The sequence below is a fragment of the Pseudomonas fragi genome (genome assembly GCF_002269505.1).
In the GTDB taxonomy this organism is placed as follows: Bacteria; Pseudomonadota; Gammaproteobacteria; order Pseudomonadales; family Pseudomonadaceae; genus Aquipseudomonas; species Aquipseudomonas fragi_D.
Genome location: NZ_NQKQ01000027.1, coordinates 1 through 57,516 on the forward strand (window position 1 = coordinate 1; position 57,516 = coordinate 57,516).

At 58.0% G+C, this 57,516-nt stretch carries 50 protein-coding genes (1 of these 50 only partly in view); 32 read left to right on the plus strand and 18 right to left on the minus strand.

Features of this window, described 5'->3' with window-relative positions:
* The first annotated feature begins 245 nt into the window (after positions 1-245).
* The 4 genes from CJU81_RS19460 (at position 246) to CJU81_RS19475 (ending at position 5,405) form a co-directional block, all read left to right on the plus strand.
* Positions 246-875 (plus strand): heme acquisition protein HasA, encoded by a 630-nt coding sequence (locus CJU81_RS19460; RefSeq protein WP_095037898.1) that lies wholly within the window; start codon positions 246-248, stop codon positions 873-875.
* Between the two features lie 149 nt (positions 876-1,024).
* Positions 1,025-2,770 (plus strand): type I secretion system permease/ATPase, encoded by a 1,746-nt coding sequence (locus CJU81_RS19465; protein WP_095037899.1) that lies wholly within the window; start codon positions 1,025-1,027, stop codon positions 2,768-2,770.
* Positions 2,767-4,095 (plus strand): HlyD family type I secretion periplasmic adaptor subunit, encoded by a 1,329-nt coding sequence (locus CJU81_RS19470; RefSeq protein WP_095037900.1) that lies wholly within the window; start codon positions 2,767-2,769, stop codon positions 4,093-4,095. Before CJU81_RS19465 ends, CJU81_RS19470 begins: the two co-directional genes overlap by 4 nt.
* Before the next feature lie 29 nt (positions 4,096-4,124).
* A complete protein-coding gene (locus tag CJU81_RS19475) occupies positions 4,125-5,405 on the plus strand; it encodes a TolC family outer membrane protein (protein WP_095037938.1) in 1,281 nt (426 codons plus the stop codon).
* Between the two features lie 143 nt (positions 5,406-5,548).
* On the opposite strand, the gene trmA is transcribed toward CJU81_RS19475, so the two are convergent.
* A complete protein-coding gene (gene trmA, locus CJU81_RS19480) occupies positions 5,549-6,637 on the minus strand; it encodes a tRNA (uridine(54)-C5)-methyltransferase TrmA (protein ID WP_095030619.1) in 1,089 nt (362 codons plus the stop codon).
* The gene (locus CJU81_RS19485) at positions 6,634-7,929 is read right to left on the minus strand and encodes an NCS2 family permease (protein ID WP_095037901.1); all 1,296 of its coding nucleotides are present in this window, start codon (positions 7,927-7,929) and stop codon (positions 6,634-6,636) included. Before CJU81_RS19485 ends, trmA begins: the two co-directional genes overlap by 4 nt.
* A 210-nt stretch (positions 7,930-8,139) precedes the next feature.
* Between CJU81_RS19485 and CJU81_RS19490 the strand changes: the two genes are divergently transcribed.
* On the plus strand, positions 8,140-8,577 hold the full coding sequence (locus CJU81_RS19490) for a DUF4879 domain-containing protein (RefSeq protein WP_095037902.1): 438 nt from the start codon (positions 8,140-8,142) through the stop codon (positions 8,575-8,577).
* 21 nt (positions 8,578-8,598) lie between these two features.
* Here CJU81_RS19490 and CJU81_RS19495 read toward each other — a convergent pair whose 3' ends face one another.
* Positions 8,599-9,822: an MFS transporter gene (locus tag CJU81_RS19495; RefSeq protein ID WP_095037903.1), complete on the minus strand. Its 1,224-nt coding sequence runs from the start codon at positions 9,820-9,822 to the stop codon at positions 8,599-8,601.
* Between the two features lie 403 nt (positions 9,823-10,225).
* Between CJU81_RS19495 and CJU81_RS19500 the strand changes: the two genes are divergently transcribed.
* Genes CJU81_RS19500 through CJU81_RS19510 form a run of 3 tightly spaced genes read left to right on the plus strand, consistent with a single transcriptional unit; the run spans position 10,226 to position 12,902 of the window.
* Complete coding sequence (locus CJU81_RS19500) at positions 10,226-11,665, plus strand: cytochrome ubiquinol oxidase subunit I (protein ID WP_095030615.1); 1,440 nt, start codon at positions 10,226-10,228, stop codon at positions 11,663-11,665.
* 3 nt (positions 11,666-11,668) lie between these two features.
* On the plus strand, positions 11,669-12,676 hold the full coding sequence (cydB, locus tag CJU81_RS19505; RefSeq protein WP_095037904.1) for a cytochrome d ubiquinol oxidase subunit II: 1,008 nt from the start codon (positions 11,669-11,671) through the stop codon (positions 12,674-12,676).
* Positions 12,677-12,734: 58 nt separating this feature from the next.
* Positions 12,735-12,902: a DUF2474 domain-containing protein gene (locus CJU81_RS19510; protein ID WP_016779358.1), complete on the plus strand. Its 168-nt coding sequence runs from the start codon at positions 12,735-12,737 to the stop codon at positions 12,900-12,902.
* Positions 12,903-13,039: 137 nt separating this feature from the next.
* On the opposite strand, the gene CJU81_RS19515 is transcribed toward CJU81_RS19510, so the two are convergent.
* Positions 13,040-14,164, minus strand: a complete 1,125-nt coding sequence (locus tag CJU81_RS19515) for a methyltransferase (protein ID WP_095037905.1) — start codon at positions 14,162-14,164, stop codon at positions 13,040-13,042.
* Between the two features lie 153 nt (positions 14,165-14,317).
* Entirely contained in the window at positions 14,318-15,031 is a 714-nt protein-coding gene (locus CJU81_RS19520) for a LuxR family transcriptional regulator (protein WP_095037906.1), read from the minus strand.
* 368 nt (positions 15,032-15,399) lie between these two features.
* Here CJU81_RS19520 and CJU81_RS19525 point away from each other — a divergent pair, with 368 nt between their 5' ends.
* Positions 15,400-16,176 carry a ferredoxin--NADP reductase gene (locus tag CJU81_RS19525; protein ID WP_095037907.1) on the plus strand — a complete coding sequence of 259 codons (777 nt, stop codon included), beginning with the start codon at positions 15,400-15,402 and terminating at the stop codon, positions 16,174-16,176.
* Between the two features lie 70 nt (positions 16,177-16,246).
* Here the strand turns inward: CJU81_RS19525 and mscL are convergent, their stop codons facing one another.
* Positions 16,247-16,660, minus strand: a complete 414-nt coding sequence (gene mscL, locus CJU81_RS19530) for a large-conductance mechanosensitive channel protein MscL (protein ID WP_048359302.1) — start codon at positions 16,658-16,660, stop codon at positions 16,247-16,249.
* 266 nt (positions 16,661-16,926) lie between these two features.
* On the opposite strand from mscL, the gene katB reads away from it, so the two are divergent.
* The 6 genes from katB to yjiA all read left to right on the plus strand — a co-directional run bounded on the left by katB (position 16,927) and on the right by yjiA (position 24,014).
* Positions 16,927-18,468 carry a catalase KatB gene (gene katB / locus CJU81_RS19535; protein ID WP_095037908.1) on the plus strand — a complete coding sequence of 514 codons (1,542 nt, stop codon included), beginning with the start codon at positions 16,927-16,929 and terminating at the stop codon, positions 18,466-18,468.
* Between the two features lie 74 nt (positions 18,469-18,542).
* Positions 18,543-19,073: an ankyrin repeat domain-containing protein gene (locus CJU81_RS19540; RefSeq protein ID WP_095037909.1), complete on the plus strand. Its 531-nt coding sequence runs from the start codon at positions 18,543-18,545 to the stop codon at positions 19,071-19,073.
* A gap of 45 nt (positions 19,074-19,118) precedes the next feature.
* On the plus strand, positions 19,119-20,486 hold the full coding sequence (gene radA, locus CJU81_RS19545) for a DNA repair protein RadA (RefSeq protein ID WP_095037910.1): 1,368 nt from the start codon (positions 19,119-19,121) through the stop codon (positions 20,484-20,486).
* Between the two features lie 136 nt (positions 20,487-20,622).
* On the plus strand, positions 20,623-22,689 hold the full coding sequence (locus CJU81_RS19550; RefSeq protein WP_095037911.1) for a carbon starvation CstA family protein: 2,067 nt from the start codon (positions 20,623-20,625) through the stop codon (positions 22,687-22,689).
* 15 nt (positions 22,690-22,704) lie between these two features.
* Positions 22,705-22,902 carry a YbdD/YjiX family protein gene (locus CJU81_RS19555; protein ID WP_007937254.1) on the plus strand — a complete coding sequence of 66 codons (198 nt, stop codon included), beginning with the start codon at positions 22,705-22,707 and terminating at the stop codon, positions 22,900-22,902.
* A gap of 143 nt (positions 22,903-23,045) precedes the next feature.
* Positions 23,046-24,014, plus strand: a complete 969-nt coding sequence (gene yjiA / locus CJU81_RS19560; protein WP_095037912.1) for a GTPase — start codon at positions 23,046-23,048, stop codon at positions 24,012-24,014.
* Between the two features lie 100 nt (positions 24,015-24,114).
* On the opposite strand, the gene CJU81_RS19565 is transcribed toward yjiA, so the two are convergent.
* The 3 genes from CJU81_RS19565 to CJU81_RS19575 form a co-directional block, all read right to left on the minus strand.
* The gene (locus tag CJU81_RS19565) at positions 24,115-24,669 is read right to left on the minus strand and encodes a hypothetical protein (RefSeq protein WP_095037913.1); all 555 of its coding nucleotides are present in this window, start codon (positions 24,667-24,669) and stop codon (positions 24,115-24,117) included.
* A gap of 144 nt (positions 24,670-24,813) precedes the next feature.
* Complete coding sequence (gene glyA / locus CJU81_RS19570) at positions 24,814-26,067, minus strand: serine hydroxymethyltransferase (protein WP_095023422.1); 1,254 nt, start codon at positions 26,065-26,067, stop codon at positions 24,814-24,816.
* 98 nt (positions 26,068-26,165) lie between these two features.
* Positions 26,166-30,029, minus strand: coding sequence for a sensor domain-containing protein (locus tag CJU81_RS19575; RefSeq protein WP_095037939.1), 3,864 nt, complete (start codon positions 30,027-30,029; stop codon positions 26,166-26,168).
* A 256-nt stretch (positions 30,030-30,285) separates the two neighbouring features.
* Between CJU81_RS19575 and ettA the strand changes: the two genes are divergently transcribed.
* Positions 30,286-31,953 carry an energy-dependent translational throttle protein EttA gene (gene ettA / locus CJU81_RS19580; protein WP_095037914.1) on the plus strand — a complete coding sequence of 556 codons (1,668 nt, stop codon included), beginning with the start codon at positions 30,286-30,288 and terminating at the stop codon, positions 31,951-31,953.
* Between the two features lie 349 nt (positions 31,954-32,302).
* Positions 32,303-33,640 carry an NADP-specific glutamate dehydrogenase gene (gdhA, locus tag CJU81_RS19585; RefSeq protein WP_095037915.1) on the plus strand — a complete coding sequence of 446 codons (1,338 nt, stop codon included), beginning with the start codon at positions 32,303-32,305 and terminating at the stop codon, positions 33,638-33,640.
* A gap of 107 nt (positions 33,641-33,747) precedes the next feature.
* Here the strand turns inward: gdhA and CJU81_RS19590 are convergent, their stop codons facing one another.
* The 3 genes from CJU81_RS19590 to CJU81_RS19600 all read right to left on the minus strand — a co-directional run bounded on the left by CJU81_RS19590 (position 33,748) and on the right by CJU81_RS19600 (position 36,477).
* The gene (locus CJU81_RS19590; protein ID WP_095037916.1) at positions 33,748-34,041 is read right to left on the minus strand and encodes a chorismate mutase; all 294 of its coding nucleotides are present in this window, start codon (positions 34,039-34,041) and stop codon (positions 33,748-33,750) included.
* A gap of 14 nt (positions 34,042-34,055) precedes the next feature.
* Complete coding sequence (locus CJU81_RS19595) at positions 34,056-35,909, minus strand: Lnb N-terminal periplasmic domain-containing protein (protein ID WP_095037917.1); 1,854 nt, start codon at positions 35,907-35,909, stop codon at positions 34,056-34,058.
* Positions 35,910-35,988: 79 nt separating this feature from the next.
* Positions 35,989-36,477: a DUF3015 domain-containing protein gene (locus CJU81_RS19600; RefSeq protein WP_095030604.1), complete on the minus strand. Its 489-nt coding sequence runs from the start codon at positions 36,475-36,477 to the stop codon at positions 35,989-35,991.
* Between the two features lie 273 nt (positions 36,478-36,750).
* On the opposite strand from CJU81_RS19600, the gene CJU81_RS19605 reads away from it, so the two are divergent.
* On the plus strand, positions 36,751-39,189 hold the full coding sequence (locus CJU81_RS19605) for a Lon protease family protein (protein ID WP_095037918.1): 2,439 nt from the start codon (positions 36,751-36,753) through the stop codon (positions 39,187-39,189).
* Between the two features lie 258 nt (positions 39,190-39,447).
* Positions 39,448-39,759, plus strand: coding sequence for a PA4575 family protein (locus CJU81_RS19610; protein ID WP_095037919.1), 312 nt, complete (start codon positions 39,448-39,450; stop codon positions 39,757-39,759).
* 7 nt (positions 39,760-39,766) lie between these two features.
* Here CJU81_RS19610 and CJU81_RS19615 read toward each other — a convergent pair whose 3' ends face one another.
* Complete coding sequence (locus CJU81_RS19615) at positions 39,767-41,599, minus strand: hypothetical protein (RefSeq protein ID WP_095037920.1); 1,833 nt, start codon at positions 41,597-41,599, stop codon at positions 39,767-39,769.
* Between the two features lie 142 nt (positions 41,600-41,741).
* On the opposite strand from CJU81_RS19615, the gene CJU81_RS19620 reads away from it, so the two are divergent.
* Both CJU81_RS19620 and CJU81_RS19625 read left to right on the plus strand, forming a co-directional pair.
* Positions 41,742-42,230: a TIGR00645 family protein gene (locus CJU81_RS19620; RefSeq protein ID WP_095030600.1), complete on the plus strand. Its 489-nt coding sequence runs from the start codon at positions 41,742-41,744 to the stop codon at positions 42,228-42,230.
* Between the two features lie 124 nt (positions 42,231-42,354).
* Positions 42,355-42,972 carry an FKBP-type peptidyl-prolyl cis-trans isomerase gene (locus CJU81_RS19625; protein ID WP_016779413.1) on the plus strand — a complete coding sequence of 206 codons (618 nt, stop codon included), beginning with the start codon at positions 42,355-42,357 and terminating at the stop codon, positions 42,970-42,972.
* Between the two features lie 62 nt (positions 42,973-43,034).
* On the opposite strand, the gene CJU81_RS19630 is transcribed toward CJU81_RS19625, so the two are convergent.
* From CJU81_RS19630 to CJU81_RS19640, 3 genes are all read right to left on the minus strand, one after another.
* Positions 43,035-43,307, minus strand: a complete 273-nt coding sequence (locus CJU81_RS19630) for a PA4570 family protein (RefSeq protein ID WP_095030599.1) — start codon at positions 43,305-43,307, stop codon at positions 43,035-43,037.
* A gap of 189 nt (positions 43,308-43,496) precedes the next feature.
* Positions 43,497-43,838 (minus strand): zinc ribbon domain-containing protein YjdM, encoded by a 342-nt coding sequence (locus tag CJU81_RS19635; protein ID WP_016779415.1) that lies wholly within the window; start codon positions 43,836-43,838, stop codon positions 43,497-43,499.
* Positions 43,839-43,960: 122 nt separating this feature from the next.
* Positions 43,961-44,929, minus strand: a complete 969-nt coding sequence (locus CJU81_RS19640) for a polyprenyl synthetase family protein (RefSeq protein ID WP_095030598.1) — start codon at positions 44,927-44,929, stop codon at positions 43,961-43,963.
* Between the two features lie 240 nt (positions 44,930-45,169).
* Here CJU81_RS19640 and rplU point away from each other — a divergent pair, with 240 nt between their 5' ends.
* The 5 genes from rplU to CJU81_RS19665 all read left to right on the plus strand — a co-directional run bounded on the left by rplU (position 45,170) and on the right by CJU81_RS19665 (position 48,934).
* Complete coding sequence (rplU, locus tag CJU81_RS19645; protein WP_007901869.1) at positions 45,170-45,484, plus strand: 50S ribosomal protein L21; 315 nt, start codon at positions 45,170-45,172, stop codon at positions 45,482-45,484.
* A gap of 34 nt (positions 45,485-45,518) precedes the next feature.
* Entirely contained in the window at positions 45,519-45,794 is a 276-nt protein-coding gene (rpmA, locus tag CJU81_RS19650; RefSeq protein WP_003443913.1) for a 50S ribosomal protein L27, read from the plus strand.
* Positions 45,795-45,991: 197 nt separating this feature from the next.
* Positions 45,992-47,218 carry an Obg family GTPase CgtA gene (gene cgtA, locus CJU81_RS19655; protein WP_095037921.1) on the plus strand — a complete coding sequence of 409 codons (1,227 nt, stop codon included), beginning with the start codon at positions 45,992-45,994 and terminating at the stop codon, positions 47,216-47,218.
* Between the two features lie 122 nt (positions 47,219-47,340).
* Positions 47,341-48,459: a glutamate 5-kinase gene (gene proB, locus CJU81_RS19660; RefSeq protein ID WP_095030637.1), complete on the plus strand. Its 1,119-nt coding sequence runs from the start codon at positions 47,341-47,343 to the stop codon at positions 48,457-48,459.
* 13 nt (positions 48,460-48,472) lie between these two features.
* On the plus strand, positions 48,473-48,934 hold the full coding sequence (locus tag CJU81_RS19665) for a CreA family protein (protein ID WP_095037922.1): 462 nt from the start codon (positions 48,473-48,475) through the stop codon (positions 48,932-48,934).
* Between the two features lie 307 nt (positions 48,935-49,241).
* On the opposite strand, the gene rpsT is transcribed toward CJU81_RS19665, so the two are convergent.
* Positions 49,242-49,520, minus strand: coding sequence for a 30S ribosomal protein S20 (gene rpsT, locus CJU81_RS19670; RefSeq protein ID WP_003443902.1), 279 nt, complete (start codon positions 49,518-49,520; stop codon positions 49,242-49,244).
* 250 nt (positions 49,521-49,770) lie between these two features.
* Between rpsT and murJ the strand changes: the two genes are divergently transcribed.
* The 6 genes from murJ (at position 49,771) to ispH (ending at position 57,160) form a co-directional block, all read left to right on the plus strand.
* A complete protein-coding gene (gene murJ / locus CJU81_RS19675) occupies positions 49,771-51,309 on the plus strand; it encodes a murein biosynthesis integral membrane protein MurJ (RefSeq protein ID WP_095037923.1) in 1,539 nt (512 codons plus the stop codon).
* A gap of 118 nt (positions 51,310-51,427) precedes the next feature.
* Positions 51,428-52,378 (plus strand): bifunctional riboflavin kinase/FAD synthetase, encoded by a 951-nt coding sequence (ribF, locus tag CJU81_RS19680; protein WP_095037924.1) that lies wholly within the window; start codon positions 51,428-51,430, stop codon positions 52,376-52,378.
* Positions 52,375-55,206 (plus strand): isoleucine--tRNA ligase, encoded by a 2,832-nt coding sequence (gene ileS / locus CJU81_RS19685; RefSeq protein ID WP_095037925.1) that lies wholly within the window; start codon positions 52,375-52,377, stop codon positions 55,204-55,206. The genes ribF and ileS overlap by 4 nt, the downstream gene beginning before the upstream one ends.
* A complete protein-coding gene (gene lspA / locus CJU81_RS19690; RefSeq protein WP_095037926.1) occupies positions 55,199-55,717 on the plus strand; it encodes a signal peptidase II in 519 nt (172 codons plus the stop codon). The genes ileS and lspA overlap by 8 nt, the downstream gene beginning before the upstream one ends.
* Positions 55,710-56,147 (plus strand): FKBP-type peptidyl-prolyl cis-trans isomerase, encoded by a 438-nt coding sequence (gene fkpB / locus CJU81_RS19695; RefSeq protein WP_095037927.1) that lies wholly within the window; start codon positions 55,710-55,712, stop codon positions 56,145-56,147. The genes lspA and fkpB overlap by 8 nt, the downstream gene beginning before the upstream one ends.
* Before the next feature lie 65 nt (positions 56,148-56,212).
* On the plus strand, positions 56,213-57,160 hold the full coding sequence (gene ispH, locus CJU81_RS19700; protein WP_095037928.1) for a 4-hydroxy-3-methylbut-2-enyl diphosphate reductase: 948 nt from the start codon (positions 56,213-56,215) through the stop codon (positions 57,158-57,160).
* On the opposite strand, the gene CJU81_RS19705 is transcribed toward ispH, so the two are convergent.
* Positions 57,157-57,516, minus strand: partial view of a GspH/FimT family pseudopilin gene (locus CJU81_RS19705; RefSeq protein WP_095037940.1) — the 3' portion only. It continues 147 nt past the right edge of the window; 360 of the gene's 507 nt are visible here — the last part of the coding sequence; its start codon lies beyond the right edge, outside the window; its stop codon occupies positions 57,157-57,159. The two genes, ispH and CJU81_RS19705, sit on opposite strands and share 4 nt — an antisense overlap.

Consider the following 57,516-nt stretch of genomic DNA (forward strand, 5'->3'; position numbering starts at 1 on the left):
TCGGTACTCAAGTGTTTGTATTGGGTAGACATGGCAACACCTTACATCAGGTGTTGCACTTGTTCCTTGAGACCGCCATGCCAATAACTTGAGCCTGGCCCGGGGGCGAACATTGAGCGGCATGCTTGAGTACAAGTTTTAAATAATAGCGAGTTGATCGTTGTTAACAGATTTTGCTCGTGTTGAGCAAAAGCACGCAGACGTGTGCAGGTTGTCACTAAATCTATCAATGGAAGAAAGTAAATATGACTATCTCAGTAACTTACAACTCACTGTACGGCGATATTTCTGTTAAAGAAGTATTGAGTGAGTGGTCGACCGGTTTCCGCACCGCCGATCATGGTGCAGCCCATACCGGCGGTTTCAACACCGGTGGCCGTGCAATGACGGGTGAGCAATATGCAACCCAGGGTGCCAATGGCTCCACTTACGCCTTTGTGGCAGAAAGCGACACGGATAACGGTTTGAATTATGTATTCAACCCTAAGCTGTCTGCGGGCGACAACATGAACCACTATCTGTGGGGCAAGCTGGATAACGTGCAGTTGGGTACCGATCTGGGCGGCGGTCAGGGCAGCGATTTTACTCTCGACAACTACACCGTCTCCTTCAACGGCCTCGACCTGTCTGCCGCCAGCGATGCCGGCCGTGCTGGCAACGCTGTTCAGGACGTGATCTACGGTCTGATGAAAGGCGACGTATCGGGTCTGGAAGGCGTGCTCAACAACCTGCTGAGCGGGTTCGGCCTGAGCACCGATTCGACCTTCGACCAGCTGGCTGCGGCTGGCCTGGCTCACGCCGATGCACCGCTGGCGGCTGATATCAGCCTGATTGGCGTGGTGGATGTGGCTCAGGACTGGGCACTGGCGGCGTAACTCCCGCCCACCTCAGTGAACTCCAATCTTGTGGGAGCCGGGCTTGCCCGCGATTGCATCCGCGTGGTCTGACAGACAAACCGCGACCTATGCATCGCAGGCAAGCCAGCTCCCACAAGGTTTTCGGCCCACTTCCTCGGAATCTTTCCATGACCCGGCCCAAAGCCAACGAGATGCTGGCTGCCTTGACGGCCTACAAACGTGCTTTTTTCAATATTGGCCTGTTCTCGGCCGTGATCAATTTACTGATGCTGGCCCCGGCCCTGTACATGCTGCAGGTGTATGACCGGGTGCTGGCATCGGGCAATCAAATGACCCTGTTGATGCTGACGCTGATGATCCTCGGCCTGTTTGGCCTGATGGGCGCGTTGGAGTGGGTGCGTAGCCAGGTGGTGATCCGCCTTGGCACGCAGATGGACATGCGCTTGAATCAGCGCGTCTACGACGCTGCTTTCGAAGCGCAATTGCGCACCGGCAGCCCGGCAGCAGCGCAGGCGTTGAATGACCTCACCAGCCTGCGCCAGTTCGCGACGGGCAATGCGCTGTTCGCGTTTTTCGATGCGCCGTGGTTTCCGGTGTATCTGTTTGTGATCTTTATGTTCAGCCCCTGGCTGGGGCTGTTGGCCCTGGGCGGCGCGGTGCTGCTGATGATTCTGGCATGGGTCAATCAACACGTTTCCCAAGCGCCGCTCAAGGCCGCCAGCGAGTTGTCGGTGCAGGCCACCCAGCAGGCCAGCGCCCATTTGCGCAATGCCGAGGCCATTGAGGCCATGGGCATGCTCGACACTTTGCGCGGGCGTTGGCTGGCGCAGCACACGGCCTTTTTGGCGCAGCAGAATCTGGCCAGCGAAAAAACCGCCACCGTTAGCGCCTGGTCCAAGGGCGTGCGCCTGGCCCTGCAATCCCTGGTGCTCGGCCTCGGTGCCTTGCTGGCGGTGCAAGGGCAGATCACGGCCGGGATGATGATTGCCGGCTCCATTTTGATGGGCCGTGTATTGAGCCCCATCGATCAGTTGATTGGCGTGTGGAAACAGTGGAGCTCGGCGCGCCTGGCCTATCAGCGGCTCGAAGCCTTGCTGCACAGCTATCCGGCCCGGGCGCAGCGCATGGCATTGCCCGCCCCGCGGGGCGAGCTGGCCGTGGAGCAATTGAGCGCCAGCGCTCCAGGCACCCGTCGCGCCACCTTGGCCAACCTGAGTTTCACCCTGCCGGCCGGTCAGGTGCTGGGGGTGATCGGGCCTTCTGGTTGCGGCAAGTCAACCCTGGCCCGGCTGTTGATAGGCGTGTGGCAGCCGCTGGCAGGCAAGGTGCGGCTGGATGGTGCCGAGCTGTCGCAGTGGGACAAACACCAGCTTGGCCCGCACTTGGGTTATTTGCCCCAGGACATTCAGTTGTTTGCCGGCACCATTGCGCAAAACATCGCACGCTTTGCCGAGGTGGATGCCGACAAGGTGCTGGCCGCCGCGCAACTGGCGGGGGTGCATCAGCTGATTCTGCAATTGCCCGAAGGTTACGAAACGCGCCTGGGCGAGGGTGGCGCAGGGTTATCCGGTGGGCAGAAGCAGCGCATTGGCCTGGCCCGCGCGCTGTACGGTCTACCTGCGGTGATCGTGCTCGACGAACCCAACTCCAATCTTGATGAAGCCGGGGAACAGGCCCTGTTGCAGGCCATTGCCCAGCTCAAACAGCACAAGCGAACCCTGATTTTGATTACCCACAAACCCAATGTGCTGACCCTCACCGACCAACTGTTGATCCTGCGCGAGGGCCAGTTGCAAGCCTTTGGCCCGACGGCCAAGGTGCTAAGCGCACCCGCTGCAGCTAAACCTGCGGCGGCCAAACCGGCGATGAATGTGAGCTACCGGTTGGGTACGGCAGAGGCGAACAAGGCATGACGCAGTTAAATGCCAAGTCCGTTGGCGACAGCAATGTGCTGCAACTGGATGACACACGCTATTCACGCCTGGGCTGGTTATTGATGATCGGCGGTTTTCTCGGGTTTCTCGGCTGGGCCGCATTGGCGCCGCTGGATAAAGGCGTCGCGGTGTCGGGCAAGGTGATGGTTTCCGGGCATCGCAAAGTGGTGCAACACCCCAGCGGCGGGATTGTTGAGCGCATCGACGTGCGCGACGGTGACAAGGTTGCCGCAGGCCAGGTACTGATTCGCTTGAAGGAAACCCCGCTGCTGGGCCAGGCCCAATCCTTGCGCAGTCAGTTTTACGGCTCGCTGGCCAGTGAAGCGCGGCTTAATGCCGAGCGCGACGGTGTGGCCAGTGTGAGTTTTCCCGTTGAGTTGACGGCATTGGCCGCCGAGCCGGAGGTAGCGTCCAACCTGGCATTGCAACGGCAATTGTTCGATAGCCGGCGTCAGGCGTTGCTGCTGGATCAGCAGGGTATCGATGAAAGCATCGCGGGCGCCGAGGCGCAGTTGCGTGGGGTACGTGACTCCCAGGCCAGCAAGGTGCTGCAACGCACGGCCCTGACCGAGCAGTTGCTGGGTTTGCGTGAGCTGGCCCGCGAAGGCTATATCCCGCGCAACCGTCTGCTGGACAGCGAGCGGGTGTACGCCCAGGTGCTGGGTTCCATCAGTGAAGACTACGGCCGTATCGGCCAGTTGCAGCGACAAGTGCTGGAGATGCGTCTGAAAATCCGGCAATTGGCCGAGGAATATCAAAAGGAAGTGCGTACGCAACTGGCCGACACCCGGGTACGAACAGAGGACCTGCGCAATCGGCTGGCATCGGCCGAGTTTGAACTGGCCAACAGCCAGTTGCGTGCGCCGGTGGCCGGGATTGTGGTGGGGCTGGATGTGTTCACCGAAGGCGGGGTGATCAAGCCCGGTCAGGCGCTGATGGAAATCGTGCCCCAGGGCGAGCTCCTGCTGGTCGAGGCCCGGGTGCCGGTCGAGCTGGCCGACAAGGTGCACGCCGGGTTACCGGTGGAGCTGATGTTCTCCGCTTTTAGTCAGAGCACCACGCCGCGGGTGGCGGGGGAGGTGACGCTGGTATCGGCAGATCGCCAGGTCGATGAGCGTACGGACGAGCCGTATTACACGCTGCGTGCCCAGGTCAGCGATGCGGGCATGGCCCAACTGGCCGGGCTGCAGATTCGTCCGGGCATGCCGGTTGAGGCATTTGTGCGCACGGGTGAGCGCTCGATGCTCAATTACCTGTTCAAACCGCTGCTCGACCGCACTCACATGGCATTGGTGGAAGAATGACCGTGCGCCCGTTTTTATATGGATTGCTGATGCTCTGTGCGGGGCCGGTGCAGGCGTTGGGGTTGCTGGAAGCCTACGATCTGGCCGTGCGCAATGACCCGACCTTCCAGGCTGCCATCGAGGAGCGTGCTGCCGGGGAGGAGAACCGCGCCCTGGGCCGCTCCGCGTTGCTGCCGACCTTGTCATGGAACTACAACAACTCGCGCAACGAGTCTGAAGTTACCCAGGCCAGCACCCGGACCGATCGCGATTACCGCAGTTACGCGGCAACCTTGACCTTGCAGCAACCGCTGCTGGACTACGAAGCTTACGCACGATTCCGACAGGGCGCGGCTCAGGCGTTGTTTTCTGATGAGCGTTTTCGCAGCAAAAGCCAGTATCTGGCGGTGCGGGTGCTCAATGCTTACAGTCAGGCGCTCCTGGCGCAGGAACGGATTGAGCTGAGCCGGGCGCAAAAACGTGCTTTTGCCGAACGTTTGCAACTTAACCAGCGGCTCCTTAAAGGGGGTGAAGGGACTCGCACCGATGTACTGGAAACCCAGGCACGGCTGAGCATGGCGGTGGCCGAAGAAATCGAGGCGCAAGACAATCAGGACGCGGCCTTGCGTGAGCTGGAGGCAATGCTTGGCGAACCGTTGCAGATCGGGCAACTGGCCCCGCTGGCGGCGCACTTTGTGATTCAACCGCTGGAACCGCAGCGCTTCGAAAGCTGGCGCGAGCTGGCGCTGGCCAATAACCCGGAGCTGGCGTCGCAGCATCATGCGCTGACCTCGGCCGAGTACGAGGTGGAGCGCAAGCGCGCCGGGCATCTGCCCAAACTCAGCTTGTATGCCAGCAGCCGTCAGACCAGTTCTGACTCCGAGAGTACCTATAACCAGAAGTACGACACCAACAGTGTCGGTATTCAGCTCACCGTGCCGTTGTTCGCGGGGGGATCGGTGTCGGCATCGACCCGCCAGGCCGCGCGGCAATTGTCCCAGGCCCAGTATGAACTGGACGCGCAAACAGCCAGCACGCTGGTGGACCTGCGTAAGCAGTTCAACCTCAATAGCAGTGCAGCGGCCAAGGTGCGGGCCTATGAAATGGCGGTCGAGTCTGCCGGTGCCCTGGTGCAGGCGACGCAGAAAAGCGTAAGCGGTGGTGAGCGGGTCAATCTGGATGTGCTGGATGCCGAGCAGCAACTGTTCAGTGCCAAGCGGGATTTGGCTGAAGCGCGCTATACGTATTTGCTGGCGCGGGTGCAGCTCAAGTACTACGCGGGGTTATTGAATGAAGGGGATTTGCGGCAGGTGGCGGGGTATTTTCGGTGACTCTTGAAGCCCCCTCACCCTAACCCTCTCCCGGAGGGAGAGGGGACTAAAGGCAAAAGCAGTTCTGCGCAACGCCACAAGTCAGCGCCCTCTCCCTCCGGGAGAGGGTTGGGGTGAGGGGCTCTTGGCTTTTGATTTAAGGCCTAGCGACGAACCAGCAACACACCCGATTCCATATGGTGCGTCCACGGGAATTGATCAAATACCGCGCAACGCTCGATACGGTGAGTATCGTGCAGTTGGGCGATGTTCTCGGCCAATGTCAGTGGATTGCACGAGATATACAGAATGTTGTCGAAACGGCGGGTCAGTTCGCAAGTGTCCGGGTCCATGCCCGCGCGCGGCGGGTCGACAAACACACTGCCAAACTCGTAGCTTTTCAGGTCAATGCCCTGCAAGCGACGGAACGGGCGGACTTCATTCAGGGCTTCGGTCAGTTCTTCAGCCGACAGACGCACCAGCGTGACGTTATCCACAGCATTGTCGCGCAGGTTGTTGAGCGCGGCGTACACCGATGTCTTGCTGATTTCAGTCGCCAGCACTTTACGCACGCGGGTGGCCAGCGGCAGGGTGAAGTTACCGTTGCCGCAATACAGCTCCAGCAAATCATCCGAACGCTCGCCCAGTGCGTCGTATGCCCAATTGAGCATCTTCTGGTTGACCGTACCGTTTGGCTGGGTGAACGCGCCTTCAGGTTGTTGATAAGTGAAAGTGCGGCCGGCCACTTCGAGCTTCTCGACCACATGATCGCGGCCAATCACGGCACGTTTACCCTTGGAACGACCGATCACGCTGATATCGAGGTCTTTGGCCAACTGCTCGGCGGCGGTTTGCCAGTGCTCGTCCAGCGGGCGGTGATAGCACAAGGTAACCATCGCATCGCCGGCCAGGGTAGTCTGGAACTCCACCTGGAACAGCTTGTGGCTCAGGGCCGAGCTGGCTTGCCAGGCAGCCTTGAGCTGAGGCATCAATTGGTTGATGCGCAGGCTGGCGATCGGGAACTCTTCGATCAGGATCGGTGTGCGCTTGTCGTCTTGAGCGAACATGGCGTAGTGACGCTCGCCGCCTTCGCGCCACAGGCGGAACTCGGCCCGCAGGCGAAAGTGCTTCAGAGGCGAATCGAACACCTGCGGCTCTGGCGCGTCGAACGGCGCCAGCAGTTCGCGCAGGCGATTGGCCTTGGCCTCAAGCTCAACGGCGTAGGTAGCAGAATCAAACGGCAAAGCACTCATGCGTTAAACCAACCCAGCTTGACCACAAACAGAACCGACAAAATGATCAGCGGTGCATTCAGTTCACGAACGCGGCCCGACAGCAGCTTGATCACGGTCCAGGAAATAAAGCCGAAGGCGATGCCGTTGGCAATGGAGTAGGTGAACGGCATCGCCAGCGCGGTGATCACCACCGGGGCGGCAACGGTCACGTCGTCCCATTCGATTTCGGCCAGGCCGCTCATCATCAGTACGGCCACGAACATCAGCGCAGGCGCGGTGGCGAAGGCCGGAACACTGGCCGCCAGTGGCGAGAAGAACAGCGCCAGCAGGAACATGATGCCGACCACGATGGCGGTCAGACCGGTACGGCCACCGGCGCTCACGCCCGCTGCCGACTCGATGTAGCTGGTGGTGGTCGACGTGCCCAGTAGCGAACCGGCCATGGCCGCGGTACTGTCGGCGATCAGGGCGCGGCCCATTTTCGGCATGTGGCCGTCCTTGCCCATCAGACCGGCGCGCTTGGCAACGCCGATCAGGGTGCCGGAGTTGTCGAACAGGTCAACGAACAGGAAAGCGAAGATCACGCTGATCAGGCCGATATCCAGGGCACCTTTAATGTCCAGTTGCAGGAACGTCGGGGCCAGGGATGGCGGCATCGACATTACCCCACCGAAATCGGTTACGCCCATGGCAATGGAAGCAATGGTCACGGCCAGAATGCCGATCAGCACCGCGCCGCGCACTTTCATCGCCTCAAGGGCCACGATCAGGGCAAAGCCCAGGGAAGCCAGGATCACTTTTGGCTGAGCCAGGTCGCCCATGCCTACCAGGGTGGCCTTGTTGGCAACCACGATACCGGCGTTACCCAGGGCGATCAGCGCCAGGAACAGGCCGATACCGGCGGCAATGGCCGAGCGCAGCGGCAGAGGGATGCTGTTGATGATCCATTCGCGGATGCGGAAGATCGACAACAGGAAGAACAGCACCGCCGAGATAAACACCGCACCCAGCGCTACTTGCCAGGTGTGGCCCATGTGCAGGACCACGGTGTAGGTGAAGAAGGCGTTCAGGCCCATGCCCGGTGCCAGTGCAATCGGGTAGTTGGCGATAATGCCCATGGTCGCCGAGCCGATGGCGGCTGCCAGACAGGTGGCAACAAACACGGCGCCTTTGTCCATGCCCGTTTCGCCGAGGATGCTCGGGTTTACGAACAGGATATAGGCCATCGCCAGGAAGGTGGTGATACCCGCAAGAATCTCGGTACGCACATTGGTGTTGTGTGCTTTGAGTTGAAACAGCCTTTCCAGCATGCCAGTCCCCGTGGCGCCAAATGCGCCGTGATTAAATCGTTTTCAACAGCAAAGCACAGACGCGAACCGCCTGAAGATTTTCTGTCTGTTGGAAAAAGCCGCGCATCATACCAGCAGCTCGTGGATATGGCTGCTTTGGTTACCCTGCGGGGCCATGTTTTATAACCTTGATATGGAAGGCATACTGCGTGCCAGTTTTCGGAGAGACTCATGAAGCACTTCATCAAACATGTATCAGTCTGTTTTGGCCTTCTCCTGAGTGCTGCCGTCAGCGCCGCGCCGGCAATGCCGTTGAGCACTCTCGAAATACTCAAGGTGGCGTCTGTTTCCTGTGCTGTGGAGGATGTGTCCGATGGCCGCGAGCAGACCCGCTGTGACCATAACGGCCCCCATATCAAGGTCTATGTGCTGGAGCGCGGCTACGGCGGCCAGCCGAATGTGACCCTTGACGGCCAGGAAGTGGATGGCGTGCGGGCACCGGTGTGCAATCAGGACGAGGGGCTGGTGGCCTGTAACGGTGCAGGCACCACCGTGGGGCACTTGTACACCATTGATCTGGGTAACAAGGACGGTGGCTGGTTCGAGTTCAGTAACAGTTCGCTGGTACCGCCGCATAACCGGCTGAGTGTGAAGCTATATATAAGGTGAAACCTTCTGTGGGAGCCGTGATCAAGGCTTTTGCTCCACCATCCGGTCCCGATTGGCCAGCCCCGGGAACAGTTTTATCCACAGCCCGGTAACAACCAGCGTGCCGACACCGCCCAGCACGACGGCTGGCACGGTGCCCAGCCAGTGGGCACTGGCCCCGGATTCAAACTCCCCCAGTTGATTGGATGCGCCAATAAACAGGCCATTTACCGCGCTCACCCGACCACGCATCTCATCCGGGGTTTCCAACTGCACGAAGGACGCGCGGATCACCATGCTGATCATGTCCGCCGCGCCCAATACCACCAGCACCGCCAAGGAAAACCAGAACGAAGTCGACAGGCCAAACGCAATGGTTGCAACCCCGAACACGCCCACAGCGGTAAACATGACACGCCCGACCTTGCGCTCTACCGGGAACCTGGCCAGCCACAATGACATCAGCAGGGCGCCAACCGCCGGTGCCGAACGCAACATGCCCAGCCCCCAAGGGCCGGTCAGCAGAATGTCCTTGGCAAATACCGGCAGCAACGCCGTGGCGCCGCCCAGCAGCACGGCAAACAGGTCAAGGGAGATGGCGCCCAGCACGTCCGGGCGGCTGCGGATAAAGCGGATGCCCGCCAGCAGTGAATCCAGCGTGGCCTTGGCTTTATTCAGCGGCAACTGGCGGGCCGGCAGGGTGCTCATCAACACAGCGGCAATCAGGTACAGCGCCACGCTTGGGCCATACACCCAGACACTGCCCAATGCATACAGCAACCCGCCAAACGCGGGGGCGACGATGGTGGCGGATTGCTGCGCCGCCTGAGCCGCAGCCACTGCCCGCGGGAACAGCTCCACCGGCACGATCGAGGGCAGTAGCGCCTGGGTGGCGGGCATTTCGAAGGAGCGGGCAGCACCCAGCAAAAACGCCAGGATGAAAATCATCTCCCGGGTGATGTGGTCGCTTGCGCTGCTGATGGCCAGTGTCAGGGCAATCATTGCCTGTAACGTCTGGCACACGGCAGCCACCCGGCGCCGGTCATAGCGGTCGGCCACATGCCCGGTGTGCAGCATAAACAGCAGGCGCGGGGCGAACTCGATCAGTCCCACCCAACCTAGGTCCATCACATTGCCGGTGAGCTGGTAGAGGTTCCAGCCAATGGCCACGGTCAGCATTTGAAATGCACTGGCAGTGAAGATACGGGCAAACCAGAAGGCCACAAATGGCCGGTGATGGCGTAACAGGAGGGGCTGACTGGTCATTTAAACGGGTCGCGGCCGGGGCAGGGGAGGTCGAGATTATCATTGTTTTGTAACAAATAATGACTCGAAATATCACATTTCCCGAGGTTGAAATGTTTGCCGCAAAACCTTATTCAGGGGATTCCATAAGGTTCTTGCAACGGTCTATATCAAGGGCTGAGGCATCGTGTCACGCGACAACAAACCACATTAGCCGTGTGTCAGGAATGGACTACTCTTTCATCCATGCTTGATCCAGATCAAAACCCTGTGGGTTTTGTCTGAGTGGCCAGTCGGCCAGATCCCTTTTGGTTGTGGTTTAAAAAGCGAGCATCGATTCGCAGCGGCCACGGCTTGCGGGGTAGTTGGATCCGGGCGCGACGCTTGGGTCCTCAACGACCTGATACCTGATAGAGGAAGACTTATGTTCGGTTTGGAGGCTCTCGATCTCGCCCGAATTCAGTTCGCGTTTACCGTGTCGTTCCACATTCTTTTTCCCGCCATTACCATCGGTCTCGCCAGTTATCTGATGGTGCTCGAAGGCATGTGGCTGAAAACCCGTGACGACACCTACCGCGATCTGTACCACTTTTGGTCGAAGATATTCGCCGTCAACTTTGGGATGGGCGTGGTGTCGGGCCTGGTCATGGCCTACCAGTTCGGTACCAACTGGTCGAGGTTCTCGGACTTCGCCGGTGCTGTTACCGGGCCGCTACTGACTTATGAAGTACTCACCGCATTCTTCCTCGAAGCAGGTTTTCTAGGGGTCATGCTGTTTGGCTGGAACCGCGTCGGTCGCGGGATGCACTTCTTCTCGACCGCGATGGTGGCCCTCGGCACGTTGGTTTCGACCTTCTGGATCCTGGCTTCCAACAGCTGGATGCAGACCCCGCAGGGTTTCGAAATCATTGATGGTCGGGTTATTCCGGTGGACTGGCTGGCCGTCATTTTCAACCCGTCGTTCCCCTACCGCCTGGCCCACATGGCCACGGCCGCCTTTGTAGCCACGGCGTTTTTCGTCGGTGCTTCGGCAGCCTGGCACCTGTTGCGCGGTCGCAACACGCCGGCCATTCGTCGCATGTTTTCGATGGCGATGTGGATGGCCCTGGTGGTTGCGCCGGTGCAGGCCTTTATCGGTGATGCCCACGGCCTGAATACCCTTGAGTATCAGCCGGTAAAAATCGCCGCGATCGAAGGTCACTGGGAGAACAAACCGGGTGAGCCGACGCCGCTGATTCTGTTCGGCATTCCCAACATGAAAACCGAGACAACGGACTACAAGATCGAGGTGCCGTACCTGGGCAGCCTGATCCTGACCCATAGCCTGGACAAGCAGATCCCGGCGATGAAGGACTATCCGGCGGCAGACCGTCCTAACTCGACCATCGTGTTCTTTACCTTCCGCATCATGGTTGCGCTGGGCATGCTGATGATCTTTATCGGTCTGTGGAGTGTGTGGCTGCGCAAACGTGGCACGTTGTACGAGAACCGCTGGTTCCTGCGTCTGGTGCTGTGGATGGGCCCTTCAGGCCTGATCGCGATCCTGGCGGGTTGGTTCACCACCGAGATTGGCCGTCAGCCGTGGGTGGTTTACGGGCTGATGCGCACGGCGGATGCCTCGTCCAATCACAGCGTCACGCAAATGAGCATCACGCTGGTCATGTTCGTACTGGTGTATTTCTCGCTGTTCGGCGTGGGTCTGGGCTACATGATGCGTCTGGTACGCAAGGGCCCGATCACTCACGAAGGCGATGACGACACCCACGGTGGCCCAGGCCAGCAACGCACGCCTGCCCGTCCTCTGTCTGCGGCCCATGAGGGTACAGACGAAGGCCACAGCGACAGCCTGACTAAGGGGAATTGAGTCATGGGTATTGATCTGCCACTTATCTGGGCAATCATCATCATCTTCGGGATCATGATGTATGTGGTCATGGACGGTTTCGATCTCGGGATCGGCATCCTCTTCCCCTTTATCAAGGGCGAGAGCGACCGCGATGTGATGATGAACACAGTCGCCCCTGTCTGGGACGGTAACGAAACCTGGCTGGTACTGGGTGGCGCAGCGTTGTTCGGCGCCTTCCCGCTGGCCTACTCGGTGGTGTTGTCGGCGCTGTACCTGCCACTGATCCTGATGCTGATGGGCCTGATCTTCCGCGGCGTGGCCTTTGAGTTCCGCTTCAAGGCACGCCCGGAAAAACGCCATATCTGGGACAAATCCTTTATTGGCGGTTCGCTGGTGGCGACCTTCTTTCAGGGCGTGGCGCTGGGGGCCTTTATTGATGGCCTGCCGGTCGTCAACCGCCAGTACGCCGGTGGTGGAATGGACTGGCTTTCACCGTTCACGGTGTTCTGCGGTGTCGCCCTGATCGTGGCTTATGCCTTGCTGGGTTGCACCTGGCTGATCATGAAAACCGAGGGTGAGCTGCAAGAGCGCATGCACAAGCTGGGTCGCCCGCTGGCGTTGGCCGTGCTGGTACTGATGGGCATCGTCAGCCTGTGGACGCCGCTGGCGCACACCGATATTGCTGCGCGCTGGTTTACCTTGCCGAACTTGTTCTGGTTCCTGCCGGTGCCGATTCTGGTACTGGTGACCATGTACGGTCTGCTCAAGGCAATCGCGCGCAAGGCTCACTACACGCCGTTCCTGCTGACCCTGGTGCTGATCTTCCTGGGCTACAGCGGTCTGGGTATCAGCTTGTGGCCAAATATCATCCCGCCTTCGATCTCGATCTGGGACGCGGCGGCACCGCCACAAAGCCAGGGCTTCATGCTGGTTGGCACCTTGTTTATCATCCCGTTCATCCTGGGTTACACCTTCTGGAGCTACTACGTGTTCCGCGGCAAGGTCACCCACGAAGACGGTTATCACTAGTAGCAAATGCCGCTGTGGCCTGAGGGCCACAGCCTTTTCCCCAAGAGGAGGCCTGAACATGGCTGGCAAGGATTATCTACACGACGTGCAAGAGTGCGAAAAGAAGCCTTTATGGCAACGCATTGGCTGGCTGCTGGTGATCTGGACCGGCAGTGTGGCCACCCTGGCAGTATTTGCATGGCTGATCCGTATGTTTATGACGGCGGCAGGCATGAAAAGCCACTGACTTCCCATCCCGTTGCCTTGCGGCTACGGTTTTATGACCCGCTTCGGCGGGTTTTTTTTCGGCTGGATTTTGTAGGTGTGATGCTATCGCGAGCAAGCCCGCTCCCACGCGGGCACCGCAAAACCTGTAGGTCTGTCTTACTTGCGCGCCTTGAGGATCACAAACTTGGGCGTTGCGGCAACTTGCTCGACGCCACGAAACAGCTTGGCCAGCTTGCTGTGATAGCCCAGATGGCGATTGCCGACTATATACAATGCGCCGCCCACGACCAGCGCTTCACGCGCTTGCTGGAACATGCGCCAGGCGAGAAAGTCCCCTACCACCTGTTGCTGGTGGAACGGCGGGTTGCACAGCACTACATCCAGTGAATCCGGCGCCTGGCTGGCCAGGCCGTCATCAGCCCGCACAGTCACTTCGCGATCACCCAGCGCAGCGTGCCAGTTTTCACGGGCGGACTGCACGGCCATAAATGACTCGTCGACCAGTGTGTAGTGCGCTTGCGGATTGTTCAGCGCGCTGGCGATGGCCAGCACGCCATTGCCGCAGCCCAGATCGGCAACCCGGGCCGAGCCCAGGTTTTTCGGCAGGTGGGGCAGGAATGCCCGGGTGCCGATGTCGAGGTCTTCGCGGCAGAACACGTTGGCGTGGTTGAGCAGCTCGATGGCCGGTTTGTCCAGCCGATAGCGGGTAGGGTAGGGCGAGGTAAATGGCCCCAGCGCCTGGGATGTGGCAATCAGCAGGCGGGCTTTCTTGACCGCCAGCGAGGCTTGCATCGGGCCGATATAACGCTCCAGCAGTTCCCCTGCGGCACGGGGCAGGTGCTTGACCATTGCCCCCGCGATCACCTGGGCCCCAGGTGCCAATTGGCCTTGCAGACGGATCAGTTGCTCTTCAAGCAATGCCAGGGTTTTTGGCACACGTACCAGCACGCAGTCGAATGGCCCGAGCAACGGCTCGCTGGCCGGAATGATCGTGACCGCATCGTAAGCATGGCCATTACGCACCAGGTTCTTCTCCAGCGCCTGTATGGCCAGGAAAGAGTCGCTGCTGCTGGTGACCTGCATAGTGCCCACCAGGCTGATCGCCAGGGCCCCGAAGCTGTCATTGAGCACCAGCACCCGGCTGTTTGCGGGCAGCGCCTGTTCGGCCAGGTGGTTGAGCAAATACTCATCTGCCGCATCAAAGGCCTGTAACGGCTCGTTTTGCTGCTCGGGTTGGCGGATCAGGCGAAGTTCGGCGAAGGGGCTTTCTAGCACGGGCATTTATACAAACTCTGAGGAATCAACTGTTGCATGACCTGCCCCTGAGGGCGTCTGGCAAGAAGAAGAGTCCGTGGGTTTTACAGGTGGCCGTGATTTTACTTTTTTTTGCCGCAGATTGCCTGATGGGTTTATCTGTCGCTGGGCAGGGCGGGTTTATAACAGGCCTGATTTGGCCGCCATGACCACCGCCGAGGTTTTGTTGTTGGCACCCAGTTTTTTCATGGCGCTACTGATATGGAAGTTTACGGTACGGGTGCTCAGGCCCAGAATCATGCCGATGTCGGAGGCGATCTTACCTTCGGCAGTCCACTTCAATACCTCCAGTTCTCGGCTCGACAGGCGGATGATATGAATCTCCAGTCGGTGATGAAGGTGGCAACGTTCAAGCATGGCACTGTGCAGCTGGTTGCAGAGCCACAACACATTGGCAGCCTTGTCTGAGAATTCGTCCTCGGTCACCGGCGTGTTTTTTCTGGCGAGGCTCAACATGCTCACTACGCCGCTGGGGTCATGCACCGATTGTGACCAGCCATAGGTCAGTCCGCAGTTTTGCGTGGCTCGCCACTGGTCAGGGGCTTCACTGAAGACATCAGGACCCCAGATAATGGGCAGGATCGATAACTGGCAGTGGGTCACCAGAGGATTTTTTTGAGAGAGGAGACCTTTTTCATACCTCTCTACATAATCATTTGGATAGTTTGTGATTACCTTGCTATTCGTTGTGATGTTTCCAAGGCGAGGAATCATTCGAAAGAAAAAAAAGTCAAAGCCGTACTCTTCTATTCGTTTGAGTGTGTTTGAGCAAAGTTCGGCCTCGCTTCTGCAAGAAAGGTATTGGTTAGTGCTGATTGAATGATGTGCGGTCATAAGGCGCTCCTGCGGCCCGGCAGAAAATATGCGGTGATATGAGATGCCCTTTAAAGAAGATTTTAGGTGCTGTTTTGAATAATGCTAATTATTTGAAAGTAGGGGTTGATATGTGAAAACTTTGTTGGTTGTAGATGTGGGTGCTCATTTAATAACAGAGTCTAGTTATACGTTTTCGGGTGTAGCTATATAGCAGTTGTATCAGCTCAATGGAGTCGGCTTCCAAAGCTGAATGCATAAACGATCGCCCTAATAGCATTTGGGGGCGTGTTTGCGATGTGACAGGATGCCGCAAAGCCATCACAAACCATCGGTGTTTCTCGGCGCGCCTTTGCGCGACACTAGGGTATTCGCCAATGGAGTGCCCCATGACTGCCAGTGCAGAAAAATTCACCCAGCAGACGATTCTCGACGTCACGCCGCTAACGCCCAGCCTGTTTACTCTGCGTACGACCCGCGACCCGGGCTTTCGCTTTCGCGCCGGGCAGTTCGCCAGGTTAGGGGTGAGCAAGGCCGATGGCAGCACGGTGTGGCGTGCTTATTCAATGGTTTCCTCACCCCATGACGAGTTTCTGGAGTTTTTTTCGATCGTGGTGCCCGGCGGGGAATTTACCGGTGAGCTCAGTCGCCTGGAGGTTGGCGACACCTTGCTGGTGGAGCGTCAGGCCTTCGGCTTTCTGACCCTGGATCGCTTTGTCGACGGCCGTGACTTGTGGTTGCTGGCCACCGGAACGGGTATCGCACCGTTCCTGTCGATCCTGCAGGATTTCGAAGTGTGGGAAAAATTCGAACGCATCGTGCTGGTTTACAGTGCCCGCCATGCCTGCGAACTGGCCTATCAGGAACTGATCGCCGGGTTATGCAGCCGTGAATACCTGGCCGAATATGCGCATAAATTTGTCTATATACCTATCGTTACCCGGGAGCAGCTACCCGGTGCATTGAACGGGCGCATTACTGCGCTGATTGAAAGTGGTGAACTTGAGCAGGCTGCGGGTATTGCGCTGAGCAGTGAATACTCACGGGTGATGTTGTGTGGCAACCCGCAAATGATCGATGACACGCGCAAGTTGCTTAAGGCGCGGGACATGCAGTTGAGTCTGAGTCGCCGGCCAGGACAAGTTGCAGTTGAGAACTATTGGTAGTTGATTTGTATTGTGTTTGACATGAAAAAACAATGGCGCCCCTGAGGGCGCCGTTGTTTATATTGAGCACTTATGGACGGTTATTTTGAACTTTGAGCAAGTCGCGAATTTCGCCCAGTAGTTCCTCTTCTTTAGAGGGCAGTGGCGGTGCGCTCGGAGCGACTGCCTCTTCGCGCTTCAGGCGGTTGATTGCCTTTACCCCCATAAAGATAGCGAACGCGACGATGATAAAGTCGATCACGCTCTGGATGAACTTACCGTAGGCCACAACCACTGCTGGGGCATCGCCAACGGCGGCTTTCAGCGTAATGGCCAGGTCACTGAAGTCCACCCCGCCAATCAACAACCCCAGCGGTGGCATGACCACGTCCCCTACAAAGGACGAAACGATTTTGCCGAATGCCGCGCCGATGATGATACCGACGGCCATGTCGACCACGTTCCCTTTGACCGCGAAGGCCTTGAACTCACTTATCACGCCCATAGGTTATTCCTTGTTACAGATGAGGTTGGTGGGTGCAGTGTAAATCAGCATGGCTGATCTTGCCCGTGCAGCTGTTTACGGGTATGCAATCGACCCGTTTAGTCGTAAGAAGTTTTCTATTGGCGCTCACTACGCGATTGATTGGTGCAATACCAGATCTTTTTCTCAATGGCCGGCTTGAGACCTTTCTATTTAGAATTTGCCCCGCAGCCCTCTAGCCTTTGCTTAGCGCCCAGTTGCGCAACCAATAACCAGAGGACTTCCGCATGACCACCCCCCAAGGTTTCGGCGCGCTTTCACAGCGCCGCCTGCTGTGTGTATTAAGCGCCAGCCTGCTGTCGGTTACGGCCCAGGCCGCCACGCTGACCCGTGACAACGGTGCCGCTGTCGGTGATAACCAGAACTCGCAAACCGCAGGGGCCAATGGCCCGGTGTTGCTGCAAGACGTGCAACTGCTGCAGAAGCTCCAGCGTTTTGATCGCGAGCGCATCCCGGAGCGTGTCGTGCATGCCCGTGGTACCGGCGCTCACGGTACATTTACCGTGACCAATGACCTGAGCGACCTGACCAAGGCCAAGGTGTTTGCCAAGGGCGAAACCACTCCAGTGTTTGTGCGTTTCTCGGCTGTTGTACACAGTGCCCACTCCCCGGAAACCCTGCGTGACCCACGCGGTTTCGCGACCAAGTTCTACACCGCGGACGGCAACTGGGACCTGGTGGGTAACAACTTCCCCACCTTCTTTATCCGTGATGCGATCAAGTTCCCGGACATGGTTCACGCCTTCAAGCCTGACCCGCGTACCAACCTGGATGACGACTCGCGCCGCTTCGACTTCTTCTCTCACGTACCGGAAGCCACACGTACGCTGACCGAGCTGTATTCCAATGCGGGGACCCCGGCCAGCTACCGCGAAATGGACGGTAACGGCGTACATGCCTATAAATTGGTCAACGCCAAGGGTGACGTGCGCTATGTGAAGTTCCACTGGAAGAGCCTGCAGGGGCTGAATAACCTTGATCCGAAACAAGTGACACAGGTTCAGGGCCAGGACTACAGCCACATGACCAACGATCTGGTCACGCATATCAACAAGGGCGACTTCCCCAAGTGGGATCTGTATGTGCAGGTGCTCAAGCCTGAAGACTTGAAGACTTTCGATTTCGACCCGCTGGATGCCACCAAGATCTGGCCGAACGTGGCTGAGCGCAAAGTCGGACAAATGGTCCTGAACCGCAACCCGGCCAATGTGTTCCAGGAAACCGAGCAGGTCGCCATGGCGCCGGCCAACCTGGTACCGGGCATCGAGCCTTCCGAAGACCGCCTGTTGCAGGGTCGGGTGTTCTCCTATGCCGATACTCAGATGTACCGCTTGGGCGCCAATGCCATGCAGTTACCGATCAACGCCCCGCGGGTCGCGGTCAACAACGGTAACCAGGACGGAGCCATGAACCTTGGGCACACCACCTCGGGTGTGAACTATCAGCCAAGCCGCTTGATGCCCCGCGAAGAACCGCAATCTGCGCGATACAGCGAAATGCCACTGTCGGGTACTACACAGCAGGCGAAGATTCAGCATGAGCAGAACTTCAAGCAGGCGGGCGATCTATACCGCTCATTCAGCAAGAAAGAGCGTCAGGACCTGATTGAAAGTTTCGGTGGTTCGCTGGCGACAACCGACGATGAAAGCAAGCACATCATCCTGTCGTTCCTTTACAAGGCTGATCCCGAGTACGGCACTGGTGTCGCCAAAGTGGCCAAAGGCGATCTGAGCCGGGTCAAGGCGCTGGCTGCCAAACTGGCGGATTAACCTCTGACCCTTACCCCAACCCTCTCCCTTTGGGAGAGGGCCAGGGTGAGGGGCTTTTGATTCAGGTGAGCCCCATGCGAACGTTTATTTCCCTGGCCTTGCTGTTGATCAGCAGCTTGAGCCTGGCCGACGGGCCCGACACCCGGGCCCAGCTTCAGGATTACTATTTCGACGCCGCCCGCCGTGGCGATGTGGCAGTAATCGATACCTTTATCGAATCTGGCTACACCCTCGATATTCAAGACAGCAAAGGCTATACCGCGCTGATTCTCGCGGCCTATAACGGCCAGCCCGAGGCGGTGGAGCATTTGCTCAAGGCAGGCGCCAATGCCTGCGTGCAGGACAAGCGCGGTAACACTGCGCTGATGGGCGCTATTTTCAAGGGTGAACTCAAGATCGCTCACCGTCTGATGGCGACTGACTGCAACCCCGATCAGCGCAATGGTGCAGGGCAGACGGCGGCCATGTATGCAGGCCTGTTTCAGCGGGTCGAGTTGCTCAAGGATTTATCCCGCAAAGGGGCTGACCTGAATGCCGAAGATGCATCGGGCAACAGTGCCGCTCGGCTGGCCAATGGCGAAATCCGCATGCCGGTAGCGCGCTGACCAAAGCCCAGTGGGCTATCATCGCGGTTTTTCCGTGGAGTTCAGATGGCCAAGCCCAAGCGCATTTACGGCTGCACCGAGTGCGGCGCAACTTTCCCCAAGTGGGCCGGGCAGTGCGGCGAGTGCGGCGTCTGGAACACCTTGGTGGAAACCATTGTTGAAAGTGGTGCCGCCGCCCCACCTAGCGGCCGTACCGGCTGGACTGGACAACAGGCCCAGATCAAAACCCTGGCCGAAGTCAGCATTGCAGAAATCCCGCGCTTTTCCACGGCTTCCGGTGAGCTGGATCGGGTGCTCGGGGGCGGTCTGGTCGATGGTTCGGTGGTATTGATCGGCGGCGATCCGGGTATCGGCAAGTCCACTATCTTGCTGCAAACCCTGTGTCAGATGGCGACCCGCATGCCGGCGCTGTATGTCACCGGCGAAGAGTCCCAGCAACAAGTGGCCATGCGCGCCCGGCGCCTGGGGCTGCCGCAGGATCAGCTCAAGGTGATGACCGAGACCTGTATCGAAAGCATCATTGCCACCGCCAAGCTCGAAAAACCCAAGGTCATGGTGATCGACTCGATCCAGACGATTTTTACCGAGCAACTACAATCGGCCCCCGGCGGCGTGTCGCAAGTGCGCGAAAGTGCGGCGTTGCTGGTGCGTTATGCCAAGTCCAGCGGCACGGCGATTTTCCTGGTGGGCCATGTGACCAAAGAAGGCGCCCTGGCCGGACCGCGCGTGCTAGAGCATATGGTTGATACCGTGCTGTATTTCGAAGGCGAGTCAGACGGGCGCCTGCGCTTGCTGCGAGCGGTCAAAAACCGCTTTGGCGCCGTTAATGAGCTGGGCGTTTTCGGCATGACCGACAAAGGCCTGAAAGAAGTTTCCAACCCTTCCGCAATTTTCCTCACCCGTGCTCAGGAGGAAGTCCCTGGCAGTGTGGTGATGGCCACCTGGGAAGGTACTCGCCCGATGTTGGTGGAGGTGCAGGCGCTGGTGGACGACAGCCATATGTCCAACCCACGCCGGGTGACCCTGGGCCTGGATCAGAATCGTCTGGCCATGTTATTGGCCGTATTGCATCGCCACGGCGGTATTCCAACCCACGATCAGGATGTTTTCCTGAACGTGGTGGGTGGGGTCAAGGTGCTGGAAACTGCGTCGGACCTGGCACTGATGGCTGCCGTGATGTCCAGTCTGCGAAATCGCCCGTTACCCCATGACCTGCTGGTATTCGGTGAGGTCGGCCTGTCGGGCGAAGTGCGCCCGGTGCCAAGCGGTCAGGAGCGGCTTAAAGAAGCAGCCAAGCATGGTTTCAAGCGCGCCATCGTGCCCAAGGGCAACGCCCCCAAGGAATCACCGCCGGGCCTTAAAGTGATTGGCGTGACCCGTCTGGAACAGGCACTGGATGCGTTGTTCGAGTAGATCTGTGCTCGGGTTGCCTCGTCTTCCGAATAACCGCAAAAGAAGGCTCTAGACCAACGTTGGGGGCTGGTCTTTAGAGCCAGGAGCGCTAAACTCCGGGGGCAGTCTTTCTTGTCCAACTGGCCGGAATTTAAAAATGAATAATAAAAATAGCCTGCTACGCCACATTCCGTGGCTGGTGCTGGCAATTGTAGGAGCCTGCGCCCTTGGCGTAGTTGCATTACGCCGGGGCGAGGCGATCAACGCCTTGTGGATTGTTGTGGCAGCTGTTGCCATTTATCTGGTTGCTTATCGTTATTACAGTCTGTTTATCGCCACCAAGGTGATGCAGCTCGACTCCAGCCGCGCAACGCCTGCGGTGCTCAACAACGACGGTTTGGACTATGTGCCGACCAACAAGCACATTCTCTTTGGTCACCACTTTGCCGCCATCGCGGGTGCGGGCCCTCTGGTCGGGCCGGTATTGGCCGCGCAAATGGGCTACCTGCCAGGCACGCTCTGGCTGATCGCCGGTGTGGTGCTGGCCGGTGCCGTTCAGGACTTTATGGTTCTGTTTATGTCCACCCGCCGCAACGGTCGCTCACTGGGTGACATGGTGCGCGAGGAAATGGGCAAGATCCCGGGCACCATCGCGCTGTTTGGCTGCTTCCTGATCATGATCATCATCCTCGCGGTGCTGGCGCTTATCGTGGTCAAGGCCCTGGCCGAAAGCCCGTGGGGCATGTTCACGGTGATGGCGACCATCCCGATCGCGATGTTCATGGGCATTTACATGCGCTACATCCGCCCGGGCCGCATCGGTGAAATCTCGATCGTCGGTGTGCTGCTGCTACTTGGCTCCATCTGGCTGGGGGGCCAGATTGCGGCGAGTCCAGAGTGGGCGCCGGTGTTCACCTTTACCGGTACGCAAATCACCTGGATGCTCATCGGTTATGGTTTTGTCGCCGCAGTACTGCCCGTATGGCTGGTGCTGGCGCCGCGTGACTATCTGTCTACCTTCCTCAAGATCGGCACTATCGTTGCCTTGGCAATCGGCATTCTGGTCACCATGCCAGAGCTGAAAATGCCTGCACTGACCCAGTTCACCGATGGCACCGGCCCGGTCTGGAAAGGCGGCCTGTTCCCGTTCCTGTTCATCACCATTGCCTGCGGCGCGGTATCGGGTTTCCACGCACTGATTGCTTCGGGTACTACGCCAAAACTGCTGGATAACGAAAGCAACGCTCGTTACATCGGTTACGGCGGCATGTTGATGGAGTCCTTCGTGGCCATTATGGCGATGGTTGCTGCTTCGGTGATCGAGCCGGGTGTGTACTTCGCCATGAACAGCCCGGCAGCCATTGTCGGCGGTGACGTGGTTACCGTTGCGCAAAACATCACGAACTGGGGCTTTGCCATTACCCCGGAGGCGTTGACCGCGCTGGCCAAGGACATCGGTGAAACCACCGTCCTGGCCCGTGCCGGCGGTGCACCGACACTGGCGGTGGGTATCGCGCAGATCCTGCACAACGTGTTGCCGGGTGAAAACACCATGGCGTTCTGGTATCACTTCGCCATTTTGTTTGAAGCCCTGTTTATCCTGACTGCAGTTGACGCCGGTACTCGTGCCGGTCGCTTTATGCTGCAAGACTTGCTGGGCAGCTTTGTACCTGCACTCAAACGTACCGAGTCCTGGGGCGCCAACTTGCTGGCCACCGGCCTGTGTGTGGCGATGTGGGGCTACCTGCTGTATCAGGGCGTGATCGATCCACTGGGCGGCATCAACACCCTGTGGCCGCTGTTCGGTATCTCCAACCAGATGCTGGCGGGTATCGCGCTGATGCTGGCAACCGTTGTGCTGATCAAAATGAAGCGCCAGCGCTACATTTGGGTGACCATGCTGCCAGCCGTCTGGCTGCTGATCTGCACCACCGTGGCAGGCTTTATCAAGCTGTTCGACGCCAACCCGGCAGTGGGCTTCCTGTCCCTGGCCAACAAATACAGCACCGCGCTGGAAGCTGGCCAGGTGATCGCCCCGGCGAAAAACATCGACCAGATGCAACATGTGATCATCAACGCTTACACCAACGCCGGTCTGACCGTGCTGTTCCTGTTCGTGGTGTTCAGCATTCTGTTCTTTGCGATCAAGGTGGGTGTCGCTGCATGGGGCAGCAAAGAACGTACGGATAAAGAGTCACCGTACCAGGCCATGCCAGATGCTTGATGGAGGGTTGCAACCATGTTCAATGACCTGAGTCGCCTCGGTAAATACCTCGGTCAGGCCGCACGCCTGATGGTCGGCATGCCCGACTACGACAACTACGTCGAGCATATGCAAACCAAGCACCCGGACAAGCCGGTAATGAGCTACGAGGCGTTCTTTCGGGAACGCCAGGAAGCGCGTTACGGCGGCAAGGGCGGACCCAAGTGCTGCTGACCCGTTAGGGCCAGTTGTATTCAATTGTGGGAGCGAGCTTGCTCGCGATGAGCGCGCAGCGGTGTTTCAGTTACACCGCGTTGCTTTTATCGCGAGCAGGCTCGCTCCCACATGTTTTTGCGTTACTTTTAAGGAGACTGTGCATGTCCTCTCCCATTCCCGTCACCATTCTCAGCGGCTTTTTGGGGGCCGGCAAAACCACCTTGTTGCGTTATTTGCTCAAGGCCGAGCATGGTCTGAAAATTGCCGTGATCGAAAACGAATTCAGTGATGCCGGGATCGACACCCAGCTGTTGGGGGACGAGCCGGTGCAAGTCATGACCTTGGCCAATGGCTGTGTGTGCTGCACCATCCACACCGACCTGACCAAGGCGCTGTACCTGCTGCTTGAGCGCCTGGACAGTGGCGAAATTGCCTTCGACCGCCTGGTGATCGAGTGCACTGGCCTGGCCGACCCGGCGCCGGTGGCGCAAACTTTCTTTATTGATGAAGAACTGCGCGAACGTTACCTGCTGGACGGCATCATCACTCTGGTGGATGCAGCCCACGCCGATGTGCATTTGAGCCAGACCATTGCTCAGGCGCAGATCGGTTTTGCTGACCGGTTGCTGGTGAGCAAGCGCGATCTGGTGGATGACGCGACCTTTGATGCCTTGAGCGAGCGTTTGACCCGTATCAACCGCCGGGCGCCGATCCGTGTGGTTGAGCACGGCAAGATCGATCTGGCCGAACTGCTGGATGTGCGCGGGTTTAACCTCAACGCAGACTTGGGTGGTGGCCTGAGCTTGCGCCCGGTACAGCCTGCGGCTTCTATCGACCGTATTTCCAGTCTGGTGCTCCGCACCGATAAGCCGCTGGATATCGACAGCCTTAGCGCCTTTATGAATGAGCTGCTGGAAGAGCACGGCAAGCAATTGCTGCGCTACAAAGGCGTGCTGAGCATTGCCGGTGAAGATCGCAGGCTGGTGTTTCAGGGGGTGCTCAAGTTGTATGGCTTTGACTGGGACACCGAGTGGGCGGAAGGTGAAGCCCGTGAAAGCGTGATGGTGTTTATTGCCGATGATTTGCCAGAGGCCAAAATTCGCGAGGGTTTTGCGCGGCTTGGGGTTTGAGTGATAGCTGGCCCTCTCCCGCCGGGAGAGGGTAAGGGGCTTTTGATTTTTTTGTCTCATGGTTATAACGGGTATTTCGCACAATGTTGCGATTGTAAAATCAATGCGGCACATTTCTTTCAATAATACTTAAAAGAAATACCATTTTTCTAAGTTCGGCTGTTTCGCCAAGATAGGAGTGCGGTGATCCCTTGGCTTTTCTTACACCGATATACTTGTTGTGCTGTGTTTTAAGTGTGATCAGTGTGTGCGTTTCGCTTAAGTTGCTCTCTGTAACTATTCTGTTGTTTTGATCGAGTAGTGTGAAGACAAGTGGATGCTTTAGTGTCGGATTTTTCGCATAGAGTATATCCATGTGGTTCTTGGCCAGCCGGTGCCGGTCATACTGGCCAGGGTGTTTGATATGTATTTCATAGCCCTCGACGGTATGCCGGAAGTATAGCTTGAGCGCAGCCTTGACCCCACCTGTGGCGTGGGCTTGAATGCCCATGGCTGCGGAGTCGTCCCGCGATTGCGGTTTGCCGGAGAAGACACCGCCGCTGCCCAGCAAGTCAGTCACTATAACCGGCTGGTTATAAAGAGCTCCTAAAAGATGCAGGTTGTGGTTGGGTACATGCAAGGTGGCGATAAAGGATTGTTGCGAGTCGATAGTCATTGTCTGAACTCTGCTGTTGATGAAAACACATAAGGTTCAGACTAGATTATTATTGTTGATGGGGGGTCCGCTAAGTATTTCAAAATACCAAATGCAATAAAAAGCCCGACTTAAAAGTCGGGCTTTTTATTTAGCTATTTACACTCAGTTGCCGTATACCGGCAGCTTGGCGCAGATGGCTTTGACTTTCTCGCGAACGGCGTCGATAACGGCTTCGTTGTTGATATCAGCCAGAATGTCGCAGATCCAGCCAGCCAGCTCACGGCACTCTTCAACTTTGAAGCCGCGAGTGGTGACAGCTGGAGTACCGAAACGCAGGCCCGAAGTGACGAACGGGGAGCGTGGATCGTTCGGTACGGAGTTTTTGTTTACGGTGATAAAGGCTTTGCCCAGAGCAGCGTCAGCGTCTTTACCGGAGATTTCCTGCTTGATCAGCGACAGCAGGAACAGGTGGTTTTCAGTACCACCCGAGACCACGTCAAAACCGCGCTCGATAAATACCGAAGCCATTGCCTGAGCGTTTTTTACCACTTGTTGCTGGTAAGCCTTGAACTCTGGTTGCAGAGCTTCTTTGAAGCACACGGCCTTGGCCGCGATAACGTGCTCCAGCGGGCCGCCTTGCGAACCCGGGAAAACAGCCGAGTTCAGCTTTTTCTCGATGTCGGCGTTGGCCTTGGCCAGGATCAGGCCACCACGTGGACCGCGCAGGGTCTTGTGGGTAGTGGTGGTCACTACGTCAGCGAATGGAACCGGGTTCGGGTAAACGCCAGCAGCCACCAGACCGGCTACGTGTGCCATGTCCACGAACAGGTAGGCGCCAACCTTGTCCGCGATAGCGCGGAAACGTGGGAAGTCCAGAATCTGCGAGTAGGCAGAGAAACCGGCCACGATCATTTTTGGTTTGTGCTCAACAGCCAGGCGCTCGACTTCGTCGTAGTCGATCAGACCATTGGCGTCGATGCCGTACTGGATGGCGTTGTACAGCTTGCCCGAAGAAGAAACGCTGGCGCCGTGGGTCAGGTGACCGCCGTGTGCCAGGCTCATGCCCAGGATGGTGTCGCCAGCCGACAGCAGGGCCAGGTAAACGGCGCTGTTGGCCTGGGAACCGGCGTGCGGTTGAACGTTGGCGTAATCGGCGCCGAACAGTTCTTTTGCACGGTCGATAGCCAGTTGCTCAACCACGTCTACGTATTCGCAGCCGCCGTAGTAGCGCTTGCCAGGGTAGCCTTCGGCGTATTTGTTGGTCAGAACCGAGCCTTGAGCTTCCATCACCGCTGGGCTGGTGTAGTTTTCCGAAGCGATCAGCTCAATATGTTCTTCCTGGCGCTGAGCTTCTTGCTCCATGGCGGCAAAAAGGTCGGCGTCGAACTTGGCAAGTGTCAAATCACGGCTGAACATGGCGGTCCTCAAGGATCGGGGGCAGAAAAGGAGGGCATTCTAACCCAATGGGTTTTATCTGGCATATGAATGCGATTCACGGTGAGCAACTATGAGCTTCAAGCTTGTAGATCCGAGCTTGCCGCTTGCAGTTGCTCCACCAATTGCCCGGCCGGCATCGGTCGCCCGAACAGATAGCCTTGCACTTCGTCGCAACCGTGTTCACGCAAGAAATCCAGCTGCTCGTGGGTCTCTACGCCTTCGGCGATTACCGCAAGGTTCAGACTGTGGGCCATGGCGATGATGGCCCGGGCGATTTGCGCGTCCTGCTCGCCCGAGGGCAGGCCGTCGACAAAGGTGCGGTCGATTTTCAGTACGTCGATGGGGAATTGCTTGAGGTAGTTGAGCGACGAATAGCCGGTGCCAAAGTCGTCCACGGCAATGCTCAGGCCAAGGTTTTTCAGGCTGGCCAGGATATGTAGCGCCTCACTGACCTCGCGCATGAGGATACTTTCGGTCAGCTCAAGCTCCAGGCAGGCCGGGGACAGGCCGGTTTCCTTGAGGATATTGGCGATGCGCGTGCCCAGTTGGCCATCGGAAAACTGGCGTGCCGAAATATTGACCGAGACTTTGGGCACGCGCACTTTAGCCTGGTGCCATAGCTTGAGCTGGCGACAGGCCTCGGCCAGCACCCAGTCACCCACTTCGACCACCAGACCTAGCTCTTCGAGTACCGGAATAAAGTCGCCGGGCGGAACCAGGCCGCGCCTGGAGTGGTTCCAGCGCAGCAGCGCCTCAACGCCGGTCAGACGTTTGCCGTCGCCGCTGAACTGCGGTTGGTAATACAGGATGAATTCCTGCTGCTCCAGGGCATGGCGCAGGTCGCTTTCCAGTTCAAGGCGCTCAAGGGCGCTGGCGTTCATGTCAGCCTGATAGAACTGGAAGTTGTTTTTGCCGCGCTCCTTGGCGTGGTACATGGCCGTGTCGGCGTTTTTCATCAGCTGGCTGAGTTCATTGCCGTCTTGCGGGCTCAGGGCGATACCAATGCTGGCGGTGACAAAGAACTCGCGGCTTTCAAGAACAAAGGGTTTTACCAGGCTGGCGAGGATCTGTTCGGCCACGTTAATGGCCCGGTTCAAGGCCTTCTGGCGGGTGCTGCGAGGTTGCAGAAGCAGGGTGAACTCGTCACCGCCCATGCGCGCCACGGTATCGTCGTCACCCACGCAGGCGAGCAGGCGGATGGCCATGTCCTTGAGCATACGGTCGCCGGCCGCGTGACCCAGGGAGTCGTTGATCGGCTTGAAGCGGTCGAGGTCCAGGAACATCAGTACCACCCACGACTTGTTGCGCTCGGCCTGTTGCAGCGCAGTGTGCAGACGGTCCTGGAACAGGGTGCGGTTGGGCAGGTGGGTCAGGGCGTCGTAATAGGCCAGACGGTGAATGCGCTGTTCGCTGGCCTTGCGCTCACTGATATCACTGAAGAAGCACACATAGCTGGCCAGATCGCCTTCATCATCGAGCACTGCCGTGATGCCGACCCAGGCCGGGTAGTGTTCGCCGTTCAGGCGCTTGAGCCAGACCTCACCCTCCCATGTACCGTGCAAATGCAGTTGCTTGAGCACATAGGCGAGGTGTGCGCGTTGTTGGTCATCGACAGTGAGCATGCTTGGTAACTGGTCGAGCACTTGTGCGACGGCGTAACCGCTGACCCGGCTGAATGCCTCGTTGGCTTGCACGATATAGCCTGCGGGGTCGGTAATCAGGATGGCCGAGGTGGAGTGTTCAAATACCGTGGCGGCCATACGCAGGTCTTTTTCGGCCCGGCGTTGCTGACTCATGTCACGGCCAACACCCAGAATGCCTTCAAAACTGTCGTTTTCATCCCACACCAGTACCAGACGCAGCTCGATGGGCACCTTGTGCCCGTCGGCGCGCAGGCAGTCGAACAGAAACAGCTGGGTTTGCACCTGGGCACGCAAGGCGGACAGTTGCTGGGGCTTGTGCAGCGCGGCACGGATGCGCTCGATCAGGTTGTAGATGCCCTCCAGCTGTTGCGGGGTGGCAATAATCGACTGCCAGCCATTGTCGAATACCCATTGTGCGTCATAGCCCAGTACGGTCTGTATGGAGGGGCTGAGGTAGTTCATGCGTAACGAGCTGTCAGTGGAGAAAATCACGTCACTGATGCTTTCGGCCAGCATCCGGTAGCGCTGCTCGCTGTCGCGCAATGACTCGCTGGCTTCGATCTGATCGGTGATGTCTTTGGCCACCCCGACAATTCGCGAGACTTGATCTCCGGTATCACGGGCAAAAGCCTGCTCGCGGATGTCAAAGCGCCGCCAGGTGCCCTGTTGATGGCGAAACCGCAGTTGGCATTGCATCAACTGCTTGTAGCCATTTTCCCGCTGTTCTTTGCGCAACTGGTGATAGCGCTCGGCGTCTTCAGGGTGCAACAGTAATTCCCAGAAGTAAGCGCCCATTTCCTGTAGTTCGACAGCACTGTAGCCCAGGGTCTGGCCAAGGTGATGGTTGCTGAAAATGATCCGCTGGCTGATCACATTTTGTACATAAAGATGGTCGGGTACGGTACGTACCACATCGGACCAGAAGCTTTCGCGCTCTTGCAGGGACAGCTCAATCAGCTTGCGGCTGGTGATATCGCTGATGCTCAGAATGACCGCGTGATAATCCACATGGTCCACCGGCAGGCGCAGTACCAGCCATAGATGCTGGTCCCGGCCATTGGCGTCGGTCAGCTTTATTTCCAGTTCAAGTTGCTGTTGCTGATCAAGTACGGCCTCAACGATCTGATAGCCAATGGCCGAACTGCTCAGCGGGCAGCCGTTGATCAGCTTGTGCCAGGCACCCTCTCCTGAGTCGACCTCCAACAGTTGCATGGCTACCTGGTTGACTTCGGTGATGCGCAGTTGCTCGAACAACTGGCGGCGATGTTCCGGGTGATCGCTTAGCCAATGCTTGAGGGCGTCAGTACCCTGGAGTTTTTCGCGTTCAAGAAACCCCGGCAGGCTGGACAGGTCGAGCACGCAGAGCGCGACCCCGGTGCCTTCAAAAATATCGTGGTAACGCCGGCGGCCTTCATGCAACTGGCGCTGGCGGCGGCGCATGTTCAGCAGCGCAACAATGGGCAGCAATGAAAACAGCAAGCCAAGCAGGCATTTGCCGATCAGGCCGGGCAGCAGTTGCTCGATAGCCTGGCGGTCATTGAACAACCCGCGCAGTTGCCAGTCGCTGTGGCTGATAGCCGTGAGCAGTACGGTGTCGTCTTCCTCGTGCTGGCTCAAGGCCGAGGGGGGCGAGATGTTTTTATCCGCGCGGCTGAGCACTTTGCGCGTCTGGCTGTTTTCCACCAGCCATTGCGGCCGATGGCTGCTGTTGGCGTTCTGATGCGTGAAGTTTTGCAGCAGGTCCGGGCTCATGCGCAGAAGCCAGTAACCGTTGATGGCGCCGCTGGGCTGGCGCAGCAACAGGTAGATGATGCTGGCGTCAGCGTTGTTGCTGAAGTAATAGCCGTCAGTGCGGTTGCGCGAAGGGCTGCGTTTGACCCAGTCGGCCAGATACGCAGCATCGGGGCTGGTCCCGGTACTGTCGAGCAACACCTCGCCACCGGGGCCGAGCAAGGCCAGGCTTTGCAGCGATGGCAGGGACTGGCTCAGTTGCTTGACCAGCGCCTGTTGCTGGCGCAGGTTCTTTGGCGATTTGTCCACAGGCAGCAGATTGAGAGCGGTTTCGGCGCGCAGGGCCATGCTCAGGCCGATATGGTCGGCCAGGTCGGCGCTGTAGTTGATGCTGGTCTGACGCTCTTGCTGCAGGGTTTCCTGAAACTGCTCGATCAACAACCAGAACAGCATCGCCAGCAGCAGCAAAACCAGGGCCGCCAATGCACTTTTCAACGTTCCGCGCACAGGTGTCCCGAGTAATTGGCTGGACGCTTTGGCAAGAGTGGGCGCGGTGACATTGGGCAACTTGTGATCCTGCGATTTGGCGGCAATGGCGCGAGGCCCCCTAAAGGCGCCAAGCATGCCTTGGGTTGTGGCAAAGTGCCAGTCCTCTGGTCTGCGCTGGTTTGCCCTGCCTCGCGCATTCAGGTAGATTCTGGGGTCTACACTTATGCTTTTTCTGCGAGCAGGCATTGATCCCGATCAGTCCCTGACTTTCTGCTATGGCCTGATCCGGGCATAGCTCGCGCCTTATTCACCCGTCACTGACCCTAGGTTATCCATGGCTCAATACGTTTTCACCATGCATCGGCTGAGCAAAGTTGTTCCGCCGAAGCGGGAAATCCTGAAAAACATCTCCCTGTCGTTTTTTCCGGGCGCCAAAATCGGCGTGCTCGGCCTGAACGGTTCGGGTAAATCCACCCTGTTGAAAATCATGGCAGGCGTTGACACCGAGTTCGACGGCGAAGCCCGTCCGATGCCGGACCTGAACATCGGTTACCTGCCACAGGAACCGCAACTGGATCCGAGCAAAACCGTACGTGAAGTGGTGGAAGAAGCCGTTAGCGTGATCAAGGACGCCCAAGCGCGTCTGGATCAGGTTTACGCCGAATACGCGGACCCCGATGCCGACTTCGACAAGCTGGCCGCTGAACAGGCCAAGCTCGAAGCCATCCTGCAAGCAAGCGACGGTCACAACCTTGAGCGCCAGCTCGAAGTTGCTGCCGATGCGCTGCGCCTGCCGGCCTGGGATGCCAAGATTGAACATCTGTCGGGTGGCGAGAAGCGCCGTGTGGCCTTGTGCCGCCTGCTGCTCTCGGCCCCGGACATGCTGCTGCTCGATGAGCCGACCAACCACCTGGACGCCGATTCGGTTGCCTGGCTGGAGCACTTCCTGCACGACTTCCCGGGTACCGTGGTTGCGATTACGCACGACCGTTACTTCCTGGACAACGTAGCGGGCTGGATCCTGGAACTTGACCGCGGTGCAGGCATTCCTTACGAGGGCAACTATTCGGGCTGGCTGGAAGCCAAGTCCGATCGTCTGGCTGCCGAATCCAAGCAGCAGTCGGCCCATGAAAAGGCCATGAAAGACGAGCTGGAATGGGTTCGTAAAGGTGCCAAGGCGCGTCAGTCCAAGTCCAAGGCCCGTCTGCAACGTTTCGAAGAACTGCAATCGCAGGAATTCCAGAAGCGCAGCGAAACCAACGAAATCTACATCCCGGCCGGTCCGCGCCTGGGTGACAAGGTTATCGAGTTCAAAAACGTATCCAAGGGTTACGGCGATCGCGTGTTGATCGACAACCTGTCGTTCGCCATGCCTAAAGGCGCCATCGTAGGCGTGATCGGCGGTAACGGTGCCGGTAAGTCGACCCTGTTCCGCATGCTGATGGGCAAAGAGCAGCCGGATTCGGGCAGCATCGAAATCGGTGAAACCGTGCAACTGGCATGCGTTGACCAGAGCCGTGACGACCTGGATGGCAGCAAAACTGTGTTCCAGGCGATTTCTGACGGTTCCGATGTGATCCGTATCGGCAACTACGAAATTCCGTCGCGTACCTACGTAGGTCGTTTCAACTTCAAAGGTGGCGATCAGCAGAAGTTCGTCAAGGACCTGTCCGGTGGTGAGCGTGGTCGCCTGCACCTGGCACTGACCTTGAAAGAGGGCGCCAACGTGCTGCTGCTCGACGAACCGTCCAACGACCTTGACGTTGAGACATTGCGTTCGCTTGAAGAAGCACTGCTGGACTTCCCTGGTGCTGCAATTGTGATCTCTCACGATCGGTGGTTCCTTGACCGCGTCGCGACTCACATCCTGGCGTACGAAGACGACTCGCAGGCTATCTTCTTCGAAGGTAACTACACCGAGTACGAAGCTGACCGTAAAAAGCGCCTCGGCGAAGCGGCAACCTTGCCGCACCGTGTGCGTCACAAAAAACTGGCCCAGTAAGGGCAGTTTGCAATACAAAACGGCGCCTTCGGGCGCCGTTTTTTTTGGGTGAACATTGGCCTGGGTCCCGTAGTCGCTGCCGAGGAACGAGAGCTGCGAGCTCTTGATCTTTAAAAGCTCGCAGCCTTCGTTCCTCGTCAGCGACTACGTAAACGTGTTTATAGGTGGTGCAAAACTGGGTACAAGAAGTATTTTTTTGGTGCGCAAAAGCTCGATAAATCGGTGCTATTTATATAAATGCACCATTTAAATTCAGAACTGCGACATTTTGCGCTGTCGCGGTGCCACATGAATTGATAAAGTTCCGGTCAATCTCCGTTTAACGACAATAAATTTGCCGAGACTTACCATGATCGAATCCGTCGACCAGTTCCTTGCCCGCCTGAAAAAACGTGACCCGGACCAACCTGAATTCCACCAGGCAGTGGAAGAGGTCCTACGCAGTCTGTGGCCGTTTCTTGAAGCCAATCCGCATTACCTGACTTCAGGCATTCTTGAGCGTATTTGCGAACCTGAGCGCGCGATCGTGTTCCGTGTTTCTTGGGTAGATGACGAAGGCAAAGTGCGGGTCAACCGCGGCTTCCGTATCCAGATGAACAGCGCCATTGGTCCGTACAAAGGCGGCCTGCGTTTCCACCCGTCGGTGAACCTGGGCGTGCTCAAGTTCCTGGCCTTTGAGCAAACTTTCAAGAACTCCCTGACTTCGCTGCCCATGGGTGGCGGCAAGGGTGGTTCGGACTTCAACCCCAAGGGCAAGAGCGACGCCGAAGTCATGCGTTTCTGCCAGGCCTTTATGAGCGAGCTCTATCGCCATATCGGTTCGGATGTTGATGTACCAGCAGGCGACATCGGTGTGGGTGCCCGTGAAATCGGCTTTATGTTTGGCCAGTACAAGCGGCTGAGCAATCAATTCACCTCGGTGCTGACCGGCAAGGGCATGAGCTACGGCGGCAGTCTGATCCGCCCTGAAGCCACCGGCTTTGGTTGTGTGTACTTCGCCCAGGAAATGCTCAAGCGCAGCGGCCAGCGCATCGATGGCAAGCGCGTGGCAATTTCCGGTTCCGGTAACGTGGCGCAATACGCGGCGCGCAAGGTCATGGACCTGGGCGGCAAAGTGATCTCGCTGTCGGACTCCGAAGGCACGCTTTACTGCGAAGCCGGTTTGAGCGAGGAGCAATGGGAAGCGTTGATGGACCTGAAGAACGTCAAGCGCGGCCGGATCAGTGAGTTGGCTGGGCAGTTTGGGGTGGAATTCCTGGCGGGTCAGCACCCGTGGAGTCTGGCGTGTGATATCGCGCTGCCATGTGCTACCCAGAATGAACTGGACGCCGAAGCGGCCCGTACGCTGCTGAAAAATGGCTGCGTCTGCGTGGCTGAAGGCGCGAACATGCCGACCACTCTGGAAGCGGTCGATCTGTTTATTGAGGCCGGAATTCTGTTCGCCCCGGGCAAGGCATCCAACGCCGGTGGCGTAGCGGTCAGCGGGCTGGAAATGTCGCAAAACGCCATGCGCCTGTTGTGGACGGCGGGCGAGGTGGATAGCAAGTTGCACAACATCATGCAATCGATTCACCATGCCTGCGTGCATTACGGCGAAGAAAACGGCCGGATCAACTACGTAAAAGGCGCGAACATTGCCGGTTTCGTCAAAGTTGCCGACGCAATGCTGGCCCAAGGCGTGGTGTAGGCCCCCATCCTGTGGGAGCGGGCTTGCTCGCGATTCAGGCGACGCGGTAAAGCAGGAACACCGCGTCGATACCATCGCGAGCAAGCCCGCTCCCACATTGGGGCTGTCTATTTTGCAAGCGTCTTGTGTTCAGCCAGTTCCTGTTCGATAAAGGCCGCGATCATGGCGCGGTAGACGCTTTCAGTGACGTCCGGGCTGGCGCCCAGCTCATCGGCCAACGTCCGTACCTTGCTGATCACCTGCTCAACCCGTTGCGGCGCCCTGACCGCATCGCTGTCTTTCTTGAACCGCGCCGCTTGCGATACGTAAGCCCCGCGCTCGGCGATCAAGCCGACAATCTGGCGATCCAGCCCGTCGATTTTCTCGCGCACTTGCTCAAGGGAATCACAGTTAACAGCCATGTCTTGAAAACTCCTTAGTAGTGATACCACTTCAACTCCAGCATCACTTCGTTGATGGGGGTGGTCAGCTTGCTGAATTCACGCTGTGCGCTCAGGCGCAGACCCAGATTGCGTGAAATTTCCCATTGCTGATTCAGGCTCAGGCTACGACGGATTTCACCGTTGGTGAAGTAGTCGCCCTTGGCTTCCAGGCTCAGGTTGCCCACCGGGTTACGCCAAAGAAGCCCGGTATTGAAGCCCGCTGCCGGTGCCACAAACGCCGCGAAGTCGTTGTTGTGCTCGATGCGTACCGTACCGAGCGCGAAACCGAGCAGGTTGTCGCCCATCTGCCAGGTGCCGCCCGCACCACCGTTGACGTGGCTGACCAGGTTTTCGTCGCCATGCTTGCCGAGTACCCGTTCCAGCCCGCCGCCCACTTGCCATGACCAGGGTTGCAGCAGGTCGTTGCGCGGGGTCAGGGAACGAATGTTGGCTAAGTCCAGTTGCTGCACTTGCCACTTGTTTCCTTCGTACTGACGCAGCTTGAGTTGCAGGATTTCAATCTGCGCGCCCAGCGGGAAACCCGGCGCGTTGTCATTCAAGTCGTGGTAAGCCATGCGCAGGCCATATTCGGCAAAAGCCTTGCCGTCACGGCTACCGGCACCCAGTTGCCAGGTGCGCGATTCGTGACCGTTTTCAGGCAGCTCGGGTTTGTCGACTTGCAGTTCTGGCGCAGGGTTCTGGTTGATCGCCCGCAACAGTTCAAAGCTGCGCTGAGAACGTGCGGGGTCGCGCTCAAGGCCATTGGCCCGGTAGCGTTCAAGCCGATAGGCAGCGTCGATAATCAGCGCCTGGCGTGCCTTGGGCAGCGCCTTGAAGCTCGGGTTTTGCAATTGGCCCTGATCGGCGCTGACCTGCAATACCCATTGCTGCTCTTCAGGGTCGAGGGTCTTGGCCCTGTCCAGCAATTCGCGTTCGCGGGACGGCCGGTATTCGATGCTTTCGACCAACCCGGCTTCCTTGACCGCTTTCACGGTGTCGGTGGGGATCGCGGTCAGCGGAAACTGGGTGGTCAGTTGCAGGCCGGGGCGGGCCACTTGCAACAGCTCCAGCAGGCGATAGGAGCAGTTTTCGTCAAAGAAGAAATAGTCGAACTGGATCTGCTTGAGTTCCCACACATGTTCGACCATGCGTTGGGTTTCTTCTGGTGTCAGGTTAAGCCGGTATTCCCACAAGTCGCGGTTTTCCAGGCTACGGTACTCCGAGAGCTTTTCCTGATAGGGCACCAGCGCGAACAGGCCGGGATAGCCCCCTGCCAGTCCCTTCCAGGCATACAGGATGCTGTTGTCGGAGCCCTCGATATAGGCGCCGAAGTTGATTGCGTAGCTGAGCAGGGCGGTCTTGTTGTGTTGCACGTCGGCCTGGTCGATGCGCAACAGGGTATGGCCGAACATGGAGGACGGACTGTTGAGGTAGGCCGCCGGGAAAATCATCACCGTGCTGTGCGGTGCCACGTCCTTGAACCACTGGGTGAACTCTGCACACTCGGCCTTGGGCAGGTCGTTCAGGTTCAGTTGGGCCTTGAGCCAGCGGGTTCGGGCCGGGTACACGCATTGCGGGTGCTTGTCGCCCAGGCTCAAGGGTTTGTACAGCGCCTCGACGGTCGCGCGCAGTTCGGCATCAGGGTGATGGGCGCCGTCAGGGGCGAGAAAAAATTTGTCGTCGCTGACATAGCTTCGCCAGCCGCTCAGCTTGCCGGCTTCGTAATGCCCCAGTGAGATCCAGAACGGGTCGTTGGCCAACTGCTGCACACGTTGACCGTCGATATGAGGTGCGGCATACAGCGGGGCGCAGGCACAGAGCGCCAGATAGGCAAGGCGTTTGAGCATGTTCGGCAACTGTTGTCAGACGAATAGAAGTGAAGCAGGAGAATACCCGCTCCGGAAGGAGCGGGCGGGTCTCATTGTCTTACGCCGCTGTGGCGTATTTGGCCAGGCGTGAGTCGCCTTTGAGGATGGCCAGGGTGTTGGTGTGCACGTCTTCAGCCGTGACGTCGGCCTTGCTGAAGATTTGCTGGAAGTGCTCGTGGGTGACGGCGGCGAAATGCTCGCGGTCTTCAGGAGCAACGCCCAGTACCACCGCGTAAGTGGTCAGTGCTTCGCCATTGCCTTTGGCCATGTCTTCGGACAGCTCGTTCATCATGCCATTCATGGCAATCCACGATTTGCCGCCGTAGGTCAGGGCGTCCTTGGTGGTACAGCCGTTGGTGCCGGAGGTCATGCCGAAGGTGGCGTTACCGGAGGTGCCGTTGGTGGTGGACGCCAGGAAGTGGGCCGGGGTGCCACGCTGGCCTTCGAATAGCATGTTGCCCCAACCGCAGTTCGGGCCGCCCGGTGCCTGGGCCATCGCATTGAGGGAAACAACCGTAAAGAGAGTACCGAGAAGAATCCGTTTCATAAGCTGTGTTCTCTATATGTGTGCAACCAATGGACAAGGGTTTCTGGCCCTGAAGCGCCAGTACGAGCCGGTTATGCCTTCCAGCCGCGTAACAGCTTGGAGTCTAGGCGCGATCGGCAGGTTCCGTGGTTTTTTGTAAAACAATCACTGTTGATGCACATTTTTTGCCCGTAATCATTGGGGGGCGAGTTTTCCCGTGTTGTACGCCTTGCCAGTGATGTACAGCCAGCGCCAGAATGCTGCCATCTGCCCCGCCCGATGTAAGGAAGCCCGATGCCTGATTCTGTTGCCACCAGCTTGCGTCTAGCGCCTGATGCGCTAACCCGTCCTTTTTCTGCTGAACAGTTCAGCTTCTCGAATACCAATGATCTGGAACCTTTTCGCGGCATTCTCGGCCAGGAGCGCGCGGTCGAAGCCTTGCAGTTCGGCGTGGCAATGCCACGTCCGGGTTACAACGTTTTTGTCATGGGCGAGCCGGGAACAGGTCGCTTCTCGTTCGTCAAACGCTACCTCAAGGCTGAGGGCAAGCGCCTGAAACCGCCGAGTGACTGGGTCTACGTCAACAACTTCGACGAGCCCCGTGAGCCGCGAGCCCTGGAGCTGCCTTCCAGTAGCGCAGGTGCCTTTATTGGCGATATCAATCACTTGATCGACAATCTGCTGGCGACCTTCCCGGCAGTGTTTGAACACCCGACGTATCAACAGCGCAAAAGCGCGATCGACCGCGGCTTCAATCAGCGTTACGACCGTGCGCTGGATGTGATCGAGCGTCTGGCCCTGGAAAAAGGCGTGGCGCTGTACCGCGACAGCAGCAACGTGGCATTTACGCCGATGAGTGATGGCAAGGCGCTGGATGAGGCCGAGTTTTCGCAATTGCCTGAGGCCGAGCGCGAACGTTTCCACGAGGACATTTCCGAGCTGGAAGAACGACTGAACGAAGAGCTGGCCAGCCTGCCGCAGTGGAAGCGTGAATCGAACAACCAGCTGCGTCAGTTGAACGAAGAAACCATCACCCTGGCCTTGCAGCCGCTGCTGTCGCCGTTATCGCAGAAGTACGCCGAAAACGCCGCAGTTTGCGGCTATCTGCAAGCGATGCAGGTCTACTTGCTGAAAACCGTGGTCGAGCAACTGGTCGACGACAGCAAGACCGACGCCCAGGCGCGCAAGTTACTCGAAGAGCAGTACCTGCCGAGTCTGGTGGTAGGGCAGCCGCTAAGCGGCGGCGCACCGGTGGTGTTTGAGCCGCACCCGACTTACGACAACCTGTTTGGCCGTATTGAATACAGCACCGACCAGGGCGCGCTGTACACCACTTATCGCCAGCTGCGCCCCGGAGCCTTGCACCGCGCCAATGGCGGTTTTTTGATTCTTGAAGCCGAGAAAATGCTCAGCGAGCCATTTGTGTGGGATGCCCTCAAGCGCGCCCTGCAATCACGCAAACTGAAAATGGAATCGCCGCTGGGCGAGATGGGGCGTCTGGCCACCGTGACCCTCAATCCGCAGGTCATTCCCCTGCAGGTCAAAGTCATTATCATCGGTGCCCGCCAGCTGTATTACACGCTGCAAGACCTGGATCCGGACTTCCAGGAGATGTTCCGGGTACTGGTCGATTTCGACGAAGACATCCCGATGGTCGACGAGAGCCTTGAGCAGTTCGCCCAGTTGCTCACCACCCGCACATCGGAAGAGGGCATGGCGCCGCTGACCGCTGGTGCAGTGGCGCGCCTGGCCACCTACAGCGCACGCCTTGCCGAGCATCAGGGCCGTTTGTCGGCGCGTATTGGCGATCTGTTCCAGCTGGTCAGCGAGGCGGATTTTATCCGTCATCTGGCGGGCGATGAAATGACCGACGCGGGCCATATCGAGCGCGCCCTCAAGGCCAAGGCCACCCGCACCGGGCGTGTTTCAGCACGAATCCTGGATGACATGCTGGCGGGGATCATTCTGATCGATACCGATGGCGCGGCTGTGGGTAAATGCAACGGCCTGACCGTGCTGGAAGTCGGTGATTCGGCCTTTGGTGTGCCTGCGCGGATTTCCGCCACGGTGTATCCGGGCGGCAGCGGTATTGTCGATATCGAGCGCGAAGTTAACCTGGGGCAGCCGATCCACTCCAAGGGCGTGATGATTCTGACCGGATACCTGGGCAGCCGTTATGCCCAGGAATTCCCGCTGGCGATTTCAGCCAGCATTGCACTGGAGCAATCCTACGGTTATGTCGACGGCGACAGTGCGTCGCTGGGAGAGGCCTGTACGCTTATTTCGGCATTGTCAAAAACCCCGCTCAAGCAGTGTTTTGCTATTACCGGATCGATCAACCAGTTCGGTGAAGTGCAGGCCGTGGGCGGGGTCAATGAGAAAATCGAAGGCTTCTTCCGACTCTGCGAAGCACGCGGGCTGACAGGCGAACAGGGGGCGATCATTCCCCAGGCCAACGTGGCGACCTTGATGCTGGACGAGAAGGTGTTGAAGGCGGTACGTGAGGGCAAGTTTCACGTCTACGCCGTGCGTCAGGCCGATGAGGCCCTGAGTTTGCTGGTGGGCGAGCCTGCGGGTGAGCCGGATGCAGAAGGGCAGTTTCCGGAAGGCAGCGTGAATGCCAGGGTGGTCGAGCGGTTGCGGGTGATTGCTGAAATGATCAACGACGACGACCTCAAGGAAGCCGAAAAGGAGCTGCTGGCGGAAGCCCTGGCAGCGAAAAAGCCGGCCTGATCCCTTAAAGCGAAAGCTGTGGGAGCGGGCTTGCTCGCGATGCAAACGACGCGGTGTAAGGGTTACACCGCTGCAATTGAATCGCGAGCAAGCCCGCTCCTGCAAATCCACGGTGCAAATCGACAAAGCCGTTGGTCATCGGCAACTTTTCATACGCTAATTTTCTTCTATTCTCAGGGCATGGACACCACTGTCGTCACTGGATCGATGCAGCCCGTAGTCTGCGGCTGAAGACAGGCTCTACCGAGGGTCGCCGTCATGTCGCGCAACCTTTGCCTTACTCGCCAATGCTTGGGCCTGGTGACCCGTATTGAATGCAGCATTCGACCGCTGGCAGGCAACAACGGGATGTGGACGCTGCTCTTCGCCGCCGGTCTGGCCGGTGAGCAACCCTCCACGATCAAGGCACAGGGCCCTTTCCCCGGGCCGTTCGTGGCCGAAACCATTCTCGAATCAATAGTCGAAAGCCTGACCCTGCACGGTTACCAGTTGGCTGACGACCCGCAGATCTGGTGCCTGCATGTGCAGGCCCAGTTACGCCAGATCAATGGCGGGCGTTGTCACGGTTAGGCGGCGTTTATTGGGGTGTGCTGGCTTCCGGGGCTTTTTCGAGTTTGACTTCAAAACCGTACTCGACAGGGTTCAGCGCGGTGCGGGCATAACTTTCCAGCTGTGTCGGCTGGCCATAAAAGTAATGCACGTCGAATGCGGCCGCCCCATCGGGTTCGCTGCTATGACTGACCGCGGCCACTTCCTTGAGATAATTACCCGTGTCGTCCTTGGCATAAAAGCGCCAGGCCTCGGCCGGGAACACCTTTTGATCAACGATCAGGGCATTGCCTTTTAGCTCAAGGCCTTTGGGCAGTCGGGCAACGTCCAGCACCTGTTTGTCGATATCGGCGATAAACAGAGGCATTGAGCCAACCGCATAGGCCGGAGTTTCGGGGAACAGGTTCAGGTCATAGGTGATAACCCCCGCATGGGGGTCTACATCGAAGGCTTCTGCAGGCAATTCCAGCGGTTCGCTGCGATTACCGTTGTCGTCTTCGGCAAAAAAGGTCACAGGCGCGTCAGACTTGTCCGGGAGTATACCGAGCATTTCGTCGTTGAAAGTGGCAGGGTGGCTGAACTCAATGGACGCAGCGCTGGCATCGTCAACCGACTGGCTGATGACTACGCTCTTTTCCAGTTGTTCGGGTGCCAGCGTGGCGTCTTTCAGATAGCTGGCAGCCTGATCGTCATACACCACGACGTTGAGCGGCAGCGGCTGGATTTCTTTGCCCGCCACGTGCTTGTCGAGCGTGTGCACCGGCAGGTCGAGGGACTTGCGGGTGACATTGGCCGTGGAGAAGTCGAGCACGTTGATATCGACATTTTCCACGGTGCCGTTGAAGTACACCTTGCTGTAGTGATGCGGGTGTTGCTGGTCGAAGGCCTTTTGCTCGTTATCCAGTTGTTGCTCGAAAGCATCACTCCAGGCGGTTTGCTTGAGCATCTCGGCCAGTTGTTGCTGGTAAAACGCCAGTTGTTCAGCGTTTTCGTTGATCGAGCCTGAGCGTGTGAGGAACTGCCCGGTCGCGTCGCGGGCCTGGATGATCAGCGGGTTGAGCGGGGTGTCACGCACTTGCTCGGCCAGCGCAGCGCTGTTGACGATATCCACTTCGGCAAAGTTCTTGCCCAGTGCCAGCAGGGTTACGCTGATCGTGCCGTCGGTACGGGTTTTACCCACATCCTTGGCGTTGAGGTTGAAATTGACCACTTTGCCTGGCGCGATGACTTCGACTTTACCGTGCAGAATCAGGGGTTGAGGTTGTTGGGTATTGGCGGTTTCAATCCCGTCGATATAGGGGTAAGTGACGGTCAGGTCGTCGGGGTTGCTCAGGTTGGCGCTGGAGGGGCTCAGCTGGATGCCGGGGTCGGTTTCTGACCATTCCGGCGCAAAGGGCACCTCCTGCTTGTTGCTCAGGGTTACCGACTGCCATTCCAGCGCATGAGGGAACGGGAACTCGGATGCACTGTCGAGCGGGAACGGGAAGACCGGCTCCAGGTCCGTCAGGTAATCGGAGCTTGAGGTCTTGCGCAGCACAAACAAGCCGTTGATATAGGTATCGGTAAGCGCCTGGCTGCTGGGGTAGTGCTTGAGCAGCGCCAGGTCGTCGCCACCGTATTCGGTTTCGACCGGTTTTTCCTGCAGCTTGAGACGGGCCCGCTCGAGCAGCAGCAAAGAGCCACCGAGGTCTGCGACGGCATCCTTGAGCTGCTGATCCTTGATGCTGTCCAGGCTCTGTTCGAACGCTGCGCTGCGTTCTTCCAGGCTGGCCTGCTGATGTTGGTCGTCAGGAGAGCAGCCGCCGATGGCGAGCAACGCCATCGAGAACCCAAAACAAGCCAAGGGGAATCGCAGATCCATGGTTCGGTTTTCCTGTCCGTAAACGATGCTGAGAAGATGGACACTAGCAGAAAATGTTTTTACAGGCTGTTTCCAAGCCTTTAACACAGCGCTTTTCCCGCTGATATACTCGCGCCCATTTTGTAATAGCCTGTGAGATTCAATGGAACGCTTTATCGAAAACGCAATGTACGCCTCGCGCTGGATTTTGGCGCCTATTTACTTTGGGCTCTCGCTGGGCCTGCTGGCTTTGGCATTGAAGTTCTTTCAGGAAGTGTTTCACGTAATTCCCAACGTGTTTGCACTAAGTGAGTCGGATTTGATCCTGGTCATCCTGTCGCTGATCGACATGGCGCTGGTGGGCGGTTTGCTGGTGATGGTGATGATTTCCGGATACGAGAATTTTGTCTCGCAACTGGATATCGACGAGCACAAGGAAAAGCTCAGCTGGCTGGGCACCATGGACTCCACCTCGTTAAAGATGAAAGTCGCGGCATCGATCGTGGCGATTTCCTCGATCCACCTGCTGCGGGTATTTATGGACGCGCGCAATATCGAGACCGAGTACCTGATGTGGTACGTGATTATTCACATGACCTTTGTGGTCTCGGCGTTTGCCATGGGCTATCTGGACAAGCTGACCAAACACTGAAACCAACCCCGGGCTGCGAAGGCTTTGGGGGCTGTGGTAGTCTGCTGGCCCTTTTTTGGTTCAGGGTGTTCGGGGCAGCGGTTCACGCGGCTTTTTCCCGGCACCCCCACAGCGGAGCAGTGTTATGTCCGAAGTAAATCTGTCGACCGACGAAACCCGCGTCAGCTACGGCATTGGCCGCCAGTTGGGCGACCAGTTGCGCGACAACCCGCCACCGGGCATCAGCCTGGATGCAATCCTGGCTGGCCTGACTGACGCTTACGCGGGCAAGGAAAGCCGTGTAGGTCAGGAAGAAATGTCGGCAAGCTTCAAGGTGATCCGCGAGATCATGCAAGCTGAAGCGGCTGCCAAGGCAGAAGCTGCTGCAGGTGAAGGCAAGGCGTTCCTGGCTGAAAACGCCAAGAAAGACGGCATCACCACCCTGGCTTCCGGCCTGCAATTTGAAGTTGTGACTGCAGGTGAAGGCGCCAAGCCATCCCGTGAAGACACCGTACGTGTTCACTACCACGGCACCCTGATCGACGGCACTGTATTCGACAGCTCCTACGATCGTGGTCAGCCTGCTGAATTCCCGGTTGGCGGCGTGATTGCTGGCTGGACTGAAGCCCTGCAACTGATGAACGCCGGCAGCAAATGGCGCATCTACGTGCCGAGCGAACTGGCTTACGGCGCGCAAGGCGTTGGCAGCATTGCTCCGCACAGCGTGCTGGTATTCGACGTTGAGCTGCTGGACGTTCTGTAAGAACCCCGCGCTTTGACGTTGGCTGCGGGTTTGCTGGCAAACCCGCAGCTACACCGGCCGCGTCATATTTGAATCTTGGCGTGGTGCGAGTGAGTGTCACTTGTGCCGCAAGGGCGCAATGCCCTGGCATAGCAAAACAGAAACAAATTGCGCACCAGCTCTTTGAGCACTACCGGCTCGCTTGAGTTGAGCCCGCTGAAATCCAGGTCGCCCTGGTCCTGCAGTTCGTTAAGCGCTTCTTCTTCCAGTACCGCACAGACTTCCCCGGTTTCCCGATGCAGGATTCGCAGGTAAGGGTGTGGACGGTCCAGCCAAGCATCAATTAAATAAGTCATGGTCGTCATCTCCTTGATGAGTACCAATGAGAATAATTCTTATTCAATTAATAGCAAGTGCCTATTGGCGGATTTCTGATCTTTCTGCGTTAGAACTGCTGCGGATCAAAGTTGATGGCTTTTTGATATTGCTTGGCGGGGAGGGTGTAGCGCCCTCCTGCGCAGGGCGCAGAAAGGCATGCAGCAGAATCAGACTTTACGCACGAACTCGGATTTGAGTTTCATCGGGCCGATGCCGTCGATCTTGCAGTCGATATCGTGGTCGCCATCGCACAGGCGGATGTTCTTGACCTTGGTGCCTACCTTGACCACCAGGGAAGTACCCTTGATTTTCAGGTCCTTGATCACGGTGATGGTGTCGCCGTCGGTCAGTACGGTGCCTGCGGAGTCCTTGTAGACTTTTTCATCGCTGGCTTCTTCAGCTACGCCATTGGCGGACCACTCATGGGCGCATTCCGGGCAGATCAGCTGGGCGCCGTCTTCGTAGGTGTATTCGGAATTGCATTTTGGGCAGGGTGGCAACGTGCTCACTCAAAGCTCCTTAAGAGTCAGGATGGCTAAAAGGCACGCATTATATAGGGTTTTAGTGCGGGGCGGGGGATGGCAGGGCAGATTGACCGTGTGGGAGCGGGCAAGCCCGCTCCCACAGTCAGTCAGTGCGTACGTGCTACCGCAAATTCGCTCAGTTCAACCAGCGCGTCGCGGTATTCGCTTGGCGGCAGGGCTTCAAGGCAAACAATGGCGCGGGCCACGTAGTCACGCGCCAGTTGTGCGGTGTACTCCAGCGAGCCAGAGGCCTCGACGGCCACACGGATGCTCTCCAGGTCTTCAATGCCGCCTTTCTGGATCGCTTTGCGCACCAGGGCTGCCTGTTCAGGCGTGCCTTCACGCATGGTGTAGATCAGCGGCAGGGTCGGCTTGCCTTCGGCCAGATCGTCACCGACGTTCTTGCCCAGGGTTTCGGCGTCGCCGCGGTAGTCGAGCAGATCGTCCACCAGCTGGAAGGCTACACCCAGGTGATCGCCAAAGGTGCGCAGGGCTTCGCTCTGCTCTGGCGTGGCACCGGCCAGCGCTGCAGCACTGTGGGTCGAAGCCTCGAACAGCATCGCGGTTTTGCCGCGGATGACTTCCATGTAGGTTTCTTCGGTGGTGCTGGCGTCGCGCACTTTGGACAGCTGCAGCACTTCGCCTTCAGCAATGATGCGGGTAGCTTGCGACAGGATTTTCATCACCGGCATCGAGCCCAGCTCAACCATCATTTCGAAGGAGCGCGAGTACAGAAAGTCGCCGACCAGTACGCTGGGGGCATTGCCCCACGTGGCATTGGCAGTCTTACGGCCACGGCGCATGCCTGACATGTCGACCACGTCGTCGTGCAGCAGGGTGGCGGTATGCAGGAACTCGATGGTCGCGGCCAGCAGGCGCAAGTCGTCGCCTTCGCGACCCAGGGCCTTGCCACACAGCAACACTAATAAAGGACGCAGGCGTTTACCGCCGGCCGAAGTAATGTAGTCACCGATTTTTGAGACCAGCGGTACGCGTGAAGTCAGCTGCTTCTTGATGATGCCATCGACGGCGCTAAAATCGTCCGCCACCGCGCGGTAGAAAGCTTGGGGTTGCATCAGCGACAGGTGCTCCAGAAGGGTTGCGCGGCATGCTAGGTCGGGGGGCTGGGCCTGTCAAGGCGGATGGACGGCCCCTTGCAAGCCTGGCATTGCTTGCGTACAATCGCGCACCCTGAACTTCCTGGGCAGCACCTGCCTTACGCAATTGCATCTGGGCCGTTCCAGCCCCATGCAGCCATGCCAGCCAATACCTTTACCTATAAAGCGCTGGGTGAGCAGGATTATCGGAGAAATACCATGTCGTACGCAGTAATCGTTACTGGTGGCAAGCAATACAAAGTAGCTCCAGGTGAATACCTGAAGATCGAAAAACTGGAAATCGCTACCGGCGAATCCGTAACTTTTGATCGCGTTCTGTTGGTTGCCAATGGCGACGACGTTAACATCGGCGCTCCAGTTGTACCTGGCGCCACTGTTGTGGCTGAAGTGATCTCCCAAGGTCGTCACGATAAAGTCCGCATCATCAAGTTCCGTCGTCGTAAGCACCACATGAAGCGTATGGGCCACCGCCAGTGGTACACCGAGATCAAAATCACCGGTATTCAGGCTTAATTTCAGCCTAATTCCTCACTAGGAGAATTGACTCATGGCACACAAAAAAGCTGGTGGTAGTACCCGTAACGGTCGCGACTCAGAAGCCAAACGCCTTGGCGTGAAGATGTATGGCGGCCAGGCTATCATTCCGGGCAACATCATCGTGCGTCAGCGCGGCACCCAATTCCACGCTGGCTACGGCGTTGGTATGGGCAAAGATCACACCCTGTTCGCGAAAGTGGAAGGCGTGATCAAGTTCCAGGTTAAAGGCGCCTTCGGTCGTCGCTATGTAAGCATCGTTCCGAAGACTGCAGTCGTCGCGGCGTAATAGCTTGGTAGCTGGAAGAGCCCTGTCTTGCGACGGGGCTTTTTCGTTTGTGGGGTGAGTCTCTTGCAAAACTGTTTGTATGGGCTGCTGGCGCTGGATTTAACGGTCGTTGATTGAGGTCGCTGCGCTCATTTTTGCAAGAGTCTTATGTCTTGGTTTTTATCGGCTCGTCCTGATGACGAGAGGCGCGTTTTGTTATGAAGTTTGTAGATGAAGTATCGATCAAAGTAAAAGCAGGCGACGGTGGTAACGGTTGCATGAGTTTCCGCCGTGAGAAGTTCATCGAAAACGGTGGGCCAAACGGTGGTGATGGTGGTGATGGCGGCTCGATCTACATGGTCGCCGACGAAAACCTCAACACCCTGGTCGACTATCGCTATACCCGTCACTTCGATGCCCAGCGCGGCTCGAATGGCGGTAGCACGGACTGCACGGGTCGCAAGGGTGAAGATCTGGAGCTGCGTGTTCCGGTCGGTACCACTGTGATCGACGCGGGCACCCAGGAAATCATCGGTGACCTGACCAAGGCCGGCCAGCGTTTGCTGGTGGTGCATGGTGGTTGGCACGGTCTGGGTAACACCCGTTTCAAATCCAGTACCAACCGCGCACCACGCCAGACCACGCCGGGCAAGCCGGGTGAGCAGCGTGACCTGAAGCTGGAATTGAAGGTGCTGGCTGACGTTGGTCTGCTGGGCTTGCCGAATGCCGGTAAAAGTACTTTTATTCGTTCGGTGTCTGCAGCCAAGCCAAAAGTGGCGGATTATCCGTTTACCACGCTGGTGCCAAACCTGGGTGTGGTCAGCGTGGATCGCTGGAAGAGCTTTGTGATCGCCGATATTCCGGGTCTGATCGAAGGGGCTTCCGATGGTGCTGGCCTGGGGATTCGCTTCCTCAAGCACCTGGCGCGTACCCGTCTGTTGTTGCATCTCGTCGACATGGCGCCGGTTGAAGGTAGCGAGAGCGCTGCTGATACCGCTGAAGTCATCGTTAACGAGCTGACCAAGTTCAGTCCGTCGCTGGCTGAGCGTGATCGTTGGCTGGTGTTGAACAAGTGCGATTCGTTGCCGCAGGACGAGCACGATGCGCGCGTCAAGGAAGTGGTTGATCGCCTTGAGTGGACTGGCCCGGTTTACGTGATCTCGGCCATTGCCAAGATCGGCACCGAAAAACTGTGCCACGACATCATGCGTTATCTGGAAGATCGTGCTGATCGTCTGGCCGCTGACCCTGCCTACAAGGAAGAGTTGGCCGAGCTGGATCAGCGTATCGAAGATGAAGCGCGTGCGCAGTTGCAGGCGCTGGATGACAAGCGTGCCCTGCGTCGCAGCGGCGTGAAGAGCGTCCATGACATCGGTGAAGATGACTGGGACGAAGAAGATGTTGATGATGAAGATGGTCCGGAAATCATTTACGTCCGCGACTGATTCGTTGCAGTAAACTACAGCGCCGCTCAATGAGCGGCGTTTTAGCATCTACGATTTGGTAATCAAAATAATTCCATGGGTGGCGCTCGGTCGCGCTGCTCTCAGGCATAGGTTGGATGATGATGCGGAGCAAGGTGACGGGTGCGCAGCGCTGGGTCGTGAAGATCGGCAGCGCGTTGCTGACAGCGGATGGCAAGGGCCTGGATCGCGCGGCGATGGGCGTTTGGGTTGAGCAGATGGTGGCGTTGCACGAGGCTGGCGTCGAGCTGGTGCTGGTGTCTTCGGGTGCGGTTGCGGCCGGGATGAGCCGTCTGGGCTGGACGGTGCGACCGAGTGCCATGCATGAGCTGCAGGCGGCTGCGGCCATTGGCCAGATGGGGCTGGTGCAGGCCTGGGAGTCGAGTTTTGCCGAGCATTCCCGGCATACCGCGCAGATCCTTCTGACCCATGACGATCTGTCTGATCGCAAGCGTTATCTTAATGCCCGCAGCACCCTGCGTGCGCTGGTGGAATTGGGTGTGATCCCGGTCATTAACGAAAATGACACGGTGGTCACCGACGAAATCCGTTTTGGTGACAATGATACGCTGGCGGCGCTGGTGGCCAATCTGGTCGAGGCTGATCTGCTGGTGATCCTGACTGATCGTGACGGCATGTTTGATGCTGATCCGCGTAATAACCCTGACGCCAAGATGATCTACGAAGCCCGTGCTGATGATCCGGCGCTGGATGCTGTGGCGGGCGGTACCGGTGGCGCGCTGGGGCGTGGTGGTATGCAGACCAAGCTGCGTGCGGCGCGGCTGGCGGCACGTTCCGGGGCGCACACGATCATCGTGGGTGGGCGTCTGGAGCGGGTACTGGATCGCCTGAAGGCGGGTGAGCGCCTGGGTACCTTGCTCTCCCCTGAGCGTGGTCTGCTGGCTGCGCGCAAGCAGTGGCTGGCCGGGCATCTGCAGACTCGCGGCACGCTGGTGCTGGATGAGGGTGCCGTGGTTGCTTTGTCCAAGGGCAATAAAAGCCTGTTGCCTGTAGGGGTCAAGGCGGTTCAGGGTGGTTTCCGTCGCGGAGAGATGGTGGTGTGCGTGGCGCCGGACGGGCGGGAGATCGCCCGTGGCCTGGCCAACTACAGCGCTGCCGAGGCGCAGAAAATCATCGGGCAGCCTTCGGATGCGATTGTCGGCTTGTTGGGGTATATGGCGGAGCCTGAGCTGGTTCACCGCGATAACCTGATTCTGGTTTGATTTGAGGTGTGATATGCGCTTGATTGGCGGTTTGCTGGGGTTGATGTTGGTGATGCCATTGCTGGCGTCTGCTGAAGAGATTGGTTCGGTGTCGACAGTATTCAAATTTGTCGGGCCAAATGACCGCATTGTGGTCGAAGCATTTGATGATCCGAAGGTTGAAGGTGTGACCTGTTACTTGTCCCGCGCCAAGACGGGCGGTATGAAAGGTGGTCTGGGTCTGGCTGAAGATCGCGCCGAGGCGTCGATTGCCTGTCGTCAGACCGGGCCGATCAGCTTCAAGGGTGACTTGAAGGATGGCGATGAGGTGTTCAAGGAGCGCACTTCGCTGGTATTCAAGACTATGCAGGTGGTGCGCTTTCTCGATAAAAAGCGCAATACGCTGGTGTATCTGGTGTACAGCGACCGTCTGATTGAAGGCAGTCCGCAGAATGCCGTAACGGCGATTCCGATTTTGCCGTGGCCACACGAGTAACGCTGTTCAAGAAAAGCCGCGCGGGTCGCGGCTTTTTTTTGCCGATTTTTCGCCGCCTTGCCGGGTTTTTCGCCACGTTGTAGTCGCTGAGGAGCGAAGCGAGGCTGCGATCGACGACGCAGTCGTTGCAAAGCCATGCCATGGGGTTGCTCGGGTATATGGTGTCTGATGGGTTTTCGACCGCTTCGTCGCAGTGGCGCACCATCTCGATCGCAGCCTCGCTTCGCTCCTCAGCGACTACAAATGGGTTCAAATCGTAGGCAATAAAAAACCGACCCTAAGGTCGGTTTTTTAACAAGCTTGTCGCTTAAGCGGCAGTCGCAAGGTTCAACGCCTTGACGTGGCCATTCAGGCGGCTCTTATGGCGAGCAGCTTTGTTCTTGTGGATGATGCCTTTATCGGCCATACGGTCGATAACAGGAACAGCCAGAACATAAGCAGCTTGCGCTTTAGCAGCGTCTTTTGCGTCGATGGCTTTAACTACATTCTTGATGTAGGTACGAACCATGGAACGCAGGCTGGCGTTGTGGCTGCGACGCTTCTCAGCCTGTTTTGCACGTTTTTTGGCGGAAGGTGTGTTGGCCACCGTCGAGCTCCTCGAAAGACTTTTGGGAAATAACAAACAAAATAGGCCGCGAATCATGCCGATGACGAGAACTCTTGTCAAGGGCGTTTGATGCGATCCGCTGAGTGGTGGATCGAGGCAGACGGGATATTTATTTCCGGCGCTTGACCTGTAAACTCGCGAGCTTGGCTCTGTGCTGTTGCGGCGCGCAGTATCGCATAAGTGGGCGCTTTGTTCGCCTGCTCTTTCTCTATAGGCAAAAACTCTTTCAATGAATTTGCTCAAGTCGTTGGCTGCCGTCAGCTCAATCACCATGATTTCCAGGGTTCTGGGCTTCATTCGCGACACCATTATTGCCCGAGCTTTCGGGGCCGGAATGGCCACGGATGCGTTCTTTATTGCCTTTAAACTGCCTAACCTGCTGCGCAGGATCTTCGCCGAGGGGGCTTTTTCCCAGGCTTTTGTGCCGATTCTGGCTGAATACAAAAGCCAGCAAGGCGAGGAGGCGACCCGAACTTTTGTTGCCTATGTAGCCGGGCTTCTGACTCTGGTGCTGGCCATTGTCACCGTGCTGGGCATGGTAGCGGCCCCCTGGGTTATCTGGGCTACGGCTCCGGGGTTTGCCACGACTCCGGAAAAATTCGAGCTCACCAGCGACATGCTGAGGGTCACTTTCCCTTATATATTGCTGATCTCGCTGTCATCTCTGGCTGGGGCGATCCTCAACACCTGGAACCGTTTTGCAGTCCCGGCCTTTGTGCCAACCCTGCTCAACGTCAGCATGATTGTGTTTGCGTTGTTCCTGACCCCGTATTTCGATCCGCCGGTCATGGCGCTGGGCTGGGCAGTGCTGGTAGGTGGTCTGGCCCAGTTGTTGTTCCAACTGCCGCACCTGAAAAAGATCGGCATGCTGGTATTGCCGCGCCTCAACCTGCGCGATACCGGTGTGTGGCGCGTGATGAAACAGATGTTGCCCGCCATTCTGGGTGTGTCGGTCAGTCAGATTTCTCTGATCATCAATACGATTTTTGCTTCTTTCCTTGTCGCTGGATCGGTGTCGTGGATGTACTACGCGGACCGCCTGATGGAGTTGCCGTCAGGAGTTCTGGGTGTGGCGCTGGGTACGATCTTGCTGCCAACCCTGTCCAAAACCTACGCCAACAAAGACCGTCAGGAATATTCGCGGATTCTCGACTGGGGCCTGCGCCTGTGTTTTGTGCTGGTGCTCCCGTGCTCCCTGGCGCTGGCCATTTTGTCCGAGCCGCTGACCGTTTCGCTGTTTCAATACGGTCAGTTCACAGCGCTGGATGCGGCCATGACCCAACGTGCGCTGATCGCTTATTCGCTGGGGCTGTTGGGTATCATCATTATCAAGGTGCTGGCGCCGGGCTTTTATGCACAGCAAAACATTCGCACCCCGGTCAAGATCGCGGTATTCACCCTGGTGGTGACGCAGTTGCTCAACCTGGTGTTTATTGTGCCGTTGCAGCATGCGGGTCTGGCGCTGGCCATCAGCGTGGGCGCCTGTATCAATGCCGGGCTGCTGTTCTGGCAGTTGCGCAGGCAAAAACTGTTTGTCGCCCAGCCGGGCTGGACCAAATACCTGTTCAAGCTGGTGCTGGCCGTAGCCGTGATGTCGGCGGTATTGCTGGGCTTGATGCACCTGATGCCAGCCTGGGACAACGGCAATATGCTGGAACGCTTTATTCGTCTGGGCGGATTGGTTGCAGCGGGCGTGCTGGCGTATTTCGGCATGCTGCTACTGTTGGGCCTGCGTTTGAAAGATTTCGCACGCAAGTCACTTATGTAAGGTAATTGCAGGTCAGACGTCGATTTTGTCGAATTGACCTGATTTGCCTTGCGCTGTTGCCTGTCGTACCGGGCCGGGTGTGGTTATAATCGACCACTTTATGAGCAAGAAGCGCGTTATGCAGCTGGTTCTAGGCCTTCACAATCTGCGGCCCCAGCATCGGGGCTGTGTCGCCACTATTGGCAACTTTGACGGTGTACACCGTGGTCACCAGGCTATCCTGGGCCGGCTGCGTGAGCGTGCACTGGAGTTGGGCGTGCCCAGCTGCGTGGTGATTTTCGAGCCGCAGCCGCGCGAGTTCTTTGCTCCCGATACCGCTCCGGCGCGTCTGGCCCGGTTGCGCGACAAGCTGCAACTGTTGGCTGGCGCCGGGGTTGATCGGGTGCTGTGCCTGGCGTTCAATCAACGCCTGTGCAAGCTCAGCGCCGCCGAATTCGTCGACACCATTCTGGTCGACGGCCTGGGTGTGCAGCATCTGGAAGTCGGTGACGACTTCCGTTTTGGCTGCGACCGCGTCGGTGACTTTGACTTTCTGCAACAGGCTGGCCAGATGCAGGGCTTTACCGTCGAGGCGGCGCAAACAGTCGAGCTTGACGGTGTACGAATCAGCAGTACCAAGGTGCGTGATGCCCTGGCCGCAGCTGATTTCTCCCTTGCAGAGCGTTTGCTGGGGCGCCCTTTTGAAATCGCTGGGCGGGTATTGCACGGGCAAAAACTGGCGCGCCAACTGGGCACGCCGACCGCCAATATCCAGCTCAAGCGTCGTCGTGTGCCGTTGACCGGGGTATACCTGGCCAGCGTCGAGATCGATGGCAAGACCTGGCCCGGCGTCGCCAATATCGGCGTGCGGCCAACCGTAGCAGGGGATGGCAGCGCCCATCTTGAAGTACATCTGTTGGATTTCGCCGGCGATCTGTATGGTCGGCGTTTGAACGTGGCATTCCACCACAAGCTGCGTGATGAGCAGCGTTTCGCCTCCCTGGAGGCGCTCAAGACGGCGATCAATGCGGACGTCGCCGCCGCCCGAGCCTATTGGCTGGGTCAACCGCTTAAAAAGAGCCTGAAATGACCGACTACAAAGCCACGCTAAACCTCCCGGACACCGCCTTCCCAATGAAGGCCGGCCTGCCACAGCGCGAACCGCAAATTTTGCAGCGCTGGGACAGCATTGGCCTGTACGGGAAGTTGCGCGAGATTGGCAAGGATCGTCCGAAGTTCGTACTTCACGACGGTCCTCCGTATGCCAACGGCACTATCCATATCGGTCATGCGCTGAACAAGATCCTGAAAGACATGATCATCCGCTCCAAGACCCTGTCGGGTTTTGACGCGCCGTATGTGCCGGGCTGGGATTGCCACGGTTTGCCGATTGAGCACAAGGTTGAAGTGACTCACGGTAAAAACCTGCCTGCGGACAAAACCCGCGAGCTGTGCCGTGCCTACGCCACCGAGCAGATCGAGGGCCAGAAGTCCGAGTTCATCCGTCTGGGTGTGCTGGGTGACTTTGCCAACCCGTACAAAACCATGGACTTCAAAAACGAAGCCGGCGAAATCCGAGCCCTGGCCGAAATCGTCAAGGGCGGTTTTGTGTTCAAGGGCCTCAAGCCAGTGAACTGGTGCTTTGACTGCGGCTCGGCCCTGGCTGAAGCGGAAGTCGAATACCAGGACAAAAAATCCGCGGCCATCGACGTTGCCTTCCCGGTTGCCGATGAAGCCAAGCTGGCCGAGGCCTTTGGCCTGGCAGCCCTGAGCAAGCCGACAGCGATCGTGATCTGGACCACCACCCCGTGGACCATTCCGGCCAACCAGGCGCTCAACGTACACCCGGAATTCACCTACGCGCTGGTCGACGTGGGCGACAAGCTGCTGGTGCTGGCTGAAGAGCTGGTCGAGTCGTGCCTGGCGCGCTACAACCTGCAAGGTTCGGTGATTGCCACCACCACGGGTTCGGCGCTGGAGCTGATCAACTTCCGTCACCCGTTCTACGATCGCCTGTCGCCGGTTTACCTGGCCGAGTACGTTGAACTGGGCGCTGGTACGGGCGTGGTTCACTCCGCTCCGGCTTACGGCGTAGACGACTTCGTGACCTGCAAAGCCTATGGCATGGTTAACGATGACATCATCAACCCTGTGCAAAGCAACGGCGTATACGTGCCATCGCTGGAGTTCTTCGGTGGCCAGTTCATCTGGAAGGCCAACCAGAACATCATCGACAAGCTGATCGAAGTCGGCTCCTTGATGTTCACCGAAACCATCAGCCACAGCTACATGCACTGCTGGCGCCACAAGACCCCGCTGATCTACCGCGCTACCGCGCAGTGGTTCATCGGCATGGACAAGCAGCCGACCACCGGCGACACCCTGCGCGCCCGTGCGCTGCAGGCTATCGAAGACACCCAGTTCGTGCCAGCCTGGGGTCAGGCCCGTCTGCACTCGATGATTGCCAACCGCCCGGACTGGTGCATCTCGCGTCAACGCAACTGGGGTGTGCCGATCCCGTTCTTCCTGCACAAGGAAAGCGGCGAGCTGCACCCACGTACCGTCGAAATGATGGAAGAAGTAGCCAAGCGCGTTGAGCTTGAGGGCATCGAAGCCTGGTTCAAGCTGGACGCTGCCGAGCTGCTGGGCGACGAAGCTCCGCTGTACGACAAGATCAGCGATACCCTGGACGTGTGGTTCGATTCGGGCACCACGCACTGGCATGTTCTGCGCGGTTCGCACCCGATGGGTCACGAGACCGGCCCGCGTGCCGACCTGTACCTGGAAGGCTCCGATCAGCACCGTGGCTGGTTCCACTCGTCGCTGCTGACCGGTTGCGCGATCGACAACCACGCGCCGTACCGCGAGCTGCTGACCCACGGCTTCACCGTGGACGAAGCGGGCCGCAAGATGTCCAAGTCCCTGGGCAACGTAATTGCACCGCAAAAGGTCAACGACACCCTGGGCGCCGATATCATGCGTCTGTGGGTGGCCTCGACCGACTACTCGGGTGAAATCGCGGTTTCCGACCAGATTCTGCAGCGCAGTGCGGACGCCTATCGACGTATCCGCAACACTGCACGCTTCCTGCTGTCGAACCTGACCGGCTTCAACCCGGCCACCGACATCCTGCCTGCCGAAGAAATGCTGGCACTGGATCGTTGGGCCGTGGACCGCGCCCTGCTGCTGCAACGCGAGCTGGAACTGCACTACGGTGAATACCGCTTCTGGAACGTGTACTCCAAGGTGCACAACTTCTGCGTGCAGGAGCTGGGCGGCTTCTACCTGGACATCATCAAGGACCGTCAGTACACCACGGGTGCCAACAGCAAGGCCCGTCGTTCGTGCCAGACCGCGCTGTTCCACATCTCTGAAGCGCTGGTGCGCTGGATCGCGCCGATCCTGTCGTTCACGGCTGACGAACTGTGGCAATACCTGCCGGGCGAGCGTAACGAATCCGTGATGCTCAACACCTGGTATGAAGGCCTGACCGAAATGCCGCAAGGCACCGAGCTGGACCGCGCCTACTGGGAGCGGATCATGGCGGTCAAGGTTGCGGTTAACAAAGAAATGGAAAATCTGCGCGCAGCCAAGGCTATTGGCGGCAACCTGCAGGCAGAAGTGACCTTGTTCGCCGAAGATCAACTGGCAGCTGATTTGTCCAAGTTGAGCAACGAGCTGCGTTTCGTGCTGATCACCTCCACCGCCAGCGTTGCACCTTTTGTGCAGGCTCCTGCGGATGCCGTAGTTACCGAAGTGGCCGGTCTCAAGCTCAAAGTGGTCAAGTCCACCCATGCCAAGTGCGCCCGTTGCTGGCACTGTCGTGAAGACGTCGGCGTGAACCCGGAGCACCCGGAAATCTGCGGTCGTTGCGTCGACAACATCAGCGGCGCCGGTGAGGTACGTCACTATGCCTAATACCAGCACTACTGGGCGCTTCGGGCGCCTGGGCTGGCTCTGGTTGACGGTGCTGGTCCTGGTCATCGACCTGACCAGCAAGGTCTACTTCGACAATTCGCTGCAGATGTACCAGCAGATTGTGGTGATCCCTGACCTGTTCAGCTGGACTCTGGCCTACAACACTGGCGCGGCCTTCAGCTTCCTGGCGGACAGTGCCGGCTGGCAGCGCTGGCTGTTTGCACTGATCGCGGTCGTGGTCAGTGCTGTGCTGGTGGTCTGGCTCAAGCGTCTTGGGCGCAATGACACCTGGTTGGCCATTGCCCTTGCCCTGATTCTGGGCGGCGCGCTGGGCAATCTGTATGACCGTATTGTCTATGGGCATGTAGTCGATTTCATTCTGGTGCATTGGCAAAATCGCTGGTACTTCCCTGCGTTCAACTTCGCCGACAGTGCGATTTGCGTAGGTGCCGTGATGCTGGCGCTGGATATGTTCAAAAGTAAAAAGTCCGGAGAACCCGCTCATGACTGAGCAGCGTATTGGTCAGAACACGCAGGTCACTCTGCATTTTGCTTTGCGTCTGGAAAATGGCGACACCGTCGACAGCACCTTCGACAAATCCCCGGCCACCTTCAAGGTCGGTGATGGCAGCTTGTTGCCAGGTTTTGAAGCGGCGTTGTTCGGTTTCAAGGCCGGTGACAAGCGCACACTGGAGATCCTTCCGGAAAACGCCTTCGGTCAGCCTAATCCACAAAATGTGCAGATTATTCCGCGTTCGCAGTTCAAGGACATGGAGTTGTCGCAAGGTTTGCTGGTGATTTTCAATGACGCGGCCAACACCGAGCTTCCGGGTGTGGTCAAAGTCTTTGACGATGAGCAGGTTACTATCGATTTCAATCACCCGTTGGCAGGCAAGACCCTGACCTTCGACGTGGAAATCAAAGACGTTCAAGCGCTGTAATTCAGTGCCCGGCTGCGGCCGGGCCTGATTGGCATTATTTTTCTGCGCGTCCCACGAGGCCCAGCATGCATATCAAACTCGCCAACCCCCGTGGCTTCTGCGCCGGGGTGGACCGTGCGATTGAAATCGTCAATCGTGCTCTGGAAGTATTCGGTCCGCCTATCTATGTTCGCCACGAAGTGGTGCACAATAAATTTGTCGTTGAAGACCTGCGCTCCCGTGGCGCGATCTTTGTCGAAGAGCTGGATCAGGTGCCGGACGACGTCATTGTGATCTTCAGTGCTCACGGTGTTTCTCAGGCCGTGCGTACAGAAGCCGCCGGGCGTGGCCTCAAGGTATTTGACGCGACCTGCCCGCTGGTCACCAAGGTGCACATCGAAGTCGCGCGCTACAGCCGTGACGGCCGTGAGTGCATTTTGATTGGCCATGCCGGTCACCCGGAAGTCGAAGGCACCATGGGCCAGTACGACGCCAGTAATGGTGGCACGATCTACCTGGTCGAAGATGAAAAGGATGTAGCGAACCTGCAGGTCAAAGACCCGGGAAAACTGGCCTTTGTAACCCAGACAACCTTGTCGATGGACGACACCAGTCGTGTGATCGACGCTTTGCGTTCGCGCTTCCCGGCCATTGGCGGGCCGCGTAAGGATGATATTTGCTACGCCACGCAAAACCGCCAGGATGCGGTCAAGCAGCTGGCTGATGAGTGCGATGTGGTGTTGGTGGTGGGCAGCCCGAACAGCTCCAACTCCAATCGCCTGCGCGAACTGGCGGAGCGCATGCAGACCCCCGCCTATCTGATTGACGGCGCCGAAGACCTGCAGAAAAACTGGTTCGACGGCGTGAAGAGCATCGGTATCACTGCTGGTGCATCGGCCCCGGAAGTACTGGTACGGGGTGTGATTCAACAGCTGCATGCCTGGGGTGCGACCGGTGCCGACGAATTGGCCGGTCGTGAGGAGAATGTTACGTTCTCCATGCCCAAAGAATTGCGCGTTCGCGCCATTACCTAAGCGTGCCTGCATAACGCCTGTGCGGCTTTATCGCTGCGCAGGCTGATACGCCCGCTCTTGGCCAGCACCACTTGATAGTGGCTCTGTGCAGTACTTGTCTGACAAACATGCAGTGTTCCGGCTTGAAAGGCGCCCCCAATTAGTTGTGGCTCGCCCTGCGGGTTGAACCGTACATACTGTTTAACCGGCGTATTGCCCGCAATGGGTATGCGTCCACTGCCCTGTGACTCGACCAGTACCGGGTTGCTCTTGTCCAGATGGCCTTGACCGCTCAAGTCCAGAATCGTCCGCCACCCCCGGCTCCAGTCCTTTTCCCGTGGAAAAACCACCACATATTGCTGGCGCAGCAGTGCTTG

Bases quoted from the DNA above. Each gene is read 5' to 3' on its own strand.
- CJU81_RS19590 (WP_095037916.1), bottom strand. From the start codon at position 34,041: ATGGCTGTTAACTGTGATTCCCTTGAGCAAGTGCGCGAGAAAATCGAC.
- lspA (WP_095037926.1), top strand. From the start codon at position 55,199: ATGCCTAATACCAGCACTACTGGGCGCTTCGGGCGCCTGGGCTGGCTC.
- ispH (WP_095037928.1), top strand. From the start codon at position 56,213: ATGCATATCAAACTCGCCAACCCCCGTGGCTTCTGCGCCGGGGTGGAC.
- rpmA (WP_003443913.1), top strand. From the start codon at position 45,519: ATGGCACACAAAAAAGCTGGTGGTAGTACCCGTAACGGTCGCGACTCA.
- yjiA (WP_095037912.1), top strand. From the start codon at position 23,046: ATGTCCTCTCCCATTCCCGTCACCATTCTCAGCGGCTTTTTGGGGGCC.
- proB (WP_095030637.1), top strand. From the start codon at position 47,341: ATGCGGAGCAAGGTGACGGGTGCGCAGCGCTGGGTCGTGAAGATCGGC.
- CJU81_RS19665 (WP_095037922.1), top strand. From the start codon at position 48,473: ATGCGCTTGATTGGCGGTTTGCTGGGGTTGATGTTGGTGATGCCATTG.
- CJU81_RS19610 (WP_095037919.1), top strand. From the start codon at position 39,448: ATGTCGCGCAACCTTTGCCTTACTCGCCAATGCTTGGGCCTGGTGACC.
- CJU81_RS19555 (WP_007937254.1), top strand. From the start codon at position 22,705: ATGTTCAATGACCTGAGTCGCCTCGGTAAATACCTCGGTCAGGCCGCA.
- CJU81_RS19605 (WP_095037918.1), top strand. From the start codon at position 36,751: ATGCCTGATTCTGTTGCCACCAGCTTGCGTCTAGCGCCTGATGCGCTA.
- CJU81_RS19460 (WP_095037898.1), top strand. From the start codon at position 246: ATGACTATCTCAGTAACTTACAACTCACTGTACGGCGATATTTCTGTT.
- CJU81_RS19520 (WP_095037906.1), bottom strand. From the start codon at position 15,031: ATGACCGCACATCATTCAATCAGCACTAACCAATACCTTTCTTGCAGA.
- CJU81_RS19640 (WP_095030598.1), bottom strand. From the start codon at position 44,929: ATGCAACCCCAAGCTTTCTACCGCGCGGTGGCGGACGATTTTAGCGCC.
- CJU81_RS19550 (WP_095037911.1), top strand. From the start codon at position 20,623: ATGAATAATAAAAATAGCCTGCTACGCCACATTCCGTGGCTGGTGCTG.
- CJU81_RS19620 (WP_095030600.1), top strand. From the start codon at position 41,742: ATGGAACGCTTTATCGAAAACGCAATGTACGCCTCGCGCTGGATTTTG.
- CJU81_RS19540 (WP_095037909.1), top strand. From the start codon at position 18,543: ATGCGAACGTTTATTTCCCTGGCCTTGCTGTTGATCAGCAGCTTGAGC.
- CJU81_RS19625 (WP_016779413.1), top strand. From the start codon at position 42,355: ATGTCCGAAGTAAATCTGTCGACCGACGAAACCCGCGTCAGCTACGGC.
- fkpB (WP_095037927.1), top strand. From the start codon at position 55,710: ATGACTGAGCAGCGTATTGGTCAGAACACGCAGGTCACTCTGCATTTT.
- CJU81_RS19495 (WP_095037903.1), bottom strand. From the start codon at position 9,822: ATGACCAGTCAGCCCCTCCTGTTACGCCATCACCGGCCATTTGTGGCC.
- CJU81_RS19490 (WP_095037902.1), top strand. From the start codon at position 8,140: ATGAAGCACTTCATCAAACATGTATCAGTCTGTTTTGGCCTTCTCCTG.
- CJU81_RS19515 (WP_095037905.1), bottom strand. From the start codon at position 14,164: ATGCCCGTGCTAGAAAGCCCCTTCGCCGAACTTCGCCTGATCCGCCAA.
- ileS (WP_095037925.1), top strand. From the start codon at position 52,375: ATGACCGACTACAAAGCCACGCTAAACCTCCCGGACACCGCCTTCCCA.
- cydB (WP_095037904.1), top strand. From the start codon at position 11,669: ATGGGTATTGATCTGCCACTTATCTGGGCAATCATCATCATCTTCGGG.
- CJU81_RS19510 (WP_016779358.1), top strand. From the start codon at position 12,735: ATGGCTGGCAAGGATTATCTACACGACGTGCAAGAGTGCGAAAAGAAG.
- glyA (WP_095023422.1), bottom strand. From the start codon at position 26,067: ATGTTCAGCCGTGATTTGACACTTGCCAAGTTCGACGCCGACCTTTTT.
- trmA (WP_095030619.1), bottom strand. From the start codon at position 6,637: ATGAGTGCTTTGCCGTTTGATTCTGCTACCTACGCCGTTGAGCTTGAG.
- mscL (WP_048359302.1), bottom strand. From the start codon at position 16,660: ATGGGCGTGATAAGTGAGTTCAAGGCCTTCGCGGTCAAAGGGAACGTG.
- CJU81_RS19470 (WP_095037900.1), top strand. From the start codon at position 2,767: ATGACGCAGTTAAATGCCAAGTCCGTTGGCGACAGCAATGTGCTGCAA.
- CJU81_RS19630 (WP_095030599.1), bottom strand. From the start codon at position 43,307: ATGACTTATTTAATTGATGCTTGGCTGGACCGTCCACACCCTTACCTG.
- gdhA (WP_095037915.1), top strand. From the start codon at position 32,303: ATGATCGAATCCGTCGACCAGTTCCTTGCCCGCCTGAAAAAACGTGAC.
- CJU81_RS19615 (WP_095037920.1), bottom strand. From the start codon at position 41,599: ATGGATCTGCGATTCCCCTTGGCTTGTTTTGGGTTCTCGATGGCGTTG.
- ribF (WP_095037924.1), top strand. From the start codon at position 51,428: ATGCAGCTGGTTCTAGGCCTTCACAATCTGCGGCCCCAGCATCGGGGC.
- CJU81_RS19465 (WP_095037899.1), top strand. From the start codon at position 1,025: ATGACCCGGCCCAAAGCCAACGAGATGCTGGCTGCCTTGACGGCCTAC.
- CJU81_RS19595 (WP_095037917.1), bottom strand. From the start codon at position 35,909: ATGCTCAAACGCCTTGCCTATCTGGCGCTCTGTGCCTGCGCCCCGCTG.
- CJU81_RS19525 (WP_095037907.1), top strand. From the start codon at position 15,400: ATGACTGCCAGTGCAGAAAAATTCACCCAGCAGACGATTCTCGACGTC.
- ettA (WP_095037914.1), top strand. From the start codon at position 30,286: ATGGCTCAATACGTTTTCACCATGCATCGGCTGAGCAAAGTTGTTCCG.
- CJU81_RS19485 (WP_095037901.1), bottom strand. From the start codon at position 7,929: ATGCTGGAAAGGCTGTTTCAACTCAAAGCACACAACACCAATGTGCGT.
- katB (WP_095037908.1), top strand. From the start codon at position 16,927: ATGACCACCCCCCAAGGTTTCGGCGCGCTTTCACAGCGCCGCCTGCTG.
- CJU81_RS19565 (WP_095037913.1), bottom strand. From the start codon at position 24,669: ATGACTATCGACTCGCAACAATCCTTTATCGCCACCTTGCATGTACCC.
- CJU81_RS19600 (WP_095030604.1), bottom strand. From the start codon at position 36,477: ATGAAACGGATTCTTCTCGGTACTCTCTTTACGGTTGTTTCCCTCAAT.
- CJU81_RS19500 (WP_095030615.1), top strand. From the start codon at position 10,226: ATGTTCGGTTTGGAGGCTCTCGATCTCGCCCGAATTCAGTTCGCGTTT.
- murJ (WP_095037923.1), top strand. From the start codon at position 49,771: ATGAATTTGCTCAAGTCGTTGGCTGCCGTCAGCTCAATCACCATGATT.
- rplU (WP_007901869.1), top strand. From the start codon at position 45,170: ATGTCGTACGCAGTAATCGTTACTGGTGGCAAGCAATACAAAGTAGCT.
- cgtA (WP_095037921.1), top strand. From the start codon at position 45,992: ATGAAGTTTGTAGATGAAGTATCGATCAAAGTAAAAGCAGGCGACGGT.
- radA (WP_095037910.1), top strand. From the start codon at position 19,119: ATGGCCAAGCCCAAGCGCATTTACGGCTGCACCGAGTGCGGCGCAACT.
- CJU81_RS19475 (WP_095037938.1), top strand. From the start codon at position 4,125: ATGCTCTGTGCGGGGCCGGTGCAGGCGTTGGGGTTGCTGGAAGCCTAC.